The organism is Flavobacterium hibernum, assembly GCF_000832125.1.
Classification (GTDB): Bacteria; Bacteroidota; Bacteroidia; order Flavobacteriales; family Flavobacteriaceae; genus Flavobacterium; species Flavobacterium hibernum.
This window is the reverse complement of the sequence record NZ_JPRK01000017.1, coordinates 57,672-115,342: the sequence shown is the minus strand read 5'-3', so window position 1 is coordinate 115,342 and position 57,671 is coordinate 57,672. Positions and strand designations below refer to the sequence as shown.

Genomic DNA, 57,671 nt, shown 5'->3' with positions numbered 1-57,671 from the left:
AATCTGGCCGACTCTTATTTTTATACTAATGATTTAATAAAAGCGCAACGTTATTACAGACTTCTGATTCAAAATTATAACAAAGACTTAGATCGCAATTATTATTTTAGATATGCTCAAACCCTAAAAGCAAGTAATAGTTATGAAGATGCAAATGCAGCTTTAAAAGAATATTATTCAAGATCTGCAAATGCAAATGATGTTGTTAATTTTGAAAAAGATATTAAAACATTAGAAAATGTTACTGCTATAGGAAAACGATTCGATATTAAAAATCTCTTAATAAATACGCCTAATTCTGAATTTGGAGCCGTAAAGTATAATGATAATTTAGTTTTTGCAGGAGTAAAATTAAAACCCGGATTATTCGATAAAAAGTTCAAATGGGACAATGAGACCTATTTGAATTTAGTTTCAATTCCGCTAAAAAACATTAATTCTGCCGATTCTATTGTACATTATTTTGCTAAAGAATTGAAAACCGGAATGCACGAATCGAATGCTATTTTTACAAAAGATGGCAAAACGATTTATTTTACACGTAATAATTCCAAAAAAGGAAGTAAAAAAACAAACGACCAGAAAATTTCGAACCTTCAGATTTTCAAAGCCGATTTAGTTGATGGAAAATGGACAAATGTAACCTCACTTCCGTTTAATAGTCCTAACTATTCAGTCGAACATCCAGCTCTTAGTCCTGATGAAAAAGTATTGTATTTTGCCTCAGATATGCCTGGGACTTTAGGTTCGTTTGATATTTATTCTGTAAACATAAACAAAGGCGCATTTGACACACCAAAAAATTTAGGTCCAATTATTAATACCGAAAAACGAGAGCAATTTCCTTTTGCTTCCGCAGATAATAAACTGTATTTTTCGTCAGATGGACATTTAGGATATGGTTCGCTTGACGTTTTTGTTTCAGAAATAAACAGAAACGAATATTCAAAACCAATAAATGTAGGGTTACCATTGAACTCCAATTTAGATGATTTCTCTTTTAATATAGATGTAAATACCAAAGAAGGATATTTTTCATCCAATAGAGAAGGAGGAAAAGGAAGCGACGATATTTATCAATTTAAAGAAATAAAAGATTTAATTGTAGAAGACTGTAAACAGTTTATTGTTGGGACAATTACAGATATTGATACAAAATTGGCTATAGAAAATGCTATTGTAATATTACAGAATTCAGATAAAAAAAATCTGAATACCATTATAACAGGTCAAGACGGGAAATTTAGTTTTACAGTTCCTTGCGAAAATTCGTTTACAGTTTTAGCATCTAAAGAAAAATACACAAACGAATCTAAAACAATAGCTACAGGTAAAACCAGAAATGCAAACAACGATGCATCGATGGCATTGAAATCATTGGAAGTAATAAAATTACAAGAAAAGGAAATTGCCGAGAATAAGCGAAAACAGGAAATTATTATAGAAGAAGAAAACAAGAAAAACCAAGCGCTTGCAGCAATTGAGTTAAAACAAAAAGAGAAAAAAGCCAATGAAGCCGAAGTTGTGGCTGCCGAAGTTAAAAAGAATGAAAAAGTAAAACAGATTTTAGAAAAAGAAAAAGATGTAGTAAAAGATAAAGACCGATTGATTATAAAAACAGATCCTATTTATTTTGATTATGATTTATGGTACATCCGAAAAGAATCTAAAGTAGTTTTAGGACGCGTTGTAGAACTAATGAAAAAATATCCAGAAATGGTTATTGAAATAGGATCACACACAGACTCTCGCGGAAATTTAAAATACAACGAAGATTTATCTCAAAAAAGAGCCAATTCGACCCGAGATTTTATCATAGAATCGGGAATAAATGCCAAAAGAGTTCAGGCAAAAGGTTATGGAGAATCAGTGCCCATAATAAAATGCAAAACAGATGAAGCTTGTTCTGAAGAAGAACACGAACTAAACAGAAGATCTGAATTTGTAATTAAAAATTTATAAATAGGAAAACTTTGTAAAAAATTTTCTGTTGATTTCTTTTTTCTTAATTTTATAAAATAACCGTGAAATAAAATATTAAAATATGAAAAATCTAGTTTTGCCTTGTCTGCTTGTAATCTGTATTGGATTCCAAAGTTGTAAAAATGAAGAAAAACAAAAAGAAGCCGAAGCTGCAAAAGTTGCTGCGGAGACAATTGTAAGTACTGAATGTTATAAAGCGATATACGAAAAAGATACAATCGATTTAAAATTGAATACTTTAAAAAACGGAAAAATATCTGGAGATATGGTTATGAAAGTTGCTCCTAAAACAGTAAAAACTGGCGAAGTCGCAGGTGAATTTCATGGAGATACATTATTTGTTGACTATACTTTTAAAGATTCAGCAACCAAAGATCAAATTTTTAAAAACCCAATGGCACTTTTAAAACGTGACAAACAACTTATTTTAGGAAACGGAACGATGCAAACAACAATGGGAGTGACCTATATTGTAAAAGATAAACCAATTGATTTTGATCATGTAAAGTATAAATTCGATCCAACAGAATGTAAAAAATAAAATAAGGGTTGCAATCTTTGTCATTTCGAGGAACGAGAAATCCTCGTAAGTAGCTCTACAAAGATTGGTGATTCACGTTGCGGAGCTACTTACGAGGATTTCTCGTTCCTCGAAATGACAAGATTGTGTAGACTTTGACAAAAATCCTTCTACATCACAAAACGCTCTCAATAATATAATGCGTTTTATTAATTTCAAAAGTAAAACCCACTTTGTTCCCCATCAAATGAGCACCCAGAGGAGATTGTGGTGAAAGTGCAATAACATTAATGCCGTCAATAGTAATTTTTGGAAGTGCAACACTTAAGTATAAATGAATTCCATTGGCTTTTACCAAACTTCCTAGAATGATATTTTCTGTAGTTTTTGAAGCATCAATTTTATCTAAAATCGCTTTTTGAGTTATCGCTTCTTTAAGTTTATTGGTCAGTTTTTCCTGCTCGATATGCATCATCGACAAAGCCGTTTCGTGCTTATCGCCGGCAGAACCTTTGGCATCGTTTTTAGAATCTTCGGTAAGAGCCGAAATCATATCTCTAAAAACATCAATGCGGTCCTGAACCATTTGCAAATAATATGAATGTATTTTTTGTTTGAATTCCATTTTTTTAAAGTACTGAGGTGCGAAGGTACAAAGGTGAGAAGGTTTTTCTTGTTTGTGTAAGTTTTTATTCGAAAAAAGCTGGTGGGTAAACTACTTTTCCACTTACGCCCACTAATCCATTTTCAACCAAAGAGACAACCATGCAGTTTTCGGCAGGAACATCAAAAGGCATTTCGATGTTGTACTTTTCACAAAGTTCATATCCAAATCTTGGATAATAATCTTGATGTCCCAAAAGGATAATCGATTTATAACCTAAATCTTTAGCAACTTTATGACTGTGCATTATTAATTTTGAACCAATTCCTTTTCCTTGAAATTCAGGCAAAACCGAAACTGGCGCCAAAGCCAAAGATTGAAATGATTCCAAATCATTTTTAATCTCCAGTTTTGTTAATAAAATATGTCCAACAATTTTATTTTCCAATTCGGCAACAATCGATAATTCCCGAATAAAAGCATCGGATTTTCTCAATCTTTCTACCAAAAATTGTTCTTTATGATCACTATATTTTTCATGCTCAAAAGCTTTTTCTATTAATTGAAAAACACTTTTATGATCCTTTTCATTTTCTTGTCTGAGTTTAATTTCCATTTTTTTAAGGTACTTAGATGCTAAATTACAAAGGTGCAAAGGTTTTCTGGCCGCTCCAAAAAAGTTAGCCACGAATTCACGAATTAATTTTAAACTAATTCGTGAATTCGTGGCTTAAAAACTTATTTAAAAAAAATGTTGCGCCCTAGCGTCTTCGTGGCAAATATCTTTTAAAAATCGAATTTATAATTTCCTCCCACTAATACCTGAAATCCTTGAACCGGATAATTCATCCATTTTTGGTATGCCTGATTTCCAATGTTGTTTAATTTTAAGAAAAAAGTCAAACGTTCATTGTATTTATATCCAACATGTGCATTGGCATCAAAATAGCTTTTTAAAGTAACTGGAACTCCAGGAATTGGCATAGCAAAATCAGTTTGTTTTGTCTGCATATCTTTACGTTCTCCTACATAGAAAACATTTAAACCAGCATACCATTGTTTTGTAATATTTACATCAAGATTAGAGCTCAATTTCATTGAAGGTAAATTCCATGCTTCTAAACCATCAAATTTGTAACTATTAAATGTTCCGTTGATTCCAAAAGAAACATTTTGAGAAAAATCAGCTTTTAATTCTCCATAAAAACGAAGCGTTCTTACATCATCATAAACAACACCAAAAGAGTTTCCAAAAGCATAATTCTGATTAGAGAAATCTTCGGTATAATCATTGGCTTTATACAAAGCCTTATCTTTTTCATTCAAGTATGAACCGGTAAGATTATAATTGATATTATTAGCCAATTTACCTTTTAAACCTGCAAAAACAGTATACTGATTATTAGTAGGTCTCATATTTAGTGTTGGAGATAAAAACGGGTTTTGATTTGCAAGATCTGCGTACGAGTTTTGCTCTAAACCACCATTTACTCCTGTGTAAAAAATCATCAAATCGCCAACTAATTTATAAGAAGCATTTACTTTTGGATAGATATAAAATTTATTTCCACTGTTCTCAGAATCTAAACCATAAAATAATCCAGCTCCTAATTCAAGCGTCCAATCGTTTTCAAGAATAACAAAACTTGGTTCTATACCAAAATTAGTCAAACTGTATTTTAAAGGCTCTGTATTATCGCGAGCATAATTATGCTCAAAAGAACCGCTTACATGATCTATAATAATATTGGTATTAATTGATTGATCCATTACTTCTACTTTGAAAGTAGGTTTCACGTAAAAACGATTTTCAGACGAAGAAAAACTATCTGAAAAATGAGTGAATTTAGCCGCTATTTTACTAAAAATCCCTTCATTAAATGCTACATTTCCACCAGCGGTAATTGTATTATACGAATGATTTGGATTAATTCCTCTTATTAAATCATCTTGCGTTTGTGGAGCTAAAGTCGAACCAAAATCAGCAGGTAAACCATACCAATTATAAATTTGATTTTGATAACCTAACTCAACATTCCACGACATATCGCGATTGTTAACACCGTATGCAACATTCAACGCTGTGTCATAAAACTCATCGTTCAGGTTTACACCACTAATTCCGCCTTGCGAAGAGTGATGACGAAACATTCCCGCCACATAATCATTGTTTCCTAAATCCTGATTCACAAACAATTCAGCATTTAAAGTTCCATAATTACCAACTCCTAAAGTAGCATAATTATTAAATAATTTTTCTTTTTTAGATTTTTCAACACCTTCTGCTTTTCCTTTTGATGGTGTAAAAGTTGAGGCTACAGGAACTGACAAAATACTATATTTTATCGTTTCCTTTGGCTGATTTCCTGCATCGTCAAGCGACGGAGTCTCCTTAACTTTAAAAGCATCAGAAATTGTTGGCGAATACGGCTTTACTACATTTACTGTTTCTGTACCAATTGTTTCTTGTTTCTTTTGAGAAAACGAAAGCTGGACAACAAACATTACTAGTAAAATGATTATTTTATTCTGGCAATTAATTTTCATATATCTTTTTTTTTTTGTAAAATGTATGGTGTAAGATGTGAGTTGTATAATTTTAAATGCTTTTACATTTCACTTTTCATCCTTTTACATTTTACAATTATCTAATTTTCTAATTAACAAATTCTCTAATTATTACGCTTCCCATTCTCCTTTTGCAACAAACTGGGCTTTTCCTCCTATTTTAATATCAAAGTCATTCTCGTTTAAGCTTCCTTTAAAATAAATTTGCGACGGACGGTTAATATAATCTCCTTGATAATTAATCAAATCAATTTCTGGTTTATGATACTTGAGTAAAAAGGCTTGTAAACAAGTACTCGCACTTCCTGTTGCTGCATCTTCTACCAATTGATTGTGTTCTATGCATAACATTCTGCTAAACAATTTTGAACCTTCCAGGTAATAAAAATATAAACCTCTGTGAGTTGTCTTGCAATTCTTTTTAAGCCAATCTTCTGTTTTATCTTTATCTAAAACCAAATTCTCCAGCGCTCTTTTGCTACTTAATCCAACCATTACAAAGGCACTTCCGGTCGTTACTTCCTGAATTGGAAATTGATTTTCGAAATCGTGATTTTTCAGATTACTAAATACTGTAATATCTTCTTTCGAAAAAATATCCCAAAATTTAGGTTGCGCCGCTTTTAGCCAAATCAAATCCCCTGATTGATGAATCGAAATGGGTCCAATTGGTACATTCAGTTTTATATGCTCTGGCGAATCAGTAAATACTTTATTCATCAAAACCCATGAAGTTCCAATTATCGGATGTCCTGCAAATTGCATTTCCTGAGACGGAGTAAATATTTTGATCTCGGCTTTATTATTCTCTTTGTCAAGTTTGGTTACAAAAGTGCTTTCGGCGAAGTTAATTTCACGCGCAATTTGCTGCATTTCTGCCGAACTTAATTTTTCTGCATCCAAAAAAACTGCCAATTGGTTTCCGGCATATTTTTTATCGGCAAAAACATCAACTATATAAAAAGGTAAACTCATTATTTTTATTTTTTTGAGAAAACAGAGTATAGAATAAAGAGAATAGACTTTCAATCTTTGCTTTCCAATCTATTTTCTATTCTCTTTATTCTATTCTCTTACTTATTAATCGACGAATTCGTTTTAGATTCTTCTAGTTTAATTGCGTTTAATTCTTTTTTAGCTTCCTCAACAACATCTGGAAAATCTGTAAAATTGTTAATTACGTTATCTAGAATATAAGTTGCCTGATAGCTGTCTTTTAATCCGTAGAAGTTTTTAGCCATTAAAATCAAACTCTTCGCTCCATAATATTTATAAGCCGAATAATTCTTAGCCAATTTTTGCACGGATACATTCGATGCCTCAAACTTGCCTTCTTTGGTTTTAAAATAAGCGTCATAGTACAATGCTTCGGCAGCTAATTCTCCTTTTGATGTTGTCGAAAGTTTTGCATAAGCAGCTTTGGCTTTATCTTCATTTCCAGTTTGCATGGCGGCACGCGCTACAATAATTTGAGCATCTGCTTTTACATTCGCATCTGCTTTTGCGTTTTGCAGCACTTTATCAGCATAGATAACCGAATTGTCATAATCTTTTTTGTCGTAATAACATTTCATCAAATTGGCTTGTGCAAAACTTTTATTTTGTACCGCATCAGATTCGTCATCAAGGCGTTTCAAGACCGGAATAGATTTATCGCAATCTTTTGCTTTTAAGAAAATCTGCGCCAATTTCATTAAAGATTGCTCTGTAAATTCACTTCTTGGCTGATCGATAACATATTCATAATTACCAACCGATTTAGTTTCTGATCCTTCGGCAAAATACAATTGTGCCAAATAAAAGTTAGCTTCAAGCGCATGCAATCCTTTTGGAAATTTGCTCACATAACCCGTAAATCCAGTTATGGCTTGTTTACTATTATTTTGAGAGTATTGTTTGAAAGCCGCATCGTAAGTATCATTGTCTAATTCTGCATCCGTAACCGCAACAAAATCCAGAGTTCGAACCCAAGTTGCATATTCATCTACTTTTCCTGAATCAACATAAATTAATCTTGCTGTAGAAACTGCTTCCAAAGCTTCAGGAGTTTTTGGGAATTCTGCCGCTACTTTTTTGAATTTTACCAAAGCTTGTTCGTCACGATCTGAGTTGTAATAAATCAAACCTTGTTTCAAGATTGCTTTTGAGGTAAATGAACCATTTTTGTATTCTGAAATTAACTGATCGTAAGTTTTAATTGCCAGATCATTTTTCTTTTCGGTCGCATAAGTATTTCCTAATTCGTATAAAGCATCATCACGATATTCTGATTTCTTATACATTGCCAGAAAGTTATTCAACTCATCTGCCTTTTTATCATTCTTACCCATAAATCCGTAAGAAATTGCTTTTTGAAATTGAGCATAATCAGCATCTACGCCTTTCGATTCAATCGCTTTTGCATAAGCTTCGTTTGCAGCGCTGTATTTTGCATTTACAAAACGACAATCTCCTAAACGCAAATACGAATCGTTTAAACGAACTTTATCTGCTGCAGCATTATCAATTTGTGCTTGAAATGAAGTAGCTGCCGAATCGTATTCTTTCAGTTTAAAATAAGTATATCCAATATTATAATTAATGTTTTTATACTCATTAGTAGTCTTTGCCGCCGCTTGTCCTGCAAACTGTTTGTAACTCAACAAAGCATTCTTAAAATCATCTGTAACATATTCAGTTTCTGCTTTCCAAAAAGTTGCACGTGCTGTAAATTCAGGAGTTTTTTGTTCGCTTACTGCACTTTTAAACATTTTTGCGGCATCGGTATAATTTGAATCGTTGTACAATTCTAAACCTCTGTAGAAAAGTACTTTTTGATAAGCTGCTTTATTTTCGGCTGATCTGTTTTTCTCTAATAAAACCAAAGCTTCTTTATAATTTTTAGTCGAAATATAAGAATCAACCAATAATTTTTCTACTTCAGAACGACTTGAATTGTTTGGATATTTTTTTAAGAAATCAAGTAAAATTGCAGGAACAGTTTGGTATGCATTTCCAATTTCATAACTTAACTTCGCATAATTTAAAGCTGCATCTTCTTGAATTAGGGTATTAAAATCCATTTCAGAAGCATTTTTAAAAGCATTTAAAGCTTCTTGTTTTTTGCCCGTATTTAAATAAGCCAAACCTAAATGATAATAAGCATTTTGTGCTACAAAATCTTTTCCCTCAATAATTTTATTGAATTGAGAAATGGCTTTTTCATATTCTTTTTGCTCATAATACGCATATCCTAATTGATAAAAATCAGTATTATTCCATTTTCCTTTTTTACCGGCATATTGCTCTAAATATGGAATTGCTTTTCCGTATTGTTTTAAATTGAAATAGCTTTCTCCAATAATTTTATTCAATTCAGATTTTTCAATATCATTTGATTTGGTCATTGCTTTTTGCCCTACATCAATTGCTTTTTGAAAACTTCCTAATTTAAAATTCATATCGGCCTGATAATACGAAAGCTTTTCTTTGTATTTTTCTTCGCCCGAAACTTCATCAAAATATTTGGTTGCTTCTTTGTAATCGTCGCCTTCATAAGCCATAAAACCTAAGTAATATTTGGCTTGAGAACCAAATACAGGAGAATTTACTACCTTATTAAAATAAGTAGTTGCTTCCTTTTTCTTTTTAGCATTAAAATAGCTGTATCCTTTTTGGAAATTAAATTTATCCGAGTCAGATTTGCTCATGTAGCTTTCATCTACTTTATCGAACCATTGCAATGCTTTTGGATAATTTCCTTGCTCGAAGAAAAACTGAGCTACTTCTATATAAGCCTGATTTTGTTTAGTACTTGTTGGATAATCGTTAACAAACTTTTCCATCAAAGCATCTGCATTTGCTTTATTGGTTCTAATGGCGCAATTGGCGATATAATAAGCACAATCTGATTGAACTTCTTCAGTCTTAGCCTCATTTTTTACATGTTCAAAAATAAGTTGTGCCGAAGCATATTGTTTGTCATTATATAAAGCCAGTGCTTTGTCAAAATCCTTTAAGTCGTAAGTATATATAGCTGATTTTTGTGCCGAAACTGTGGTCGAAATAAGGATTATTTGGAGTAAAAAGAACCAGGAAAGTTTACGCATTTTTATTATATTTAGTATTCAAATGTATCATTTTATACCGTTTATAACGAAACGTTTCTTGCTTTTATTATGAACAAAAAATTTAACAAGATGTATTTTGTAGCTCCAACCGCGGTATTTTTTAACCCTATAAGTCATATAAGTAATTATAAGCTAGTTGGTTTCGTTGTTTAGATAATGTTCTAAAATTAGATAAGCTTTGACCAATAAAAACTTCCTTACGTCTTGTACTAAAATGAACTTACATTACTTAAATGGATAAAATTTCATTTTAATATTTTATAAGAAATCATTGAAATTTATTTTGAATCCTATCGTTATCTTATTACTTTTACCAATCAAATCAATTTAATTATGTCACAAATCGTACTGTCTCTTAAAGAAGTAACTATATATCAAGAAGGAAGAAAAATTTTATCTCATATTAATTTAGATGTTCAACACGGTGAATTTATCTACATAATTGGAAAAACCGGTTCTGGTAAAAGTAGTTTCATGAAAACTTTGTACGGTGATTTGCCTTTAACTGAAGGTGAAGGTCATATTGTTGAATTTGATTTGGCTACTTTAAAAGAAAACGATATTCCGTATTTGAGACGTAAAATTGGAATTGTATTTCAGGATTTCAAATTGCTTCCGGACCGCTCTGTAAAAGACAATATGCTTTTTGTTCTTAAAGCAACCGGATGGGTTGACAAGGAAGGAATGGAACGCAAAATTGATGAAGTTCTGGACAAAGTAGGTATGAAAGATTTTATAAATAAAATGCCTCACCAACTTTCAGGTGGAGAACAACAACGTGTTGCAATCGCAAGAGCTTTGTTAAACGATCCTGAATTTATTCTTGCCGATGAACCAACAGGAAATCTTGATCCGCAAACGAGTTCTGAGGTTTTAGAAGTTCTTAAAAAAATCAACGCCAACGGTAAAACTGTTATCATGGCAACGCACGATTATGCTTTATTGATGAAATTTCCATCGAAAACACTAAAATGTGAAGACGAGAGAATTTTTGAAGTCGTGCAACGAAACGTGTAATGCTTTCTATTTTAATTCCGGTTTACAATTACAATGTATCTTCTCTTGTTGAAACATTGTACAATCAGGCATTGGAATCTAATGTGATTTTTGAAATCATTTGTTTGGATGATTGTTCGCAACATTTTTTATCAGAAAACCAAAAGATTAATCAACTCCAAAATTGTAATTATTCGGTTTTAGAACATAATATTGGACGAAGCGCCATCAGGAATTTATTAGCCAAAAAAGCAACTTTCGAAAATTTGCTTTTTTTAGACGCAGATACATTTCCAGTCAATCAAAATTTTCTTTCTACTTATATTTCGCAAATGAGCCGGAACGAAAAAGTAGTTTATGGCGGGATTTTATACGAAAGTAAAAAACCTGAAAATGATAAGCTTTTAAGATGGTTTTATGGTACCGAAAGAGAAGCTTTGAGTACTGCCGACAGAAATAAAAACTCTTACATTTCTTTTTTAACGCTGAATTTTTTAATCTCTAAAAGTGTTTTTAAAAAAGTTACCTTCAACGAAAAAATTCCAAATTTAAGACATGAAGATACTTTGTTTTCATTTGAATTGAAACAGGCTAAAATTGAGATTATTCATATCGAAAACCCTGTTTTTCATTTAGGAATAGAGAATAGTGAAACCTTTCTTAGAAAATCTGAAGAAGCAGTTATTGGTTTAAAAAATCTGGTCGATTCTAATCTAATTTCGTCAGATTATGTAAAGCTTTCCCATTACTACCAAATCATAAAAAAATATTACCTTCAATCCGTAATTGCATTTGGATTCAAGATTTCAAAACCATTGTTTTTAAAACAATTATTAAGCAAAAAACCATCTCTTTTACTTTTTGACCTTTATCGACTGGGCTATTATTGCACTTTAAAATAAAAATAAATGGCATTTTTCTCCGTAATAATTCCGTTATACAACAAAGAAAATTTTATCGAAAACACGATACAAAGTGTCTTGAATCAAACTTTTGAAGACTTTGAAATTATTGTAATAAATGACGGCTCTACAGATAAAAGTGAAGAGAAATTATTGCAATTTAAAGATTCAAGAATTCGTTATTACAGCAAAAATAATGAAGGAGTTTCAATTACACGAAACTTAGGAATTACATTAGCAAATGCCAATTTTGTTGCGTTTCTAGATGCCGATGATTATTGGCACCCAGATTTTTTAAAAGTAATGTTTGACTATTGTACTCGTTTTATAAAAGCGAAAGTTTTTACTACAGCAATTGAGGTTGAGACTTCACAAAAAACGTTCCTGGCTCAATATTCTATCAATAAAACATTTGATTTTGAATTTGTAAATTACTTCAAAGCCAGTAAAAAAGAGTCCGTAATTTTAACCTCGGCTACTATTTTTAATAAAAAAGTCTTTGATAAAGTTGGTGTTTTTGACCCCAATATCAAAAGCGGACAAGACACTGATTTATGGATAAGAATTGGTTTAGTGTATCCTATATTATTTATTTGGGAAGTTTTGGTTCGTTACACTCATGACGAAAATAGTCTTTCTAAAAAACCTGATTTACTGGAATCTAAAATGGATTTTTCGAAGTTTACCGAACTTGAAAAAACAAATTCTGATTTAAAATATTTCTTAGATTTAAATCGGTTTTCGCTTGCCATTAAAAGTAAATTAGCCTATAATAAAACGCTTTTTGATTATTATTATAATGGAATTGATTTAAAAAAAATTAGCTTCAAAAAAAGATTTCTTTTACTGCTTCCTCCCTATTTACTTCGCTTTTTAATTCAATTAAAACTCAAAATGGCCAATTTAGGATTTGGTTCATCTGTTTTTAAATAATTTGAAATTTTTATATTCTCTAATATAATCTTCTTCATCAAATTCGTCCGAAGCCAGAACCAAACAAACCGCACCAGAAGAAAAATTACGCAGTTCGCGCCAAATTCCATCTACAATTAACAAACCTAAATTTGGTTTATTAAGCGTAACTGTTTGCGATGATTTTCCATCTTTCAAAATCACATCAAAACTACCACTTAAAGCAATCAAAAATTCTTGTTGTTCCTTGTGTGCGTGTCCGCCGCGTTTGCTTCCGCTTGGCACGTCGTACAAATAATATACACGTTTTGAAATGAACGGAATTGTCGCTCCCTCGATAACGGAAAGATTACCGCGCCTGTCCTGAATTTTTGGAACTTCAATTAATCGAACGTCTGTATTTGTGGTCATAGCTTATTGTTAGTTAATCCTTTGAATTTTGCGATTCCCGCCAATCCTATTTTATATTTTTTTCTTATTTCAGAAAACCGAATGTACTTTTTTCTAAACAAAAAAAACACATATTTAGCAAGCCATAAAAAAACCAAATTACCGTGCAATTTATAAAATAAAGCTGCTCTGCCATAAATTAAAACATCTGATCCTTCATCTTTGCCAGACGAAAACTGCGGATGTGAAACGATAATTTCGGGGCTAAAATAAACTTCTAAACCTAGATTTAATGCCAATTTTAAAAATAGAAATTCTTCGGCAGTTTCAAAGAAAGCACCAAGTCCAAAATATTCATCAAAAGTGATATTATTTTTTTTGATTTCGTTTAATTGAAACGCAATTTCGATCGAACTCACATTCCAAATACTTTTATCATCATGTTTAAAAGAAGAATTACAACTTTTTTGTGGCTTAGAATCTCCTATTCTTTGATGATTGAATGTAATTACATCTGCTTTTTTATTTTTTTCGAAAGCTAAAAGAATATCTTGTTTGAATTTTTTTGCAAAAACAACATCATCATCTGTAATCAGGCAGATTTTTTTTGAGGCATTTGCAATTGCTTTATTCCTGCTTTTTGACAAACCTTTTTCGGTCGTATTTATAACTTTAACATTATCAAAATCAGATGATAAAACTTCAATTTTAGATTGATTTACAATCAAAATATTAAAAGTCGAAAAATGCTCAAACGGAAACATGGGCAACAAAAAATCTAAATTGCTTCTATCTTTGGTAGCAATTAAAATTTCGAAGTCGTTTTCAGAAAAAACATTTAACATTTTCATATATATTTACGTAAATATAAATATTTCTAGCACAAATGAGAATACTCTTGGTAGGAGAATATAGTAGATTGCACAATTCTTTAAAAGAAGGATTAGAAGCCTTGCATCACGATGTTACTATTATAGGAACGGGAGATAATTTTAAGCAATTTCCGGTAGACTACTCTATTTTTCCAAAGTACTTTCTCAAAAACAAGCTTTTGGTATTTTTAAACAAAGCTTTATTCCGAGTTTTTAAACTTGATTTGCAACTGGCCGAAAAAGGAATTCGGTTTTGGTACTTTTTGCCCAAACTAAAAAATTACGATGTTGTACAATTAATCAATTCGAATGCCATTGAAACGTATCCGTTTTTCTCGAAATTTCTATTAAAACGACTCTTTAACCAGAATAAAAAAAGCTTTTTGCTGGTTTGTGGAGAAGACACTCCAATAATCGATTTTCTGTTAACGGATAAATTAAAATATTCGATTCTAACTCCCTATTTAAAGGATAATAATTTAAAATCTGAATTTCGTTTTTCGCTAAAATACACTCAGAAAAATTATCGCGATTTATACGATTTTGTAAAAGAAAGGGTTTCAGCAACTATCGTTTCTGACTTAGATTATAAAATTCCGATCCCGGAAAAAACACTAATTCCAAATCCAATAAATACAGACAAAATTGCTTTTGAGAATTTAGACATCAGTAAAAGAATTGTGATTTTTATGGGGATTAATAAAAGCAGTTACATCAAAAAAGGAACTGTCTTTTTTGAAAAAGCTTTAGCCATTATTAAAGAAAAATACGCTGATAAAGTCGAGATTATTTCGGCAGAAAACATTCCGTATTCAAAATATATTATGCTGTACAGTAGAGCGCACATTTTACTCGATCAGGTTTACGGATACGATCAGGGCTATAATGCGCTTGAAGCTATGGCAAAAGGAAAAGTAGTTTTTACTGGTGCGGAAACTGAATTTATGAATCATTACAATTTACACGAGCGCGTAGCCATAAATGCCTTAGCAGATGTAGATTATTTGGTGAACGAACTGTCGTTTTTAATTGAAAATCCCGAAGAAATAGTTGCTATTGGCAAACGTACAAGAGCTTTTATTGAAAGAGAACATCAATATGTAAAAATTGCTCAAAAATATCTTGATCTCTGGAATTCAAATTAAAATAAACTTTTTCTAAAATACAGGCACAAAGCACTAAAATAGACTAAATTATCAAATGCCTGAGCCATTACAACTCCTTGTATTCCATAATATTTTATAAAAACAATACTCGATACATACAAAAGCGAAAGGGAGAATATCTCGAAAAAGATAAAAGCTTTGGTCAGTTTTTTGGCAAAAAAATTATATCCTAAAATTAGCGAAGCGACTTTAAAAACATCTCCTGTTAACTGCCAAATAAAAAGCGAAGTAACAGGTAAAAACTCTTTTGTAAACAATAATTGTATTATAAAAAACCGAGCAAAATAAATTACAATTACTCCCAAAATAAAAACGGGTAAAATTGATTTATAAAACCTCCAAAATATAGTTTTGGTTTCTTGATTATTTTGAGCTACCGAGAGTTTTGGCAAAAAATAAACCGTTAAAATCGTACTTACAAACATTAAATAATAAGAGGAGATCCGAGTTATGGTTTCCCAAAAACCAGCTTGATCTATACCTAATTCCTGAATTACATTGTTTCGTATTGCCAAAAAGACAATTGGTCCAAAAACAGACGAAATCAACGCCATTAAGGAATATGACGAAAGATTCTTTATGATTTTAAAATCGAACAAATGTAATCGTATAGATCCTAAAAAGTTGATTTCTTTATTGAGGAAATAAAATGTTACAAAAAACAACAATGCGGGAGTTATTACAATTGCCAATAAAGCGCCAAGTGTTTTAAATTGTAAAATCATGAAAACTGACGCTAATAACCCTATTAAATTTCCAATGATATTAATCCAGATTACTTTTTTAAACTGGCTCAAACCATTTAAAACTGCCAACAAAAAAACGGAAACGGCATACCACGGCAAAGCCAAAGCTAAGACCCTAAATACTATTGAAAAATCGAAATGGTTATTGAATATTTTGTCGTTCCAGAAAGTCGCAAAAAAGTATAAAACAAAACTTAGAATAATTGCTACGGTTAGCAAACTAATAAAAACGGTAGCCAGTATTTTTTGAAATTCACTTTTATTCTTTTGATTTTCTGCTACATATTTTACTATTCCGTTTTGAAAACCTAGTGTCGAAATACTTTCTAACGAAGTTAGGAAATTACGCAAATTACCAACCAAAGCCATACCGCCAGGTCCAACAAAAACGGCTAAAATTTTGGAGGTTATTAATCCAATTCCAATTTTAAGCCCAACACTAAAACTGTTTAACGATGTAATTTTGAACAGCGTAGTTTGGGTAATTTTTTTAAAGGAGTTCAAACTAAAATTTATTTAAAATTTCAATAATATAACTCACTTCTTCTGCTGTTAAAACAGGACTTATTGGTAAACTCAAAACTTCATTATGAATCTTTTCAGTAATTGGAAACGATAAATTCTCCCACTCTAACAAAGCTTTTTGTTTGTGTGGCGGAATTGGATAATGAATCACGGTTTGAATATTATTTTGAGTTAAATATTCCTGCAATGCATCTCTATTTGTGGTTCTTATAACAAATAAATGAAAAACATGATTGCTTGACAAATCCCAAAACGGAAGTATTATTTTATCGTTTTTAATTTCGGTTATATATCGTTTTGCAATTGCACGACGTTTTTCGTTATCAGCGTTTAGGTTTGGTAATTTTAAATTTAAAAATGAAGCTTGTAGTTCATCTAATCTAGAATTTACGCCTACATAATCATTATAATATTTTTTTTCGGAACCATAATTTCGAAGCGAATAAAGCACTTTTGCCAATCCCGAATCGTTTGTCGTAATTGCTCCGCCATCGCCCAGACATCCTAAATTTTTGCCGGGATAAAAACTATATGCAGAAGCACTTAAATGCTCTTCGCCTTCGCTCAGAGTGACATTGGTAGATTTTAGATTATTGTTTGCGCCATGCGATTGGGCTGCATCTTCAACAATAATTAGATTATTTTGAAAAGCGATTTTATTTATTTCGGGCATTTCAGCCAATTGTCCGTATAGGTGAACAACTAAAATAGCTTTGGTTTTTGGACTGATTTTCTCTTGAATTAAATCTGGATTGATATTGTAGGTTTCTAATTTTGGCTCCACTAAAACGGGAACTAAATCTGCGGCCAAAATAGCCAGAATACTTGCGATATAGGTGTTTGCAGGTACAATAACTTCGTCGCCTTTTTCTAGTTTTCCTAACTGAATATAACCTTTAAAAATGAGTACCAAAGCATCAAACCCATTTCCTACTCCAATACAATATTTGGTTTGGCAAAATTCGGCGAAAGCCATTTCAAATGTTTCCAGTTCTTTGCCCAAAATATACCAACCGTTATCTAAAACTAATTTCAGTTTATCCTGAAATGCAGTTTCATAAGGTTCGTTTATTTTTTTAAGATCCAGAAATGGTATCATCTTTTTTTAATTTCAATATATACATTAAATCTTTTTCTCGCAGATCTGGCAGATTATATTTTAATCCATTTAATCTTTCAATTCTATCTAACACTTTTTCAAAGAAACGCGGATTATGCGGATTCGCTAAAGCGAAAACACGGATTAAACGGATTTTATTTTTGATTATTTTTAAATCAGTTTTTAATCCGCGGCTTTACTTTTGTAAATCTGTATCATCCGCGTCTCTTTATCGATCATTCAAGTTAGCTATTATTTACTTCGTCCGTTCGCTATCGCTCGGGTGTCAAAGTCCTCAACAAATTTCTTGAAATCTATGGCTTTTATTTTATCTCCATTTTATAAAAATCCTGATTATACACAGAACAGCCTAATTCTTCTTTTTGGTTTAAAAGACCAGAATGATAACCACTTTCATTTTCTTCGTTTACGATTCCCATATCAAAAAAACGTTTGCCTTTTCGCTTGTATTTATGAATCAAGTTAATGAATAAAAAATCTAATGCTCGTACTTGTTCGCCTTTTTGAGATGTAGCTCCATATTGCGATTTTACGACATCTTTTGTCTCAAAAATAGTTATTCCGGCAATAATTTCATCATCCTGATATACGGAATATTGTTTGATGTTATCAGGGAAATTTTGCTTTAAAAGAGCAATTTCTTCTTTGGTATGAACGGGTTTTACATTGAATTTCTCTAGTAATCTTGGTCCTAAAACTTTTTCCCAAAAAGGCTGAAAATCATGTTCTTCTACGATATCTAAATCAAGGTTTTCGATTCTTCTAAAATGCTTTAATTTACTTTTAGAAATCTGTAAAGGCAACTCTAAATTAATCGCCAAATTCATTTCTTTTCGTTCTAAAATAGCTCCTCTTTTAAACAAAAAAAAGTCTAAATCCTGATTACCTCTCTGTAGATAAAAATCGGGAATTGGTTTATAATAAAAGTTTACGATTGAATTTTCTTTTAGAAATAATAAAACCTGATCTAAAACAACTTCTACTTTTTCGCCTTTTAGTTTAGCATTAAAGACCAAACCTCCGTATGTAAGCCCTTGATGCGAATAAACCGATTTTCCTTTTATATTGGCGGGTAAAACAGCTTTGAGTTTTTCATCTTCAAAAATCAAAAGCGAAAAATCCTCAAAACGATCTTGGTGATATTCTATAAAATCACGGTGAAATAAAAATGTGGCATTCTTGGCTTGACCAATAAACGCATTCCAGATTTCATAATCGTTTTTATGGTATTTCTTTATGGTGTAGTTCGTCAAGTTTTTTTGTTTTTTCGGCTACAAATTTTGCAGCTTGTTTTTTTACTTATGTTCGAATGCCGGCAAATGCCACTTAAATTTTACGGCTAACAATCGAACCGTAATTATAGCAACAGATGTTACCAAATATAGAATATCATCTTCTAAATTCAATTTTTTAAGTGCAAAAAACACTACTCCGCCAAAAATACAAATCGTAGCATAAATCTCTCTCCTGAATATGGTTGGAATTTCGTTGCACAAAATATCACGTGTAACGCCTCCAAAACAAGCAGTCATGGTTCCTAATGCGATACAAATTACTGGATGCAAACCAATCATGATTCCTTTTTCAAGACCTATTAAGGTAAAAACACCAAGACCAATTGTATCAAACAAAAACAATGAGGTTCGCAGTTTGTCAAACTTTTTTCTAAAAAGTATCGCAAATCCAAAACCTAAAATAATTACATAAACGTATTGCAAATCCTGCATCCAAACTACTGGAGTTCTTCCTATTAAAACATCACGAAGTGTTCCGCCTCCAACGGCTGTAACAAAAGCTATGATAAAAACGCCAAACGGATCGAGTTTTTTATGCATTGCCGTTAATGCGCCAGACATAGCAAAAGCCATTGTACCAATAAGATCTAATAAGTGAAACATTCTTTTTAGTTGCTAAGAAGTTAAATTATAAAAAGATGCAGAATTATAAAAATTCTCATAAATGAATTACCCCGATTCGTTATTTTTTTACGTAAATAGGACTTCTTTTTAATAAATAAGATATAGAATCCATCCAACTATCTTTGATGTTTAAAAACGGTTTACGAGTTTGTGAATATATTTTGGTACCATTTTTATACATATCAAAATAAACCATATAATTGTAATAGGTTTGGGTAGAAGCTGTTGTTGTAGAAACATCATTTGTCTTTACTTTCTTATTGTCATCACTTACTTTAGCATTTCCGCTGTTGTAAGTCGAAGCTGTAGAACCCTCGGTAATGGTATAAGAAACTTTTGCGGCAAGAATATTATCTACACCAAGAATTTTTTGAAGATCTTCAATAGGAGTTTCGTCGATATTTTTATAATCAATTCCGGCTTTGTGCAACAAACTATTTGTTACTCTTAAATCCTGAACGGTTAATGGAAAAAGATTTGCTGACTTATCTAATAATTTATTGTAAAGATCGTTTTGAGCAAATTTTGCCATTTCTTCAGAAGTTTCTAAAGTTCCCGAATTTACGTAAGGAATTGGCAATATAGCAATGGTATTAGGTTTCATTTCTGCGGAAGCTGCAACTTGACCGGAAGTATTTGGAGTAGCACTATTTGGAGTTACATCAAAAGTCTGAGAACGTCCGCTGGCAAAATCAATTCTGGCAATTTGAGATACATCAAGCGAAATTTGTACAGTTTCTCCAGGTAAAGAATACTCTACAGTTTTATCAGACATTTTAGCGATTGAGCATTCAATAATTTGATAATCTCTTTTAATTATTTTATCTAATTTTTTTCCGCTTTGAGCGAATGATAAAACAGAAATGAACAACATTAAAATTACGGAAACAATTTTTCTTAGTTTCATGGTATTTACGATTAAATTTTCCTACTCTTAGGCTTTTCGGTAACTCCTTTTATAACAATTAATTTACTAAAATTCTAATCAATCAATCTCTACACAAAGTTACGAAAATCACAACAAACACCATCAACCAAATCCATATATTACATATTCTGCGTATAAAAACTATAATCTTTCAGGATAATTCTAAGAAAGTCAATATTGTCGCCCGATTGATTTTTGATTCCGGTTACACTTTCAATTTTCGAAACTAACTTATAAATCATTTCGTGATCATTTTTTGCAACGGCATTTTGAAACGTATCTTTAATAATTCGCATATCATTGTCTGATAATTTAATTACTAAAGGATAAGTTGCTACATAAGCATCGCCCACTTCTTCAAGAATGGTATGACTAATATTCACTTTATTTTTTAATGTAATTACGGCTGTTCCAGCAACCATATCGCCTAATCTTTGTCCTTTTTCACTCGAAATAACTGATATTAAAGCTACAATTCCGCCAAGAATTGAGACATCGACCAATCTAAAAAACCAACGCATTAAATAATCGCCAAAACCTGCCTGATAGCCATCGATTTTTACCACTTTTATTTTAACTAGTTTTTTTCCAACAGTTTGTCCTTCAAAAAGGCTTTCCATTGTTAAAGTATAAATGAAAAAAGGAAAAAACATTATCAAAATGATCGACATTCTAGACCAATTATCTAAATCGTTAAGTAGTACATCAAAATTTAACCAATAAAAAAAGATCAGCCAAACAACGATTATAAAAGAAAACTTAATAATCAAATCAATAAAATATGCCCCTATTCTCTCGCCTACATTTGCAGCGATAAAATTTATTTTAACATTTTGTGTTGTATTAATAGATAATTCTGACATATTTTATATTTTAGCCTTTAATGAGAGAAGTTGCATTCATAAAACAAAATAAAGAAAAATGGCTGGAATTTGAGCTAGCTATTTTTGGTAAAGCTAAAAAAAATCCTGATGAGTTAGCTAATTTGTACATTCAAATGATGAATGACTTGTCGTATGCGCAAACGTATTACCCAAAAAGTAAGACGGTTATATACTTAAACCACCTCGCTTCGCAGATTTATCAAAAGATTTACAAAACCAAGAGAACGGAAAAAAACAAGTTCGTAGAATTTTTTGTTACAGAAGTTCCGCTGCTTATGTACGAATACAGACGCTATTTAATGTACGCTTTTGTTTTGTTTTTTTTCACTGTTGGAATTGGTGTAGTTTCTGCTCGTTACGATCCTAATTTTGTTCGCTTGATTCTTGGGGACGGTTATGTTAATATGACATTGGAGAACATTAAGAAAGGAAACCCAATGGCTGTTTATGGCTCTGGAAGTAATTGGGGAAGCTTTATAGGTATTACAGTCAATAATTTAAAAGTAGGTGCGCAATGTTACATTTATGGTGTTTTTGGTGGACTTGGAACTTTTTATATATTCCTTCAAAACTGCATTATGCTGGGGTCTTTTCAGTACTTTTTTTATGAGCAAGGTGTTTTCTGGAAAAGTGTTCGCGGAATTTGGATTCACGGGGCAATGGAAATTTTTGCTATTGTAATCGAAACTGCTGCAGGCTTTATTTTAGGAGCTTCTATCTTGTTTCCTAAAACTTTTTCGAGAATGAATTCGTTTAAAATTGGTTTCAAGAATAGTTTTAAAATTTTTCTTAGTACTTTTCCTTTTACAATTAGTGCCGGTTTTCTGGAAGGTTTTATAACCCGATATTCCATTGATATGCCAAACTGGTTGAGCAGTTTTATCATTTTATTTACTTTAGGAATTATTTCATTTTATTATTTGATTTACCCTTCTATTGTTCACAAAAAAACACAGAAATTATCTGCCAAATTCAATTAATGAAATCCATAATGAATAGAATTTTCTTCATTTTATCCTTTCTCTTTTTTTGCAGTATCTCCAATGCTCAGGATTCTTTGGCTACAGCCGAACCTCCTAAAATTGATACTGTAAAATATACCGAGAAAGATATTCAAATTGATTCCAGTACTGTAGAAGCAAAAACTTTTTCGAAAGACTTCAAGAAAAAATATACTGATCCGGATTTTGTGTACGAACAAAAAATGCCCGAAAAAGGTTTATGGCAGCGTTTTCTGGAATGGCTTGCACGTCTTTTTGAACGTTGGTTTCACTTTGAGAGTGCCGAATCCTCGTTTAATTTTGTATCCTTTTTTGTAAAAACAATAGCTGTTTTAATTATTGTATTTGTGATTTACTTAATTGTAAAAGCAATTATTGATAAAGAAGGACAATGGATTTTTGGTAAAAATGCCAACAAACGAAATCTTTACTATTCTGATATTGAAAAGAATATTCATCTTTTAGATTTTGATAAATTAATCAAAGAAAGTATTCAATCCGGAGAAAAAAGAGTTGCGATTCGGTATTACTATTTGTGGCTTTTAAAAGTTATGGCGCAAAATCACTATATCGAATGGGATATCGAAAAAACCAATTCTGATTATTTATACGAACTTCAAAGACCCGCTCATAAAGAGGAGTTTACCTATTTATCCTATTTGTACAATTATATTTGGTACGGCGAATTTGAAATCGATGAAACCTCGTTCAGTAAAGCCCAAAACCGATTTAAGAATGCCATAAAAACCTTTAGCAATGAGTAAAACACTTAAAATTTATATTGCTATTCTGGTTTTTATTTTAGCACTAGTTTTAATAGCAGATCACGACCAGCCAAAACCAATTGATTGGCGACCAACATATTCTGTCAACGATAAAATTCCGTATGGTTTATATGTTTTTGATAAAGAAATCAAAGGTATTTTTAAATCCAAAGTCGAACGCATTTCGACTATGACGCCTTATGAGTATTTAGACTCTAAATATGACGAAGATACGTTGGTAGAAAATTATAAAATAAAAGGAACTTTTATAAATATATCCGAAACGAACGCGATTGACGAGCAATCTATTAAAGAGATTTTTTATTTTGTATCGCACGGAAACAATGCTTTTTTGAGCATGAAAAACTTTCCGAGATATTTATTAGATAGCTTAAAAATTGATGTAAATTCAAATTTTCAAGGCGCTTCTGATACTCAGGTTTGGCTGGCAAACAAGAAAATGAAAGCCCAGAAATATACTTTTCCTGAAACGATAGAAGATTATTTTTCGAGAATTGATACTGCAAATACAGTTGTTTTAGGCTATCAAGGCAAATTATTAGATAAAAAAATAGTAAACCAACACGTCAATTATATTAAAGTCCCTTACAGACAAGGATATTTCTATTTGCATACACAACCTGTTGCTTTTACAAACTATAATTTATTAAAAAATAAAAATTATCAATATGCCGAAAGTGTTTTATCCTACTTACCAAAAGGCGATATTTTTTGGTACACAAAAGGGCAAAATAATGAAAGCATTTCTGAGTCGCCTTTGCGCTACATTTTTAGTCAACCGGGATTAAAATGGGCTTGGCTTTTCTTTTTAATAGGCATGCTAATTTTTATCATTTTTAATGCCAAACGAAAACAGCGCATTGTACCTATATTAAAACCATTGCCCAATTTAACGGTCGATTTTACCAAAACAATTGGCAATTTATACTATCAGGAAGGCGATCATCAAAATCTTATCGATAAAAAAATCATTTACTTTTTAGAAAAAATTAGAAATGAATATTTAATTGATACCAGAAAACTAGACGATAGTTTTATTCAAAAACTACATCATAAAACAGGAAAAAATATTACTGATATACAAGAACTTGTATATTTGATAAACGAACACCGAAAAAGTTATCATGGCAGTCTTGAAGAAGATTTAATCCGAATTAATAACGCAATCGAAAAGATTTTAAATTAGATAAAAATAATATTTGCCACAGATTAAAAGGATTAAAATGATTTTTAAAATCTGTGAGAATCATTCTAATCTGTGGCAAAAAAACAAATAAGAAAACATACCAAACTATGGACGATATCAATACAACTACACCAGAAATCACAAATGAAGATGTAAATTTTCAAACCAGAATAAATTTAGCGCCACTTTTAGATCACGTAAGCGAGATTAAAAAAGAAATCGAAACCGTAATTGTAGGTCAACATAAAATGGTCGATCAACTATTGGTTGCGATTTTATCAAACGGACACGTTTTACTTGAAGGTGTTCCGGGTGTTGCTAAAACAATTACTGCAAAATTATTATCTAAAACATTGAATATTGGCTTTAGCCGAATTCAGTTTACGCCCGATTTAATGCCGTCTGATATACTGGGAACTTCAATTTTTAATTTGAAAAACTCGGAATTTGAGTTTAAAAAAGGTCCTATATTCTCTAATTTAATTTTAATTGATGAGATCAATCGTGCTCCTGCCAAAACGCAAGCAGCACTTTTTGAAGTTATGGAAGAGCGCCAAATTACTATTGACGGATCTGCTTATCAACTTGAAACTCCGTTTTTGGTCATTGCTACACAAAATCCTATCGAACAAGAAGGAACGTATCGTTTGCCTGAGGCACAATTAGACCGTTTTTTATTCAAAATCACAATTGATTACCCAAAATTAAACGAAGAAATTTTAATTATCCAAAGAGAGCATTTACTACAAGATCACGGAAAATTAGAAGCGATTAAAACGATACTTTCTGCGGCTCAAATAAAAGAATATCAGGCTTTAGTAAAACAAATTAGAGTAGAGCAAAATTTATTAGAATACATTGCTCGAATTGTTGTGAATACACGTGAAAATGCCTTTTTATATTTAGGAGCTTCTCCTCGTGCTTCGATTGCAATTTTAAATGCTGCCAAAGGTTTTGCAGCTATCCGCGGACGCGATTTTGTAACTCCGGAAGATATTAAAGAAGCCGCAATTCCTGTTTTACAACATCGTGTAATTGTAGCTCCAGAACGTGAAATGGAAGGAATTACAAGTTCTGAAATCATTAAACAGATTATTGAAACTGTAGAAATACCAAGATAATTGTTAATTGTAAATGGTTAATTATAAATATTTAAACTTTATATATTGACTAAAAACGTGAAACTTGAAACTATAAAGAAACCTGAAACAAATTAAAAATTGAAATTCATAAAAAGCCTTTATCTCAATAACTTCTTTTTCTATATGCTCTTGGGCATTATTGGACTATTTGTTTGTGCTTTTATTTTTCCGAATTTATACAATGCGGTTTGGTTTATCGTTTTGATTCTTGCCACTTTTCTTGGTCTTGACATTTTGATTTTATATTTGACAAAAACAGGAGTTGAAGCAGAAAGAAAAACACCCGAAAAACTTTCGAATGGAGATCTAAACCCTGTAACAATCAGTATTAAAAACCATTATACATTTAAAATTTCGGTTAAAATAATTGACGAAATACCATTCCAGTTTCAAGTACGTGATTTTAAAATCGAAAAAACAATCAAAGCTTCTGAACAAAAAGAAATAGGCTACGATTTACGCCCAACGGAACGCGGAGAATACTATTTTGGGTATTTGAACGTATATGTTTCTTCGCCTTTAAAATTAATTTCAAGAAGATTCTCATTCGATAAAGATCAAATGGTGCCAACATATCCCTCTTATATTCAATTGAGAAAATATGATTTATTGGCATTTTCGAATAATTTATTTCAATATGGAATAAAAAAGATTCGCAGGATTGGTCATACAATGGAATTTGAACAAATTAAAGAATATGTGCAAGGCGACGATCTTAGAACTTTAAACTGGAAAGCTACCGCAAAGAAAAACGCTTTGATGGTAAACCAATTTCAGGACGAAAAATCGCAATCGGTTTATATGGCGATAGATAAAGGTCGCGTCATGCAAATGCCTTTTGAAGGTTTAAGTTTACTGGATTATGCTATTAATTCGACTTTGGTTTTAGCAAATGTTATCCTAAAAAAACAAGATAAAGCAGGTATTTTTTCTTTCTCTAAAAAGGTAGAAAACAGAGTTTTTGCAGAGAAAAGATCTTCTCAGATGCAAAAAATTCTGGAAACGTTATACAACATCAAAACGGATTTTTTCGAAAGTGATTACAGCCGTCTTTATGTCGATATTAAGAAAAATATCAATCAAAGAAGTTTGATAATTTTGTATACCAACTTCGAAACAATGGATGGTTTAAATCGTCAATTACCTTACTTAAAAGGAATTGCAAAAAATCATTTATTGGTAGTTGTTTTCTTTAGTAATACCGAATTGAATGCGATTATCAATAAAAAAACCGATACGATTCAAGAAATCTATGACAAAGTTATTGCCGAAAAATTCATGTTCGAAAAGCGTTTAATCGCAAATGAACTTAAGAAATACGGAATACATTCGGTTTTAACGCAGCCGGAGAATTTGACTTTGGACGCGATTAATAAATATTTGGAGATTAAAGCGAGAGGAATTTTGTAAAAGTTGTGAAATGTAAAATGAAACAGAAATCAGAAACCTTACTATTTATAAATGACTGATTAAACAATTTTATCTTTCATTAATTGCAGGCCAAATCTTTGTCTTTTACAAACATTATGAAAACATCAAATTCTTACTATAAATAAAAATAGTCAAAAAAAACTTTGAACCTTTGTTTCTCACAACCTTTGTAACTTCTAAAAAATGAAAAAATTAATTCTAATCACATTCGTTTTCACGAGCTTTCTGTCTCGCGCGCAAAAAACAGAAAACATCATCATTATCACCACAGATGGTTTTAGATGGCAGGAAGTTTTTAAAGGAATCGATCCGGCAATTGCCAATGATAAAAAATTCAATCAGGGCGACAGTACTTATATTTATAAAAAATATTCTAGTGCAGATTTCAAGGAAAGCCGAAAAAAAATCATGCCTTTTTTATGGTCTGAAATTGTTTCGAAAGGTCAAATTTATGGCAATCGCGATTTAGGAAACAAAGTAGATGTTTCAAATCCATATTGGTTCAGTTATCCCGGATATAGCGAAATCATGACCGGAAATGTTGATGTTGCGGTAAACTCTAATAGCTATAAAGCAAATCCAAATGTCAATGTTTTAGAATTTTTAAATCAGCAACCAAAACTAAAAGGAAAAGTAGCTGCATTTGGCGCGTGGGATGCTTTTGACCGAATTTTAAATGAAAAAAGAAGCAATTTTCCAGTAATTTCTGCCTTTGATAATGTTGGCGGAACTAAACCAACTTCAACTCAAAAGTTGTTAAACGAAATGCGCAATAACTCATTCAAACCTTTTCATGAAGACGAATGTCTGGACGTTTTTACACATTATGAGGCATTGGATGAACTTAAAACAAAGAAACCAAAAGTACTTTATATTGCTTACGGCGAAACTGATGAATGGGCTCATCACGGACATTACAGATCGTATCTTGATGCTGCCAATCAAGTTGATAAATGGATTAGCGAAATCTGGAATTTTGTACAAAATGATCCGCAATACAAAAACAAAACCACTTTATTAATTACTGTAGACCATGGTCGTGGTGACAAAACAAAAGCACAATGGACAGATCATGGCGCTGATGTTGTGGGAGCATCGGAAATTTGGTTTGCCGCAATTGGACCAGAAATTGAGGCAAAAGGCGAAGTAAAAACAGATTCTCAATTGTATCAAAAACAAATTGCGCAAACGATCGCCAAAATTATGGGATATACTTTTACAACCACACATCCTGTAGCAAATGAGATTACCGAAGTGTTAAAAAAATAAATTAACAACCATAAACCAACCAAAACCAATCTACCAAAATGAAAAAAACCTTATTATTTTTATTATTATTTGCCGCTTTTATTCCGAAAATAATTGCACAAAAACCAGATACTCTTGTTGCATATTACGAGAATATCGAAAAATCTTTAAAATACGAATCCGGAAAAATTAAATTACCCGAAGGCGAAGGAACGCTGAATGTTCCTAAAGGATTTAAATTTTTGAATGCTGCACAAACACAAGACGTTTTAAGTAATTTATGGGGAAATCCCGAAGACAAGACCGTTCTAGGATCACTTGTTCCTGATGCTAAAGGCGTTACACATGCTAATAGCTGGATGTTTGTAATAAGTTATCAGGGAGATGGTTTTGTAAAAGATGATGATGCCGGCGACATCGATTATGATGATTTGCTAAAAACCATGAAAGAGGATACAAAAGCAGAAAATGAAGAACGAAAAAAAGGCGGATATTCGGCAGTAGAATTAGTTGGTTGGGCTTCAAAACCATACTATGATAATAATTTAAAAGTATTACACTGGGCAAAAGAATTAAAATTTGGTCAGGACGAAACCAATACTTTAAATTATGATCTAAGAGTTTTAGGAAGAAAAGGAATGTATAATATTTCGGCAGTAGCAGGAATGGGACAACTTGCAGAAGTTAAAGCCAGTATTCCGGGAATCCTAAAAAGTGTCGAATTTAATGACGGACACAAATACTTAGATTTTGATGCCGATACTGATACTGTTGCGGCCTGGACTATTGGCGGATTAGTAGCCGGAAAAGTGCTTGCAAAAGTAGGTTTCTTTGCGATCATTGCTAAATTCGGAAAAGTAATATTCTTGGCAATCGCTGCAGCTTTTGCAGGGTTAAGAAAATTTTTATTCGGCAAAAAAGATCAAGTTACAACAAGACCTCAGGAAGAAGAAACAGCATTACTAGAAGAAAACAATCCTAAAGAAGAATAGTTTTTTTGCCACGAATTACACGAATTTGCACGAATTAGTTTGTACTTCAATACGGACAAAAATTAGCGGAAATTCGTATAATTTGTGGCAAACTTTTTTTATTCAATTCTAAAAATATTTCAGACAAAAACTAAACTACTCGAACTGAAAAATAGTTTTTTTCGCCACAAATTACACGAATTTTCACGAATTATTTTTTACTTCAATACGAAGAAAAATTAGTGGAAATTCGTGTAATTCGTGGCAAACTTTTTTAACCGTACATAAAGAAAACCTTTGAACCTTTGCCTCTCTTAACCTTTGCTCCTATTTTAAAAAAAACTCAGTACCTTAGCGGCTCAGAAACTTAGTACCTTTAAAAAAAATGAAACAAATTACTTCAATACAAAATCCGTTTATTAAATCGCTAGTTTTACTTCAAGAAAAAGCCAAAGCCAGAAAACAAACCGGAACATTTTTGATTGAAGGTTTACGAGAAATTTCATTGGCAATAAAAGGCGGTTACGAAATAGAAACGGTTTTGTTTTTACCGGAATTAGTAACTGAAAATCAAATCAATAAATTAGTAAACTCACCAGTTCCGCTAATTGAGATTAATAAGGAAGTGTATCAAAAACTTGCCTATCGTGACACAACCGAAGGTATTTTGGCAATAGCCAAAACAAAATCAATGTCATTATCGGATTTAAAACTATCTAAAAATCCATTGATTTTAGTAGCCGAAGCTCCCGAAAAACCAGGGAACATTGGAGCGCTTTTGCGCACCGCAGATGCTGCAAATCTTGATGCCGTATTAATCGCCAATCCAAAAAGTGATTTATACAATCCAAATATTGTGCGTTCGAGCGTTGGTTGTTTGTTTACCAATCAAATAGCAACAGGAACTACAGCAGAAATCATTGCTTTCTTGAAAGAAAAAAAGATTGATTTTTATTGCGCTACTTTACAAAATTCGACTTCATATCATACACAAGACTTTACTACTCCAACTGCATTAGTTGTGGGTACAGAAGCAACCGGTTTAACGCAGGATTGGCGTGATGCCGCTACGCAAAATATCATTATACCTATGCAAGGCGAAATTGACAGCATGAATGTATCTGTCGCAGCTGCCATTTTAATTTTTGAAGCCAAACGTCAACGAGGATTTAATTAATTATAAATTTAAAATTATGAATTGTAAATTATTTCTAGTACTGTTTCTTTTAGGTCTTACAGCTTCTGCACAGATTTCAAATCAAGAAGTAGATGAATTGGTAAATCGCACCATAAAAGCCTTTGACGTTCCCGGAATTGCTGTTGCAATTGTAAAAGACGGAAAAGTAGTTTTGGCAAAAGGTTACGGTGTAAAATCGGTTACAACACAACAAAAAGTAGATGCTAATACTCTTTTTGGAATTGCGTCAAACAGCAAAGCTTTTACATCTGCAGCTCTTGCGATGCTGGTAGACGAAGGCAAAATAAAATGGGACGATAAAGTGATACAATACCTTCCTGATTTTAAAATGTATGATGATTTTGTAACGCGTGAATTTACTATTCGTGATTTACTAACACACAGAAGCGGACTTGGTCTTGGCGCGGGAGATTTAATGATTTGGCCTGACGGAAGCGATTTTAAAGCACAAGATATCATTCATAATTTAAGATATTTAAAACCTGTTTCGAGCTTTAGAACCAAATACGATTATGATAATTTAATGTACATTATTGCAGGCGAAATTGTGCATGTTGTAAGTGGCAAAACTTGGGCGGATTTTGTTGAAGAACGCATCATGAAACCTTTGGAAATGAATAATAGTGTCGCATCTGTAAAACGATTAAAAGATACTACAAACGTAATTACGCCTCACGTTCCGCTTGATGGAAAACTAAAAACTATAAAACGCTATGAAAATCAGCTTTTTGATGGAGCTGCCGGAATTTATTCTAGTGTAAACGATTTGAGTAAATGGGCTATTGTGCAAATCAATAACGGAAAATACGGCGATAACAAACAATTGTTTTCTGAAAAAGAACACGATGAAATGTGGCAATTACAAACGATTATTCCAACAAAAACAAGACCTCCTTATAACACTCATTTTAACGGGTATGGTTTAGGATGGTTTTTAAATGATATAAAAGGATACAAACAAGTTTCGCATACTGGAGGTTTAGAAGGAAATGTTACGCAAACGACTTTGATTCCGGAATTAGGATTGGGAATTATTGTATTGACTAATCAGCAATCCGGAGCAGCTTTTAGCGCTATTACAAATACAATTAAAGACAGTTATTTAGGCATTAAGTCTGATGATTATGTAACGGTTTACAGCAACAAAATGAAAGCCAGCGAAGAATCTGCTGACAAAGTTACAGACGAAGTTTGGACTACTGTTGCCAAAAATAAAAAAGACAAAGTAAAAACTGATTTTTCTAAAATTACAGGAACTTACAAAGACAATTGGTTTGGAGAAGTTACTATTACGGAGAAAAAAGGAAAAGTATATTTTGCTTCAAAACGTTCTCCTCAACTGGCAGGTGAAGTTTTTTTCTACAAAGATGGAAACTACGTGGTAAAATGGAATAACGCTTTTTTCCACGCAGATGCTCATCTACTTTTCAAATACGATGAAAACGGAAAAGTCATTAACTTAAAAATGCTTCCAATTTCTGAATTAACGGATTTCAGTTATGACTTTCAGGATTTAGATTTTTCGAAAGAGTAATTTTTAGATTTTAGATTAAAAACTTGTGGTTTTTAATCTAAAATTTTTCTTTTCTGCTTTTCATAAAAAACAGCTTTTCAAATCTATTTTGGACAAATATAAGTCCATTTTATCAATCAAAAATCTGATATCTAAAATCTAAAATCTAAGTTTCAAATCCTTGTGTATATACATTTTTTTTCCTATTTTTAGTACTTGAACTATGCCGTTATGATAGAAATAGATATTGAAAAAGAAAATAAAGCAATTGCGCAAGAGTATAAAGAATTACTTCGAATCAGTTATCAGACTTTAAGCCCAACCGACAAAAAACTTATCCGTAAAGCATTTGATGTTGCTGTTGATGCTCATAAAGAGCAAAGACGGAAATCTGGCGAAGCGTATATCTTTCATCCTATTGCAGTTGCAAAAATTGTTGCCTCAGAAATTGGTTTGGGAGCGACTTCGATTGCTGCGGCTTTATTGCACGATGTTGTCGAAGATACGCCTATGACGGTCGAAGATATCGAACGTTTGTTTAATCCAAAAGTGGCTCAGTTGGTCGAAGGTTTGACCAAAATTTCATTGGTTCAAAAAGATCTAAATGCTTCTATGCAGGCAGAGAATTTTAGAAAAATGATCCTGACTTTGAATGATGATGTTCGCGTAATTTTAATAAAATTGGCGGATCGTTTGCACAATATGCAAACCATGGATTCGATGGCAGAATACAAACAAACTAAAATTGCCTCAGAAACACTTTATATCTATGCTCCTCTCGCCCATCGTTTAGGACTTTATAATATTAAAACTAAATTGGAAGATTTAGGATTAAAATATACTGAACCGGCCGTTTACAATGATATTGTAAGCAAGATTAGAGAAACTAAAGAAGAGCAGGATGCTTATATCAAAGACATTTCAGATGTTTTAAAGAAATCTTTAGATAGTGAAGGAATCGATTATATTATAAAAGGTCGTCCGAAATCTATTTATTCGATTCGCCGAAAAATGCGTGCTCAGAACGTTAGTTTCGACGAAGTATATGACAAATTTGCCTTAAGAATTGTTTACAAATCAGATCCGCACGACGAAAAGTTTGTGGCCTGGAAAATATATTCGATCGTTACAGATCACTACAGACCAAGTCCGAGTCGTTTACGCGATTGGATTTCTTCTCCAAAATCAACTGGATATGAAGCTTTGCACATTACCGTTATGGGACCAAAAGGTCGCTGGGTCGAAGTGCAGGTACGAAGCGAACGTATGGATGAAATTGCAGAGAAAGGTTATGCAGCACATTACAAATACAAAAACGGAGCAACCGAAGAAAGCGGTTTGGACGTTTGGTTGAATTTACTTCGCGAAGCATTAGAAAATCAGGAAACCAATGCGGTAGATTTTGTCGAAGATTTTAAAATGAATTTATATTCAAAAGAAATCTTTGTCTTTACGCCAAAAGGAGAAATCAAATCGTTGCCAAAAGGCGCCACATCTCTTGACTTTGCCTTTAGTATTCACTCTGAGATTGGAATTAAAACCAGAGGAACACGTGTCAATGGTCGTTTGGTTCCGTTAAATCACGAATTAAAAAGTGGCGATCAGGTCGAAGTAATTACATCTGCAAACCAAAAACCAACGGTAAACTGGTTAGAATATGTAACCACTTCGAGAGCCAAAAATAAAATTAAAAATGTTCTTAACGAGAACACCAAGAAAATTGCCGAAGAAGGTAAAGAATTACTTACCCGAAAACTTAAGCATTTAAAAATAACGATTAGTGAACAAGTAATCAATGAACTCGTTAACTTTTTCAAGCTTAAAACCAGTTTAGATTTATTTTACAGAGTTGGAATTGGTGCAATCGAGAATCAGCAATTAAAGGATTACGCAGCGCAAAAAAGCAACTCGTTTATCAATTTCTTTAAAAATAAAATTAAAAGAAATAAGGATACTGCAGACGATGACATTCATAAACCTGTCATTAGCAGTAATTATGACATGTTGGTTTTTGGAACTGAACATGATAAACTAGATTATAAACTTTCGCCATGTTGTAACCCAATTCCGGGAGACGACGTTTTTGGTTTTGTAACTATAAACGAGGGAATTAAAGTACATAAAAAAGATTGTCCAAACGCAATTGGAATGCAGTCAAACTATGCATATCGTATCATGAGTGCCAAATGGATTGACTCTTCTCAGGAAGAATTTAAAGCCATTATCAACATTACAGGAATGGATGTTTTAGGACTTACAAACCAATTAACAAGGGTGATTTCGAACAATATGAGTGTAAATATCCAGAGTATTTCGTTAAGTACAGATGCAGGAATTTTTCACGGACAAATTGCAGTTATTGTTCAAAATAATACGATTTTGAAAAAAATGATCAATGCAATTAAAAAAATTGATGGAGTTGATAAAGTTACCAGAGAATATAGAACCTAACTTTTTAACCTATCTATAAGGGTTTTATAACTAAACTTTAAACACGAAACTTTTATTCATTAAAAATAAAAATTTATCTTTGCCGGATATGACACTCATTTCAACTGACAACACTAAGAATCAAGAAATTGTAAAAAATGTATTTACAATGTATCTTGAACAAAAAGGGCATCGCAAAACTCCTGAGCGTTATGCAATACTTCAGGAAATTTACGATAGCGAAGAACATTTTGATATTGAAAACCTTTATATCAAGATGAAAAACAAGAACTATCGTGTGAGTAGAGCAACTTTATACAACACGATTGAACTATTGTTGGACTGCGCTTTGGTTAGAAAACATCAATTTGGACAAAATCAGGCTTATTACGAAAAATCGTATTTTGATAAACAACACGATCACATTATCATGACAGATTCTGGTGAGGTGATTGAATTTTGCGATCCAAGAATTCAAACCATCAAAAAAACAATCGAAGAAATATTTGATATCGAAATTACGAATCACTCACTTTATTTCTACGGAAACAAAAAGCAAAAACAATAATCCCGAAAAGGCATTATTTACAAAATAAAAAAAAGAAAATTAACTACATTAATCAGTAGGGCAATTCAAATTGCCTCAACGCAAATTAAAACAGAATGACGGTAGATTTATTACTAGGATTACAATGGGGAGATGAAGGTAAAGGGAAAATTGTTGACGTTCTTACCTCAAATTATGATATCATTGCACGTTTTCAAGGAGGACCAAATGCAGGACATACATTAGAATTTGACGGAATTAAACACGTACTTAGAACCATTCCTTCTGGAATTTTTCATAAAAAATCAATAAACATCATCGGAAATGGTGTTGTAATAGATCCTGTAGTTTTTCAAAAAGAAATTGAAGGTTTAGAGAAATTTAACCTTGACATCAAAAGCAAATTGATCATTTCTAGAAAAGCACATTTAATTTTGCCAACGCACCGCTTGTTAGATGCAGCATCTGAAGCTTCTAAAGGAAAAGCAAAAATTGGTTCTACATTAAAAGGAATTGGCCCAACTTACATGGACAAAACTGGTAGAAACGGATTACGTGTTGGAGACATTGAATTAGAAGACTTTAAAGACCGTTACAGAGCTTTAGCTGACAAACATGAAGCAATGATTGCTTTTTATGATGTAGCGATTCAATACAACTTAGCTGAACTTGAAAAAGAGTTTTTTGAAGCTATCGAAGAATTAAAAAAATTAGATTTTATTGACAGTGAAGAATATATGTACCAAGCTCAAAAAGCTGGTAAATCTATTTTATGCGAAGGAGCTCAAGGTTCATTATTAGATGTTGATTTTGGAACTTATCCTTTTGTAACTTCATCAAATACTACTGCTGCCGGAGCTTGTACTGGTTTAGGAATCGCTCCTAATAAAATCAAAGAAGTTTACGGAATTTTTAAGGCATACGTTACACGTGTTGGTAGCGGACCTTTCCCAACTGAACTTTTTGACGAAGTTGGTGCTACAATGGCAAAAGTTGGAAACGAATTTGGATCTGTTACAGGAAGACAAAGACGTTGTGGATGGTTAGACTTAGTAGCGCTTAAATATGCTGTTCAGGTAAACGGAGTAACACAATTAATGATGATGAAAGGTGATGTTCTTTCTGGATTCGAAACTTTAAAAGTGTGTACTGAATACAACTACAAAGGACAAAACATCTCTCACTTCCCTTATAACATCGAACCAGAAAATGTAACTCCGGTTTATAAAGAATTTAAAGGATGGCAAGCAGATTTAACTGGTATGACAACTTACGATCAATTACCAGTCGAGTTAAAAGAATATATTGAATTTATCGAAGCTGAAGTTGGTGTACCAATTAAGATTGTATCTGTTGGACCAGACAGAAAGCAAACGATAACAAAATAACAATCTCTAAACGCTCTGATAATCAGGGCGTTTTTTTATACAAATTTATATGCCTTATGAAAAATCCGGAAATCAAAATAACTGAAACTTCTTTACTATCAGACAATTGGTACATCTTAAACAAAGTAACATTTAGTTATCAAAAAGAAAATGAAAAAATTCAAACACATGTTCGTGAAGTTTATGATCGTGGAAACGGAGCTGGAATTTTATTATACAACACTACAAAAAAAACAGTTATTCTAACACGTCAATTTCGTTTGCCAACTTTCCTTAACGGAAATAAAACCGGAATGATGATTGAGGTTTGTGCAGGACTTTTAGATCAGGATCATCCTGAGCAAGCTATTATTCGTGAAACCGAAGAAGAAACAGGATATCGCCTAAGCAAAGTCCAGAAAGTAGTAGAAACTTATATGTCGCCAGGTGCAGTAACAGAAATCTTATATCTTTTTGTTGGAGAATATGACGAAAGTATGAAAGTAAGCGAAGGCGGTGGATTAGCTTCTGAACAGGAAAACATCGAGGTTCTGGAATATACTTTTGACCAAGCTTATGCCATGATTGAATCTGGAGAAATTACAGATGCTAAAACTATTTTACTATTACAACATGCTAAGATAAAAGGGTTGGTTTAATTTAATTTTCAAAATATCATGACTCAAAAACCAATAATCTTTCTTTTACTGATTTCATTTTTATTTGTAAACTGCAAAAATGAAATCAGTAAAACAGACCATGCGAAAGTTGAAGAATCGAAAATTGAAAGTGCCAAAACTGAAAAGTCATCTTCAAAAATAACTGACGAAAATTTTGAAGCCTTTTTAAAAGATTTTAGTCGTGATTCTCTTTTTCAAATTAGCAGAGTAAAATTCCCGTTGAAAGTCAAAGAAATTGACTTAGAAAGCATGGAAGAAATAAATGAAAACAAGTCAGGATTTAAAGAAAGAACCATTTTAAAGTCTGAATATACAAAACTAGATTTCACTTATCCTAATGATGCATTAACGAGAGAACTTGATCGATATAGTCAGAAGAATATATTAAAAAATAATTTAATGACTGTTGAGATTAGAGGAATTGATAATGGAATTTACTCAGATATTTATTTTGAAAAAATAAATGGAAAATGGTTTTTGAAATCTTGGAAAGAACAATCGACTTAAAATTTTATGAAAAACCAAATCAATTTCTGGCAAGAATTTGCAAAACAAACTAACGGTACTTTTAAAGAAGGTTATTCATGGCGTTCTGACTCAAACACAATTGAATACAAAAATTGGAAAATTATTTTTGACAATTACACATTATGGTCTGGTAAATACAGCACACAAATGACTCGAGTTGTAGCACCTATCACTTTTACAGATAATTTTAAATTTGAAATTTATCGTGAAGGATTTATTCGCAAAATCGAAAAACTTTTTGGCGCTCAGGATGTTGAGATTGGTTATCCAGAATTTGACAAAGCCTTTACAATTAAAAGCAATAATGAGTTTAAGATAAAAACATTATTACGAAATAAAGAAATTAGAAATCTGCTCGAATCTCAAAAAGAAGTCAATATTCAAATCTCAGATCAAGAAGGTATTTGGGAAAAGAAACTTCCGGAAGGAGAATATGAACTATCTTACTATATGGATGGTGAAGTTGATAATATGGAAATTTTAAAATCTGTGCTTAAGGTCTTTAAATTGATTCTCGACGATTTGTATCAAATGAAATCTATAGTATAGCATCAAAACTTAAAATATTCGAATTTTTGAGTGTCATTTTGATAAAGCTTTTACAATGATTCAATCTGGTAAAATTACAAATACTAAAATTATTTTATTATTACAACACGCTAAGATAAAAGGATTAGTGTAAGATATTTTTTGCTATTTTAGATTAATTATAGCAAATTATATCCAACAACTAAAACGAATAAAATGTTGAAATTAAAAATGATCTTTTTACTAATTCTAACATCAAAAGCCTACTCACAAGCAGAAAAAGAAACTTACCTTTTTTCAAAAGACATAAAAACGAACTTCGAAAATGACAAAAATTTGTCGAGATATCAAGTAGCTGCTACAAATTATTCTATAAGCAGTTATTATAAACAAGGTCTTGAAACATGGGACAAACAATCTGCTTCAGATACTTTGGAAAAAAAAACTATTTCTACAGAAGACAGCCTTTATTTTAAATCTTTTAAACCTGTAAATGCAAAGAAATATATAATTGATCGCTCAAAAAACGAGCGAATCATTCTAATAAACGAAGCACATAACAATTCCAGACATCGAGTTTTTACAACATCATTATTGCAGGATTTATACAATAATGGATATCGATTTCTCGGATTAGAGGCGTTGTGGAAAAATCTGGATAACAGAGGGTTTGCAGTTTTAGAAAGCGGTTTTTATACCAAAGAATCTCAATTTGGCAATTTAATTCAGGAAGCTACAAAAATTGGATTTACTGTTTTTAGATATGAAGGCACTTCACGAGTAAATGATGGTGGTAAAACCAGAGAAATAGAGCAAGCTGAAAACATTGTTAAATTAATGAAAGAAAACCCTAATTCTAAATTCCTGATTCATTGCGGATATGAGCACATTATTGAAGGCGTTCCAAGCATTACAACTTGGGATAAAGCAATGGCTGGCAGAATTATAGAAATGACAGGTATAAACCCTTTTACAATTGATCAAACCTATTATTCTGAAAAAGGAATTCCAACGTTAAACTCTCCATATATTCAATTGGTTAATCGGGATTACCCAGTTATTATGGTAAATAAAGACAATAAAATATTTACCGGAGCTATTGATGATTCTAAAAAAATCGATTGCACAATTATATATCCCGTTACAAAATACATTAACAATAGACCAGACTGGCTAAGTTTATCAAAAGAAAGAAAAACAGTTAAAATTGAAAAAACTAAAATTAAGGAATACCCAGCATTAGTATTGGCATATCGAATTAATGAATATGAAAAAAAAGGTATTCCCGCTGACATTATTGAGCTTCTAGATGCATCTGGAAAAAGCAATTTAATACTGGAAAAAGGAGAATACAGGATTTTAATTAAAAATAGTGATTATAAAATTGTTAGTGATTTTATACAAACTGTAAAATAATGAATAAATGAGGTAATAAATGAAAATCAAATAACCAAATCAGTAAATTGTGTAATTCATTTAAGTATTAAAAAAATAACTTTACTATACTAAAAAATTCTATTTATGAGAAAGTTATATTACACATCAAATATTTTACTAGTGGTTGTTTTGGTTTTAATAAGTTCTTGCAAAAAGAATGAAACAAACGAAACTAAAATAAAGCCAAAAAAAACTATTGAGCATATAAAACCAAAATCAGTCTCGTATCATTTCGAAAAAACAAAAGAGTGGCTCAAAGTAAATGAAGCTGACAGCGTTAAACTTCGTATTGCATACGCCATAAATAGAACAGACAAGTCACATTTTACTAAAATGGACTCCGTTGTAATTCCAGCTGATTTTACGGGCGATTTAGTTTATTACCTGCCATTTCCTGTACATGTTAAAGCTTTAGAAGAAGTATCAAAAGTGATTATTTTCTCCTATCCTACTCAAACCTTTGCTGCTTACGAAAACGGTGAACTTGTCCTTACGGGGCCAACCAATATGGGTAGAAAAAAAGATCCTACTCCAACCGGATTATTTTTTACGAATTGGAAAGCCGAAAAAACGACGAGTACTTTTAATGACGAATGGGAATTAAAATGGAATTTCAATATTGAAAATAAACTAGGAGTTGGTTTTCATCAATATGAACTACCAGGATATCCAGCATCACATTCCTGCTTAAGACTACAAGAAAATGATGCCAAATTTTTATATAAATGGGCAGACGAATGGATATTGAAGGATAAGGAAAATGTAAAAGTAAAAGGAACTCCGGTTATCGTTTTTGGAAATTATAGTTTTGACGCTCCAAAACCTTGGTTTGAGTTAGTCAAAAACCCAAAAGCTTTAGATATTTCAGAAGATGAGATAGAAACTCAAGCACAGCCTTTTATTCAGACAATTTTAGAAAATCAGAAATTAAGAGAAGCAGAACAAACTACTACTCCATAAAATACTTCATCAACAAAAATTATAAAATTAAGAACAGCCAAAATCATTTTTTAAATGGTTTTGGCTGTTTTTTTTGAAGAATAAATGTGAAATTGAGCTAAAACCGATCTCTAAATATTCTTTGCTCTCCAGCTGAAGCTGCAATCTATTCAATTGTGTAATTGTATAATATAACATCTCAAAGCCCTTCAAATTCATACTTTTAAAAACTTTCAGTCATAAATGAATGAACGTTTATTTATTATTTTTATATTTGCAAATAATTAATTCCATTTATTAAACTTGAGATGAACAATTCACTTATAAAAAATAAAAAGATCGTCATTATTGGCGGTGGTCCAGTTGGTTTAACAACAGCTAGAATTTTGCAAATTAATGGTGCAGATGTAACCGTTTACGAAAGAGATTTAAATGCACAGGCCAGAACCTCGGGAGGAACACTTGATATACATTTGGATTCAGGACAAAAGGCGATTCAAAAAGCAGATTTAATGAAAAAGTTTTATCATTATGCAAGGCCAACTGGTGAAAAAATGGCTGATATGCATGGAAACATTACTTCTGAAGAAATGCCCGACGAAGAAAATGCATATTCTCGTCCAGAAATTGATCGCAATGATTTGAGAAAAATCATGCTCGAAAATCTTAAGAAAAATACGGTTATCTGGGACAGCCATTTAATTGATATCGAACAAATAGAAGACCAATATCATTTAGAATTTAAAAATGGTATTAAAATAATTGCCGATTTTGTAATTGTTGCCAATGGCGGTAGATCTAACGCCAGAAAATTTGTTACCGATAAGGAACCAAAACTTTCAGGAACTTATATCATTCAGGGCGAAATTGCTAATCTCGACCAAGATTATCCCAATTTTAAACCTAAATACGGGAATGGGAATGTGATGGCGATGGGAGAACAAAAAATGTTTTATACCCATACTTTGCGCGATGGTTCAGTTCATTTTGGAGTGTCATTTAAAGCAGATGAAGATTGGATTTTAAACCACAATCTTAATTTTGAAGACAACAACTCTATAAGAGCATTTTTGAACAAAACTTTTGAAAATTGGGGCGACGATTACAAAAACTTCTTTTCGGCTTCAACTGATTTTTCAGGATTGCCACTGCGATTATTTTCGTTAGAAGATTCCTGGAAAAAACATTCAAATATTACTCTTATTGGCGACGCTGCACATCTTATGCCACCTTTTGCCGGCGAAGGCGTAAATATAGGTTTAATGGATGCCTTTCAACTGACCGAAAATTTAACCAATGGTCAATTTGAAACACTTCAAGATGCTATTGACGATTATGAACAAAAGATGTTTAACTACGCTTTAGAAGCACAGCGCATGACGGACAAAATGGAACAATTATTACATTCAGATGTTTCGACCGAAGAAATTTTAAACAGTCGTGGCACTTGATTTTCAACATATAATTGCTATAAGTTCATTTTAAAAATTCTACAATTAAGAAGTGGTTTTGTCATTTCGACGAAGGAGAAATCACACACGAAACTCCATTTCTAAATGTAACAATCTGCTGAATAACTAGTGTGATTTCTCCTTCGTCGAAATGACAATAGAAAACTATTAAAACAAAAAAGGCGTAAGAATTAAAATCTTACGCCTTTTTTTATAATGAAAACTAAAAATTATCTGGAATAATTTGGAGCTTCTTTTGTGATTGTAACATTATGCGGATGACTTTCTGTAATTCCGCTTGACGTAATTCTAACAAAACGTCCTGTTTCTTGTAGAGTCGGAATATCTTTTGAACCACAGTATCCCATTCCAGCACGAAGACCTCCAATAAACTGAAGCATGCTTTCGTTCAATTCTCCTTTGTATGGCACACGACCAACAATTCCTTCTGGAACTAATTTCTTAACATCGTCTTCAACATCTTGAAAGTAACGATCTTTAGAACCTGTTTGCATAGCTTCTACAGAACCCATTCCACGGTACGATTTGAATTTTCTTCCTTCAAAGATAATTGTCTCACCCGGAGATTCTTTTGTTCCTGCTAAAAGCGATCCTAACATTACACAGTCAGCACCAGCAGCGATTGCTTTAGGAATATCTCCTGTATAACGAATTCCACCATCTGCAATAACCGGAACACCAGTTCCTTTAATAGCGGCAGCAACTTCTAAAACTGCTGAAAATTGAGGAAAACCAACACCAGCTACGATACGAGTTGTACAAATAGAACCAGGTCCAATTCCAACTTTTACACCATCGGCACCATTTGCAACTAAATATTTAGCAGCTTCGGGAGTTGCGATGTTTCCAACAATTACATCGATTTGAGGAAATTTTGATTTTACTTCTTTTAAAGTATTTACAACACCTTCGGTATGTCCGTGTGCTGTATCGATAATGATGGCGTCTACTCCTGCAGCAACTAACGCTTCTGCTCTTTGAACTGCATCGCCAGTAACTCCAATTGCAGCAGCTACTCTTAAACGACCAAAAACATCTTTGTTTGCGATTGGTTTTTGAGTCAGTTTTGTAATATCTCTAAAAGTAATTAAACCAACTAATTCGTAGTTAGCATTTACAACTGGTAATTTTTCGATTTTATGTCCTTGTAAAACTACTTCGGCTTGTTCTAATGAAGTTCCTTCGGCAACAGTAACTAAGTTTGTACTGGTCATTACCTCAGCGATTGGTTTTGCTCCGTTTTTCTCGAAACGCAAATCACGATTGGTAACAATTCCTTTAAGGATTTTGTTTTCGTCAACGATTGGAATACCGCCAATTCCAAATTCTTTCATGGCGTTTTTTGCATCTGCAATCGTAGAAGTCATTGGTAATGTTACCGGATCGATAATCATTCCAGACTCAGCACGTTTTACTCTTCTCACCTTTGCAGCTTGCTGCTCGATGGTCATGTTTTTATGTAAAACACCAATTCCGCCCTCTTGTGCCATAGCAATTGCCATAGAACTTTCGGTAACGGTATCCATAGCAGCTGATACTATTGGAACGTTTAGCGTTATATTTCTTGAGAATTTTGATTTGATACTCACTTCGCGAGGAAGCACATTCGAGTAGTTAGGTACTAATAATACATCGTCGTAAGTTAAACCTTCGCCGATAATCTTGGAGTTGTGTGCTATCATGTTGCAATTTCTAGTTGAATTGCGTGCAAATATAGTGAATAAATTGGAAACTTGAATACTAACTTATTCATAAAATTACGTTTACAGGAAAGATCTCACAAATAACTCAAGAGTTAAATTTCAATTTTCTAAATCCCAAATTCCAACTGATCCTTTAAATTCCATGCAAAAAAAACCAAATTCCAATAAACCCGAAACCCCAAAAATTAGAATTTGGAATTTCTAAAATATTGGAATTTTAAAAATTAATCTTCAGAATTTTGGAAAACAAAATTGAAACCAAATTGAAATGCTATACTATTGGCTTTGGATACGTCTTTATATTCTAAGACATTATTAACTAGAAGATACATGTTGAGTTTTCCAAGTGTTCCCGAAAGCCCCAAACCTATATTTTTATCTGAATATTGATCGATAGTATAAGTCACTTTAAAATCAAGTTTTTCGAATATGTTTCGTTTATAAAAAGCAGTTAAAGCTACAAAAGGCTCCACTGGCATTGACATTGCAAACAATTGTCCACCTACTGCATTGACATATTTTCTGGTAACTTTTCCTTTGCAATTGCATTCGTCATCAGAGCGCGATTCTCCAAATGAATATTGAATTGACGAATAAAACTTTGTTGGTCGCCAAGTCGTGTACTTATTATAAAGTGTATCACGTGGTATGGCTTTATCAAATTCATCAAAAACATCTTTTGGCTGATTTGTCGAATCAAAATTAGGATTAACTCCATCATATTTATATTCCCCTTTATAAGTTAAGGTTTGAATATCTTTTGATTGTCTTATAAAACCAAGATCAACGACACTTGCTGTAAGCTGTAAATTTTCTTTAATATAATAAGTCAATCCGGCATCAAAACCTAACCCCAAACTTCCATTAAAAAAAGTATTGTGTACAACATCTTTTGGGATACTTCCATCATATTCGTCTTTTGTAAAAGCAGCAATACCAGAAGTTTTAAGTTCTAAGTTGGATGAAATAATTTGGGTATACAAATTGGGCGTTCCTGCCATTTGTCCGGTATAAATATATCCAGAATTTTTAGTCGATGTAGCGTTAGCTCCACTTGAGTACAACTTTGCACGACCACCTAAAACAAGTTTTTCATTTAGTTTTTTATGATATCCCACGTGAAATACAGAAAGGACTTCGGCTCTAAGATTAATATCTCCCAAATCAAATGATTCACCAATATGATCTCTGTTTCCGTCTAATGCTAATATAGCTTCGTCTTTTGGTACGTATGCTAGAAAATCAAATTCCTGATATACTCCAAACGAAACGTATGATTGACTGTCTTTTCCTCCTACTCTAAAACCGCCTGAGAATATCTCAAGTTGTTGATTGGCTTGTGCTTTGTCTTTGCTCGACGAATTGTTTACGATATTTCGAACTTTATCATTAAAATCGACTCCATTATTTGCAAATAAATCATATGCCGAAAAACTACTGGATCCTAAATTGGCCGAAATTCCGGATAAAACCGGTACTCCAAAATAGAATTTATACGAAACATCCGCTCCTGGATTTACAAGTGACGATTGTGGTATTGCAGTGAAATTATATAATACTTCTTTGTTTTGGGCAAAAACTGTAAGCTGGAATGCCAGCATTAAAATTAAGTATACTTTTCTCATTGTATTACCATGTATGCTGTTGCACTTGAACGTAGTTTTAAACTCCCTACACTATTTTCGTTTAATGGCGGACCTGCTGCCATTATAACCACAAAACCAATTTTTGTAGATTGTTTTAATAAATCTAATCTTTGATTTTCAAATACTTCTGTAGGGTATTTTATAACATTTGACGTTCCTGAATATGCAGGAATAGCAAGTCTTATGCTTTGAAGAATTTGATCATTATCATTTAGAAATAATACATTGAGAGTAAAAGCTCTATTTATAGTGTTTTCGAGTTCAAAATTAAATTCGGCTTTAGCCAAATTATCTCTAAAATATTGATCTTTAAAAACATTAAAATTTTGTACATCAAATGGTATTTGCTGCTCCATACCATTATCAACAAACTTATTTGCGGCTACATCAAAATAAGCCAGATTTGCCACGATAACGGGCTCTAATTTTAGATCTTTTACTTGATCGAAGTCCAGATCACTCGAACATGAAATGAATAAAATTGAGAAAAGCAGTAACTTAAAAATTCTTTTAGTAGGGGGGGCTATTTTCATGGCTTCTTTTATATCTAAATAATAAACAACGCTGTTCTTTTATTACTTATTATGTGCTTTGATGGTAAATATAAACTTTTTATTCTTTGCTAATCTAACACTATTAAAGTTAAATATCAGTTTGTGAAACTATACTCGAATTCAACACTCTTTCAAGATTATTATCTATATCTAATAAATCCTGAATTGCTTTTTCGATACAATCTCTGGTTAATTCTTTTACAAATAAGTCAGGTGGAATTTGATATAAACCATCAAGTTTATATCCATTTTTTTTATCATATTCTATTGCTGTTTTTAGAAAATCATAAGTCCATACATTGATTCCATACTTTCTACCATCTTTCATTCTAACTTGGATATTACAAAACTCATTCTCTATATCCCAATAACTTGGCTCTACCGCCTCAAATTCCATCCAAATTTCAAAATCTTTCATTAGTCTAATTATTTGTTCTGAATTCTTCTTTTAATGAAATTTCCCAAACAATTTTGAAGCCTCGTTATAAGCACTTTCAAAACTTAGAGAATTTAAACCTGTTGTTTTTTTATTGGCAGTAAAATAAGAAACTAATTTTTCTGTCGGCATATTTCCAGTTAGTTTATCTGTAGCCATTGGACACCCGCCAAAACCCTGAATTGCTCCATCAAAACGAGCACAACCGGCCTTTGCTGCTGCATCAATTTTTTCGAACCAACTATTTGGAGTGGTATGTAAATGTGCTCCAAATTCTATTTCGGGATATTTTGGAATTAAATTAGAAAAAAGATACGTAATGACTTCTGGTGTTGAACTTCCAACGGTATCTGAAAGCGATAAGATTTTAACGCCCATTCCTGCCAGCTTTTCTGTCCATTCGCCAACAATTTCAACATTCCAGGGATCTCCATACGGATTTCCGAAACCCATTGAAAGATAGGTTACGACTTCTTTATTTTTTTTATCGGCTATTTCAAGAATCTCTTCGAGTGTTATTAAAGATTCTGCAATAGTTTTATGGGTATTTCTCATCTGAAAATTTTCAGATATAGAAAAAGGAAATCCTAAATACTGAATAGGTTCATGTTCTGCAGCTAATGTTGCACCTTGGGTATTGGCAATTATAGCCAGTAATTTGCTTGAAGTTTGCGATAAATCAAGTTGTGCCAAAACCTCGGCTGTGTCTTGCATTTGCGGAATGGCTTTTGGAGATACAAAACTTCCAAAATCAATGGTATCAAAACCCACTCTAAGCAAAGCTTGTATATAAGAAACCTTGTTTTTTGTAGGTATAAAAGTTTTGATACCTTGCATAGCATCACGAGGACATTCGATAATCTTGATTTCTTTACTCAAAGCTTACTCTTTTATGAAGCTAAGTTAGTTTCTTTTTTAAAGAAATAAAAACTATAATTTTTATTAATTATACATTACACAATATTGTAATAACACACAATATTACATAAAAGTGTAATAATTAAAAATATTACATATATTTGTAATAGTAAAGTTTATTTATTTTTAATTATATTTGATTTATGACAAGCGTAATTACAGGTGATATCATTGGGTCAAGACAGCAAAAAACCAAAGATTGGGTTGAAGATTTAAAAAAAATCTTGTCTCCGTTTGGCGAAACACCAAGTCAATGGGAGATTTACAGAGGTGATGAGTTTCAAATCGAAGTTAAAAACCCTGAAGAAGCGCTCTTGTCTGCCATTCTAATAAAAGCACGTTTAAAGGCTTTAAAATTAGATGCGCGAATGAGCATTGGTATTGGAGACAAAACGTATAATGCGGAGAAAATATCCGAAAGCAATGGTTCTGCTTTTATTCATTCCGGCGAACTCTTCGAAACTTTAAAGAAACTAAAAGTAACATTGGCAATACGAACGGGAGATGCTGTTTTTGACGAAAAAATAAATTTAATGCTTCAGCTTGCTTTGACTTTTATGGACAATTGGCTGGCACAACCTGCAGAGTTTGTAGCTATGGCAATAGAAAATCCAACTTTATCTCAAGAAGAGTTAGGGCAAAAAATTGGCATCAATCAGGCAGCAGTGAGCCGAAGACAAAAACGAGCACAATTTGACTTGATAATGAATTTAGACCGTTATTTTAGAACACAAATAAAACAAATCAAAGTATCATGATTTTATTTATAAAACTACTTTTAGCGCATTTATTAGGCGATTTTATATGGCAACCTAACTCTTGGGTTTCTCACAAAGAGGCTAAAAAACATAAAAGTATTTATTTATATCTTCACATTATACTTCATGGAGTTTTGGCTACAATTTTGGTTGGAGAAATTCAGTTTATACCTTACGCCACTTTCATTGCCATTACACATGGTTTTATCGATTTAATTAAACTAAATTTTCAGACCAAGAAAACAAAACGCACTTGGTTTATTGTAGACCAGATTGCTCATATTTTGATATTAATTGGAGTTGTATTGATTTACAAAAACGAACCAATAACTTTTCATGGATTCGGCAATCAATTTTGGATTTTGATAACCGGGATTTTATTCATCACTAAGCCAACGTCCATTTTTATTAAAACCATTATTTCGATCTGGAATCCCGAAAGTCAAAATAGCAATCAGGATAATTCACTCGCTAGCGCAGGAAATTACATTGGTATATTAGAACGATTATTTGTATTTTGCTTTATCTTAACTGGACATTTTGAAGCAATTGGATTCTTGCTGGCCGCAAAATCTATTTTTAGATTTGGAGACTTAAAAGAAGCCAAAGACAGGAAACTTACTGAATATGTCCTGATTGGTACTTTGATAAGTTTTGGAACTGCTATTATTACAGGATTAATCGTGCAAGCGCTTTTACAATTGCTCTAAAACTTTCTTATTAATTGCTTTTATCAAAGCTGGACCTTCATAAATAAAACCAGTATACAATTGCACTAAACTCGCTCCTGCTTTTAATTTCTCGATTGCATCATCTGCAGAATGTATACCTCCCACTCCAATAATTGGGAATGCTTTATTGCTTTTTTCCGATAGAAAACGAATCACTTCTGTCGAACGTTTAGTTAATGGTTTTCCTGACAATCCACCCATTTCAGATTGATTTTCAGATTGTAATCCATCTCTTGAAATAGTTGTATTGGTAGCAATTACACCTGCAATTTGAGTTGTTTTTACAATATCAATAATATCCAACAATTGCTCGTCTGTAAGATCCGGAGCAATTTTTAGAAGAATTGGTTTTATTTTCTGAGTACTTGTTTTTTGCTTTTCAACATTTCTGTTTTGCAAAGTTTGCAATAAAGCCGTCAAAGGTTCTTTATCTTGTAAAGCTCTTAAGTTTGGTGTATTTGGAGAACTTACGTTTACCACAAAATAATCTACATGATCGAACAAAGCATCGAAGCAAATAATATAATCGTCAACAGCATTTTCATTAGGCGTAACTTTGTTTTTTCCTATATTTCCACCAATCAAAACACCCGAATTCTTTTTCAAACGTTCTACGGCTTCCAAAACCCCTCCATTATTAAAACCCATTCGGTTAATAATAGCCTGATCTTCTTTTAATCGAAACAAACGTTTTTTAGGATTTCCTTCCTGACCAACTGGAGTTACAGTTCCTATTTCGATAAAACCAAAACCAAAATCCGAAAGCTCTTTGTATAATTTGGCATCTTTATCAAATCCTGCTGCAAGACCAACAGGGTTTTTAAACTTAATTCCGAAAACTTCACGCTCTAAACGAGTATCTTTTACTTCGTAAATTGATTTTATAATTGATGAAACTCCTGGAATTTTTGAAATGAATTTAACAAATGAAAAAGTAAAGTAATGTACTTCTTCTGGATCAAAACAAAAAAGTAGCGGGCGAATTATCAATTTATACATATGAGTGTTGTGTGTGTGTTTTCGGTTGCAAATTTAATTATAATACTTGAAAGTGTCTAAAATTTATAAAAAACAGTTTCGATTACAATATTAATGTTATAATATTTGAAAGAAAAACACTCCTTATTTTTTTACTCGAAAAACAAAATGATTCATCTAATTATATTAACTTGGTCATAGAAACCTTTTAAACAAATAGTTACCAATGTGATAATAAATATTTTTTCAAAAACCACTATACATTTGTTAAGCTTCCTCAATTGAAAAATTTCTATGTAGAAGACCTATAATATGTTATCACATTTACTTTTTTTAAGCAAATCGAACGGCTTTCCAAACAAATTATTTACAAACTAAACAATGACAAAACCCACTTCTCAACTTGACTAAATAACACTTAATCAAAACGTCAATAAAATGATTTTCACTATTTTTTGATTAACATTCTTATTTTTTTTTATAATTTTAATACTCATAAAACACTGAAAATGAAAAACATAAAAAAAACTCTTAGAAAAACAGCACTAATGTGCTTAGTGGGATCATTTTTTTTGATTTCAATTGATAGTATAGCCCAACGTCGTGGCGGCGGTGGAGCTCATAGAGGTGGCGCAGGCGGAGCAGAAAGAGTAAGACCAGCAACGCAATCAAGACCTGCTGTAAATAGATCCGGAAATAACAATTCTGGAATTAGAAAATCGGCAAACACAACCAGACCCGGTAATAACGGTTCAGGAACCAGAGCTACAAGACCCAACAATGCAAACTCAAACACTATAAATCGAAATAATAATGGTAATAGAAACACCAATATTAGTGGAAATACGGTTAATAGAAATAGAAACAACGTAAATATTAACGTGAACAATAGTGTACATGTTCGTAACAATCGTAATACTTATGTAAGACCAGGAGTAAGACCCTATGTTCGTCCCCCATATCGTTATGGAGGTTATAGATACAATTGTTATCATCCTTATTACCCTCGTCCTTACGCTCCATTTTATTGGGGACCAGTTTGGCATCCGTGGGGATTTTTTGTTGCAACACTAGCTGTTACCGCAATTGTAGTTAGCGTCGAAAATGAAAAATATCATTACGATCAAGGCGTTTGGTACACATCGTCAAGTGGAGGATATACCGCCGTGCCTGCTCCAGTTGGAGGAACCGTAAATAATATTCCCAGCGGAGCCGAAACCGTAAACACCGGAACGGTTAATAACTATTACTACGGAGGAACCTATTATGAAAAAGACGGAAGCAACTATAAAGTTGTAGCACCAACAGCAGGAACATTAGTCGATAAATTGCCCGAAGGCGGAGAAGAAGTTACTATTGGAGATGTTAAATATGTAAAATTTGGAGAAACATACTATCAACCTGTACAAGTTGATGGAAAAGACAAATATGAAGTTGTTAATGTTGAGAAAGACAATTAAAACTATAGTAACCATATCAAATAAATAGAAATTAATAAAGATATATTTTATAACTTTATCCTCAATTAATTAACAACCACAATTAGATTAAAAATAACTGTAATGAAAAAGAAAACCTACTGGATTTTTGCCATACTGACAATCTCAATCATCTCTATAGCTTTTGGCTACACCAAACTTATTCATCCCAAAGAAAATTTGGTAGCCATGGATTGTGCAGAAACAGCAAATACAACAGCCGAATCGGCATTTAAGCCCACAATTGAGAACAAGAAAAAACCTGCCAACAAAGCACCACAAGGAATGGTATGGATTCCGGGAGGCGAATTCTCTATGGGAAGCAATGTCGAAGACGAAAGTTTATGCAGTTTAAAAGGTGTAACAAAAGATGCAGCTCCCATACATCGTGTATATGTAGATGGTTATTATATGGATGAAACCGAAGTTACCAATGAGGAATATGCGAAATTTGTTAATGCAACCGGATATGTTACTGTTGCAGAACAAAAACCTACTAAAGAAGAGTTTCCAACAGCCGCAGAAGAAGATTTAATTGCGGGATCTGTAATTTTTACGCCAACACCATCCGCAGTAAACTTGAATAATTTTTTGCAATGGTGGAATTATATTCCTCAAACTGACTGGAAACATCCTCTAGGCCCACAAAGCTCTATAAAAGGAAAAGAAAAATACCCTGTTGTACATATTGCTTATGAAGATGCGGAAGCTTATGCAAAATGGGCAGGAAAAAGACTTCCAACAGAGGCTGAATGGGAGTTCGCCGCCAGAGGTGGAAAAACTGGAGAAATTTATGCTTGGGGAAATGTTTTAAAACCAAAAGGAAAATTTCAAGCCAATATCTACCAAGGACATTTTCCAATTAAAGACGGAGACACAGGCGAAGATGGCTTTAAAGGTATTGCTCCTGTAAAACAATATGCACCAAACTCATACGGTCTTTATGATGTAGCTGGTAACGTATGGGAATGGACTAACGACTGGTATAGTGTAGATTACTATAAAACGTTAAACGAAAGCGGAAAAGTTGCAAAAAACCCACAAGGCCCCGATGCTTACAATGATCCAACTGATCCATCTCAAATAAAACGCGTTCATCGCGGGGGTTCATTTTTATGTACAGACCAATACTGCACGCGCTATATGGTTGGAACAAGAGGAAAAGGTGAAGTACGTTCTGCAGCCAATCATCTTGGTTTTAGATGTGTAAAAAGTATTTAAATAAGAAATAACACTAAAAAAAAGGATTCTAAATAGGGTCCTTTTTTTATGGGAATAAATCTCAAATATATTGACTTAAAAAATTACCTATATTTGCTAAAAAATTAAAAAAATGCAACATATCATAGATCGTTTTATTAGTTATGTAACTATTGATACCGAATCAGACCCAAATTCACAAACAACGCCTAGTACTGAAAAACAATGGAATCTTGCAAACAAACTAGTTGAAGAATTAAAATCAATTGGTTTAAAAGATGTTACTATAGATGATAAAGCTTACATCATGGCGACTTTACCTAGCAATGTAGAACATGAAGTACCAACAATTGGTTTTGTTTCGCATTTTGATACTTCGCCAGATTTTAGTGGAGCTAATGTAAAACCACAAATCATTGAGAATTACGACGGAAAAGATATTGTTTTAAACGCTGAAAAAAACATTGTTTTATCTCCAAGTTATTTCAAAGATTTACTACAATATAAAGGTCAAACGATCATTACTACCGACGGAACTACTTTGCTAGGAGCCGATGATAAAGCCGGAATTACTGAAATTGTTTCGGCAATGGAATATTTAATTCAGCATCCTGAAATTAAACACGGAAAAATTAGAATTGGCTTTACTCCTGATGAAGAAATTGGTCGTGGCGCTCATCATTTTGATGTTGAAAAATTTGGTGCTCAATGGGCATATACTATGGATGGAAGCCAAATTGGTGAATTAGAATATGAAAATTTTAATGCGGCCGGAGCAAAAATAACTTTTAAAGGAAAAAGCGTTCATCCTGGTTACGCCAAAGGGAAAATGATCAATTCGTTATTGATTGCAAATGATTTTATCAATGAACTCCCAAAAGGTGAAACTCCACAGGAAACAAAAGGCTATGAAGGTTTTTTCCATGTTCATCACTTAACAGGAAGCATTGAAGAAACTGTTTTAGAATTGATTATTCGTGATCACAACAAATTAAAATTCGAAAAACGAAAAGATTTAATTGGTAAAATCGCTAAGAAGATCAATAAAAAATTTGCCAAACAATTTGGTGAAGATATCGTAATTGCCGAAGTAAAAGATCAATATTACAATATGAAAGAAAAAGTGCTTCCGGTAAAACATATTGTTGATATTGCCGAAAAAGCAATGAGAGAATTAAATATCAAACCTATCATTAAACCAATTCGCGGAGGAACTGACGGGTCGCAATTATCATTCATGGGATTACCTTGCCCAAACATTTTTGCCGGTGGACATAATTTTCACGGAAAATACGAATATGTTCCCGCTGAAAGCATCCAGAAAGCAACTGATGTAATTGTAAAAATTGCAGAATTAACAGCAATTCCTGGTATTTTTGATGTAGCTGAAAAACCTAAAAGAAAAAGATAAATTGGAACCAACTTCTGATAAAAAACACGTTTGGGACAAAGTCAACAATTGGGAAGAAGAACTTCTTTTCCTTAAATCAATTATTGACAAAACTGAACTTGTTGAAACCATAAAATGGGGCGGCCCTATTTATGTTTACAACAAAAAAAACGTTATTGGAATTGGAGGTTTTAAAAACTATTTTGCGATTTGGTTTCTCAACGGTGTTTTTTTAAAAGATGAAAAAAAGCGGCTTATCAATGCGCAGGAAGACAAAACTAAATCTATGCGCCAATGGCGATTTACATCAAAAGAAGAAGTAAACGAGGTTGAAGTTTTAGAATATATTTTAGAAGCTATTGAAAACGAAAAGCAAGGAAAAATCATTAAACCAACAAAAAAAGAAGCAATCGTTTCTGAACTTTTTCTAAAAGAATTAGATCAGAATTCAACTTTAGCAGAAGCTTTCCAAAAATTTAGTCCTTATAAACAATATGAATTCTTAGAATATATTGAAACTGCTAAACAAGAGAAAACTAAATTATCACGAATCGAAAAAGTGATTCCGATGATTTTGAATAATGTTGGCTTGAATGATAAATACAGGTAAATTAAATTCCAAATTAGAAAATCCTGAACCCCAACGATTACAAAGACAAACCTTTGTCAAAGTTTAAAACTTTGACAAAGGTTTTCTCATTTTTGTCATTTCGAGGAACGAGAAATCGCACTAGTGAATTGACAAAGATTGGCGACAATGTTTGCGGAGTCTCTAGTGTGATTTCTCTCTTCGGTCGAAATGACAAGATTGTGTACAATTGCAAGCTTTAAACAAAAAAATCCCAAACTCCATATTGGAATTTGGGATTTTATCCCGAGACTTCGGGATTGTAATTTAAAAATTATGCTTTTTTCAAAGCAGCACTCATTTCCATAGAAATAGCTGAACGCTCAATTTTTAATTTTCCAGACATTGTTTCGATAATTGCACTTGTTTCTGCAAGCTCAACAATTTTACCGTGAAAACCACTTTTTGTAATTATCTTATCACCTACTTTTAGGCCGCTTTCAAATTCTTTTTCGTTTTTTGCTCTTTTTTGTTGTGGTCTAATCATGAAGAAATACAACACTACAAACATTAGTAAATAAGGAGCAAATTTCATTAAATCTTGCATAGTATTCAGTTTTTATTTTTTGTTATTAATATTATGTTTTAAATCTTCTCACGAAGCCTAGAGACGCTTAGAGCGACAATATTTAAATTTTGAATTTAAAAAAATTAGAGTTTTTCCAATCTTACATTAAACCTCTACCCACTTTAATCATCTTTTTATTAGCTGTCAGCTCTTTAACAAGATTATCTAAAATTCCGTTGATAAAAATACTACTTTTTGGTGTAGAATACTCTTTTGCAATTTCTAAATATTCGTTAAGAGTTACTTTTACTGGAATCGAAGGGAATTTCAAGAATTCGCAAATTGCCATTTTTAAGATAATAGTATCAATTTCAGCAATCCTTTCACTGTCCCAATTTGGTGTTTTATCATCGTATTCTTTTGCAAAAATAGTTTCGTTTAAAACTGTTCTTCTAAATAAATCTTTTGCAAAATCTTTATCTTCAACATCTTTATACAACTTTGGTACTCTAAAATCGTCTGGATCTTGAGTTTTAATTGCTTTTAATTGTTTAATGATATGTGTATTTACAACCGGAATATCATCAACCCATGTCAATTTATCATCTTCTAAATACTCATACAATTTTTCATTTGGAACAATTACATCAGCAAACAAATCAATTAGAAATTGTCTGTCTTCTTCAAAAGTATTTGTGGTTGTGCTCATGTATTTTGCATACAAATCACTTGACTTAATATCATTTAAAAGTAAAATGATATAATCATCATTTAAAGACCAATTGTTGATTTTACGATTTTCTAAAGCAATACTTAGAGAATTACTTTCGGCAAGAAGTTGAAAAATTTTGTTATTGATAAATTTTTCATTCGGATTACGTTCTGCAGCAGTTGCAAGATGTTTTTTACTTGAAAGATGTAAAAAAACAGATTCTTTTTTGCAAATTTCAATCAATGAAGAAAGCATTATAAGATATAAGTCCTGAATATTATCAATGCTGTAAAAAAGAAATTTCTCTTCTTTTTCCATATTGTCAGAACCGCTTTGATGCATTGCATAAATGGATTGCATTACTTTAACGCGTATGTGTCTTCTATTTACCACCTTGTAAGAACATTTAAAAATTAGTCTGCAAAATTAGCAATTTCAATCCTTATATTAAAATTAATTCGCAATTTTTAGTCACAGTTATCAGTCTCAGTTTTCAATACTGCAGAAAGTGGTTAAAAAAGTCGCGGTTTTCAGTCTCAGTTTTCACTAGAAGGGCATAAAAAAGTCCCAGTCACAATTTTCAAAAGTGAAAACTGGGACTGGGACTGTAAACTGTAAACTGTAAACTAAAAATTACTTTTTAGCTGCGTTCTCAATTCTTCTCGCATCGATACGATTTTGAGCAATTGTAAGCGCTGCTTTATGAGTTGTCATTCCGTTTTTCACAGCATAATCGATAATTTCTAAAGTAGTATTGTAGATATTTTCGGTTTTTGTCATGATTTCGGCCTTACCGTAATGCTCTAATTCAGCATAAACATTGATAATTCCACCAGCATTGATTAAGAAATCAGGAGCATATAAAATACCTCTTTCTTGTAACCTTAAACCGTGAACATTCTCATCTGCCAACTGATTGTTTGCGGCACCAGCAATAACTTTAGCTTTAATTTTGTTTACTGTATCATCATTAATGATTGCTCCCATTGCACATGGCGCGTAGATATCAACATCTGCAGTATACAAATCATTACCTGTATAAATTGCAGCATTATATTTTGCAGCAACCTGAAGTAATCTTTCTTCATTAATATCTGTAATAGTAACGATAGCTCCTTCTTTAGTTAAATACTCAACCAAAGCTTCACCTACGTGACCAATTCCTTGAACTAAAACTTTTTTACCATCCAAAACATCAGTACCAAACTGACTTTTAGCAGCAGCTTTCATTCCTAAATAAACACCGTAAGCTGTTATAGGAGAAGGATTTCCTGAGCCACCTCTTTCTTCAGAGATACCAGTAACATAAGGCGTTACATCTCTAACAGTGTCCATATCTTTAGTCTCCATTCCAACATCTTCAGCAGTAATATATCTACCTCCTAAAGAGTGAACAAATTCTCCAAACTTACGCATTAATTCAGGTGTTTTTTGCGTTTTAGCATCACCAATAATTACTGCTTTACCTCCACCAATATTTAATCCGGTAATGGCAGATTTATATGTCATACCTCTTGAAAGACGCAAAACATCGTTTAATGCTTCCCATTCAGTATTGTAATTCCACATTCTTGTACCTCCTAAAGCTGGCCCCATAACCGAATTATGAATACCGATAATTGCTTTTAAACCTGTATCTTTGTCATTGCAAAAAACAATTTGTTCGTGATCATCAAAAGATAATTGGCCAAAAACAGGATCCATTTTTTGAAGTTCCTTTCCAGTTGCGAAAGTTGCATCCATAGCGATAGTATTTATTTAGTTATAAATTATGAATTTGTCAAAAAGACATCTCAAACTTAAACAAAAAATATACATGTGCTAATTTTTTATCTTTAAAATAACAATATAACAATCGTTTTGTTTTGATAAAATTATACTTTCCGTTAATTTTTATTCATAATAATTTACAAAATCAAAACATTTCATCATTGAATCTCTTAAAAAAATGAAAGAATTAAGCTATTTAAACAAATATTTCATCAAATATAAATATAGTTTCGCATTAGGAATTTTAATCGCTATAATCTCACAAATATTCTCTTTATTCACTCCAAAGCTTATTAGTAAGTCTTTAAATTCAATCGAGAAGTTCGATAAGTTGCCAGCCGCAGATCGAGCATCACAGATAATCATTGATTCTTACCGCCAGGATTTAATCCATAACGTTCTAATAATCATAGTCACTGCAATAATTTCAGGTTTTTTTCTTTTCTTAACGCGTCAAACTTTAATCGTGATGTCGCGTCATATTGAATTTGATTTAAAAAATGAGGTTTTTAAGCAATATGAGAATCTTTCGCAAAACTTTTACAAACAAAACCGTACTGGAGATTTAATGAATCGTATTAGCGAAGACGTTTCTAAAGTTCGTATGTATGTTGGCCCGGCCGTTATGTACACGATCAATACCTTTATACGTTTTGCGATCGTTATCATATATATGTATAATGTTTCGCCTTTACTAACCTTATATACTATACT

The 57,671-nt window shown here is 32.3% G+C and carries 53 protein-coding genes (2 of these 53 cut by a window edge); 31 read left to right on the top strand and 22 right to left on the bottom strand.

The annotated features are described in order from the left end of the window. Positions 1–1,962, top strand: partial view of an OmpA family protein gene (locus IW18_RS19020; RefSeq protein WP_052480234.1) — the 3' portion only. The gene continues 168 nt to the left of window position 1, outside the view; only the last 1,962 of its 2,130 coding nucleotides appear in the window; the start codon falls outside the window, past its left edge; it ends in the stop codon at positions 1,960–1,962. 82 nt (positions 1,963–2,044) lie between these two features. Continuing rightward, the gene (locus IW18_RS19015; RefSeq protein WP_041519748.1) at positions 2,045–2,524 is read left to right on the top strand and encodes a hypothetical protein; all 480 of its coding nucleotides are present in this window, start codon (positions 2,045–2,047) and stop codon (positions 2,522–2,524) included. A gap of 154 nt (positions 2,525–2,678) precedes the next feature. Here IW18_RS19015 and IW18_RS19010 read toward each other — a convergent pair whose 3' ends face one another. The 5 genes from IW18_RS19010 to IW18_RS18990 form a co-directional block, all read right to left on the bottom strand. Then, positions 2,679–3,128, bottom strand: coding sequence for a hypothetical protein (locus IW18_RS19010; protein ID WP_041519747.1), 450 nt, complete (start codon positions 3,126–3,128; stop codon positions 2,679–2,681). Between the two features lie 64 nt (positions 3,129–3,192). Next, positions 3,193–3,723 carry a GNAT family N-acetyltransferase gene (locus tag IW18_RS19005; RefSeq protein ID WP_084607993.1) on the bottom strand — a complete coding sequence of 177 codons (531 nt, stop codon included), beginning with the start codon at positions 3,721–3,723 and terminating at the stop codon, positions 3,193–3,195. Between the two features lie 170 nt (positions 3,724–3,893). Then, complete coding sequence (locus IW18_RS19000) at positions 3,894–5,654, bottom strand: TonB-dependent receptor (protein ID WP_041519746.1); 1,761 nt, start codon at positions 5,652–5,654, stop codon at positions 3,894–3,896. Positions 5,655–5,786: 132 nt separating this feature from the next. Then, complete coding sequence (locus tag IW18_RS18995) at positions 5,787–6,650, bottom strand: PhzF family phenazine biosynthesis protein (RefSeq protein WP_041519745.1); 864 nt, start codon at positions 6,648–6,650, stop codon at positions 5,787–5,789. Between the two features lie 98 nt (positions 6,651–6,748). Next, positions 6,749–9,763 carry a tetratricopeptide repeat protein gene (locus IW18_RS18990; RefSeq protein ID WP_041519744.1) on the bottom strand — a complete coding sequence of 1,005 codons (3,015 nt, stop codon included), beginning with the start codon at positions 9,761–9,763 and terminating at the stop codon, positions 6,749–6,751. A 354-nt stretch (positions 9,764–10,117) separates the two neighbouring features. Here IW18_RS18990 and IW18_RS18985 point away from each other — a divergent pair, with 354 nt between their 5' ends. Genes IW18_RS18985 through IW18_RS18975 form a run of 3 tightly spaced genes read left to right on the top strand, consistent with a single transcriptional unit; the run spans position 10,118 to position 12,615 of the window. Next, complete coding sequence (locus IW18_RS18985) at positions 10,118–10,801, top strand: cell division ATP-binding protein FtsE (RefSeq protein ID WP_041519743.1); 684 nt, start codon at positions 10,118–10,120, stop codon at positions 10,799–10,801. Beyond that, positions 10,801–11,682 (top strand): glycosyltransferase family 2 protein, encoded by an 882-nt coding sequence (locus IW18_RS18980; RefSeq protein WP_041519742.1) that lies wholly within the window; start codon positions 10,801–10,803, stop codon positions 11,680–11,682. Before IW18_RS18985 ends, IW18_RS18980 begins: the two co-directional genes overlap by 1 nt. 6 nt (positions 11,683–11,688) lie before the next feature. Further along, on the top strand, positions 11,689–12,615 hold the full coding sequence (locus IW18_RS18975; protein WP_041519741.1) for a glycosyltransferase family 2 protein: 927 nt from the start codon (positions 11,689–11,691) through the stop codon (positions 12,613–12,615). Here the strand turns inward: IW18_RS18975 and IW18_RS18970 are convergent. Next, positions 12,598–13,005 (bottom strand): sugar 3,4-ketoisomerase, encoded by a 408-nt coding sequence (locus IW18_RS18970; RefSeq protein WP_041519740.1) that lies wholly within the window; start codon positions 13,003–13,005, stop codon positions 12,598–12,600. The genes IW18_RS18975 and IW18_RS18970 overlap by 18 nt on opposite strands. Beyond that, a complete protein-coding gene (locus tag IW18_RS18965) occupies positions 13,002–13,835 on the bottom strand; it encodes a glycosyltransferase family 2 protein (RefSeq protein WP_041519739.1) in 834 nt (277 codons plus the stop codon). The genes IW18_RS18970 and IW18_RS18965 overlap by 4 nt, the downstream gene beginning before the upstream one ends. Positions 13,836–13,870: 35 nt before the next feature. Between IW18_RS18965 and IW18_RS18960 the strand changes: the two genes are divergently transcribed. Then, on the top strand, positions 13,871–15,001 hold the full coding sequence (locus IW18_RS18960; protein ID WP_041519738.1) for a glycosyltransferase: 1,131 nt from the start codon (positions 13,871–13,873) through the stop codon (positions 14,999–15,001). Here IW18_RS18960 and IW18_RS18955 read toward each other — a convergent pair. The 6 genes from IW18_RS18955 to IW18_RS18930 form a co-directional block, all read right to left on the bottom strand. After that, on the bottom strand, positions 14,998–16,272 hold the full coding sequence (locus tag IW18_RS18955) for an O-antigen translocase (RefSeq protein WP_041519737.1): 1,275 nt from the start codon (positions 16,270–16,272) through the stop codon (positions 14,998–15,000). The two genes, IW18_RS18960 and IW18_RS18955, sit on opposite strands and share 4 nt — an antisense overlap. A 1-nt stretch (position 16,273) precedes the next feature. After that, the gene (locus IW18_RS18950) at positions 16,274–17,392 is read right to left on the bottom strand and encodes a DegT/DnrJ/EryC1/StrS family aminotransferase (protein WP_041519736.1); all 1,119 of its coding nucleotides are present in this window, start codon (positions 17,390–17,392) and stop codon (positions 16,274–16,276) included. 323 nt (positions 17,393–17,715) lie between these two features. Beyond that, a complete protein-coding gene (locus tag IW18_RS18945; protein ID WP_041519735.1) occupies positions 17,716–18,666 on the bottom strand; it encodes a GNAT family N-acetyltransferase in 951 nt (316 codons plus the stop codon). Between the two features lie 42 nt (positions 18,667–18,708). Further along, positions 18,709–19,311 carry a trimeric intracellular cation channel family protein gene (locus tag IW18_RS18940; RefSeq protein ID WP_041519734.1) on the bottom strand — a complete coding sequence of 201 codons (603 nt, stop codon included), beginning with the start codon at positions 19,309–19,311 and terminating at the stop codon, positions 18,709–18,711. 79 nt (positions 19,312–19,390) lie between these two features. After that, entirely contained in the window at positions 19,391–20,239 is an 849-nt protein-coding gene (locus IW18_RS18935) for a hypothetical protein (RefSeq protein WP_041519733.1), read from the bottom strand. Positions 20,240–20,379: 140 nt separating this feature from the next. Further along, positions 20,380–21,123 carry an RDD family protein gene (locus tag IW18_RS18930; RefSeq protein ID WP_041519732.1) on the bottom strand — a complete coding sequence of 248 codons (744 nt, stop codon included), beginning with the start codon at positions 21,121–21,123 and terminating at the stop codon, positions 20,380–20,382. 20 nt (positions 21,124–21,143) lie between these two features. On the opposite strand from IW18_RS18930, the gene IW18_RS18925 reads away from it, so the two are divergent. From IW18_RS18925 to IW18_RS18840, 18 genes are all read left to right on the top strand, one after another. Continuing rightward, positions 21,144–22,124: a stage II sporulation protein M gene (locus IW18_RS18925; protein WP_041519731.1), complete on the top strand. Its 981-nt coding sequence runs from the start codon at positions 21,144–21,146 to the stop codon at positions 22,122–22,124. After that, complete coding sequence (locus IW18_RS18920; protein WP_240475583.1) at positions 22,124–22,909, top strand: DUF4129 domain-containing protein; 786 nt, start codon at positions 22,124–22,126, stop codon at positions 22,907–22,909. Before IW18_RS18925 ends, IW18_RS18920 begins: the two co-directional genes overlap by 1 nt. Beyond that, positions 22,902–24,116, top strand: a complete 1,215-nt coding sequence (locus IW18_RS18915; protein WP_041519729.1) for a DUF4350 domain-containing protein — start codon at positions 22,902–22,904, stop codon at positions 24,114–24,116. The genes IW18_RS18920 and IW18_RS18915 overlap by 8 nt, the downstream gene beginning before the upstream one ends. 107 nt (positions 24,117–24,223) lie before the next feature. Further along, positions 24,224–25,237 carry an AAA family ATPase gene (locus IW18_RS18910; RefSeq protein WP_041519728.1) on the top strand — a complete coding sequence of 338 codons (1,014 nt, stop codon included), beginning with the start codon at positions 24,224–24,226 and terminating at the stop codon, positions 25,235–25,237. Positions 25,238–25,381: 144 nt separating this feature from the next. Next, positions 25,382–26,668 (top strand): DUF58 domain-containing protein, encoded by a 1,287-nt coding sequence (locus IW18_RS18905; RefSeq protein ID WP_052480232.1) that lies wholly within the window; start codon positions 25,382–25,384, stop codon positions 26,666–26,668. A gap of 204 nt (positions 26,669–26,872) precedes the next feature. Beyond that, positions 26,873–27,958 (top strand): phosphoglyceromutase, encoded by a 1,086-nt coding sequence (locus IW18_RS18900; protein WP_041519726.1) that lies wholly within the window; start codon positions 26,873–26,875, stop codon positions 27,956–27,958. 38 nt (positions 27,959–27,996) lie between these two features. Beyond that, positions 27,997–28,929, top strand: coding sequence for a DUF2167 domain-containing protein (locus IW18_RS18895; RefSeq protein WP_084607992.1), 933 nt, complete (start codon positions 27,997–27,999; stop codon positions 28,927–28,929). A gap of 364 nt (positions 28,930–29,293) precedes the next feature. Then, positions 29,294–30,085, top strand: a complete 792-nt coding sequence (locus IW18_RS18890) for a TrmH family RNA methyltransferase (protein WP_041519725.1) — start codon at positions 29,294–29,296, stop codon at positions 30,083–30,085. A 16-nt stretch (positions 30,086–30,101) separates the two neighbouring features. Continuing rightward, entirely contained in the window at positions 30,102–31,640 is a 1,539-nt protein-coding gene (locus tag IW18_RS18885; protein WP_041519772.1) for a serine hydrolase, read from the top strand. Between the two features lie 210 nt (positions 31,641–31,850). Next, positions 31,851–34,070 (top strand): RelA/SpoT family protein, encoded by a 2,220-nt coding sequence (locus tag IW18_RS18880; protein WP_041519724.1) that lies wholly within the window; start codon positions 31,851–31,853, stop codon positions 34,068–34,070. 88 nt (positions 34,071–34,158) lie between these two features. Then, positions 34,159–34,617, top strand: coding sequence for a Fur family transcriptional regulator (locus tag IW18_RS18875; protein WP_026981862.1), 459 nt, complete (start codon positions 34,159–34,161; stop codon positions 34,615–34,617). A 95-nt stretch (positions 34,618–34,712) separates the two neighbouring features. Further along, positions 34,713–35,984 carry an adenylosuccinate synthase gene (locus tag IW18_RS18870; protein WP_041519723.1) on the top strand — a complete coding sequence of 424 codons (1,272 nt, stop codon included), beginning with the start codon at positions 34,713–34,715 and terminating at the stop codon, positions 35,982–35,984. A 56-nt stretch (positions 35,985–36,040) separates the two neighbouring features. After that, entirely contained in the window at positions 36,041–36,622 is a 582-nt protein-coding gene (locus IW18_RS18865; protein WP_041519722.1) for an NUDIX domain-containing protein, read from the top strand. 18 nt (positions 36,623–36,640) lie between these two features. After that, positions 36,641–37,150, top strand: coding sequence for a DUF4348 domain-containing protein (locus IW18_RS18860; protein WP_041519721.1), 510 nt, complete (start codon positions 36,641–36,643; stop codon positions 37,148–37,150). A 6-nt stretch (positions 37,151–37,156) separates the two neighbouring features. Continuing rightward, positions 37,157–37,720: a hypothetical protein gene (locus IW18_RS18855; RefSeq protein ID WP_052480231.1), complete on the top strand. Its 564-nt coding sequence runs from the start codon at positions 37,157–37,159 to the stop codon at positions 37,718–37,720. A 195-nt stretch (positions 37,721–37,915) separates the two neighbouring features. Next, positions 37,916–39,115 (top strand): hypothetical protein, encoded by a 1,200-nt coding sequence (locus tag IW18_RS18850; RefSeq protein WP_041519720.1) that lies wholly within the window; start codon positions 37,916–37,918, stop codon positions 39,113–39,115. Positions 39,116–39,220: 105 nt separating this feature from the next. Then, entirely contained in the window at positions 39,221–40,096 is an 876-nt protein-coding gene (locus IW18_RS18845) for a L,D-transpeptidase (RefSeq protein WP_041519719.1), read from the top strand. Positions 40,097–40,383: 287 nt separating this feature from the next. Next, a complete protein-coding gene (locus IW18_RS18840; RefSeq protein WP_041519717.1) occupies positions 40,384–41,526 on the top strand; it encodes an FAD-dependent oxidoreductase in 1,143 nt (380 codons plus the stop codon). A 230-nt stretch (positions 41,527–41,756) separates the two neighbouring features. Here the strand turns inward: IW18_RS18840 and guaB are convergent, their stop codons facing one another. The 5 genes from guaB to IW18_RS18815 form a co-directional block, all read right to left on the bottom strand. Continuing rightward, on the bottom strand, positions 41,757–43,229 hold the full coding sequence (guaB, locus tag IW18_RS18835) for an IMP dehydrogenase (RefSeq protein ID WP_041519716.1): 1,473 nt from the start codon (positions 43,227–43,229) through the stop codon (positions 41,757–41,759). A 245-nt stretch (positions 43,230–43,474) separates the two neighbouring features. Then, positions 43,475–44,875 (bottom strand): DUF5723 family protein, encoded by a 1,401-nt coding sequence (locus IW18_RS18830; protein WP_041519714.1) that lies wholly within the window; start codon positions 44,873–44,875, stop codon positions 43,475–43,477. Continuing rightward, the gene (locus IW18_RS18825) at positions 44,872–45,429 is read right to left on the bottom strand and encodes a hypothetical protein (protein WP_041519712.1); all 558 of its coding nucleotides are present in this window, start codon (positions 45,427–45,429) and stop codon (positions 44,872–44,874) included. Before IW18_RS18825 ends, IW18_RS18830 begins: the two co-directional genes overlap by 4 nt. A 109-nt stretch (positions 45,430–45,538) precedes the next feature. After that, a complete protein-coding gene (locus tag IW18_RS18820) occupies positions 45,539–45,847 on the bottom strand; it encodes a hypothetical protein (RefSeq protein WP_240475582.1) in 309 nt (102 codons plus the stop codon). A 51-nt stretch (positions 45,848–45,898) separates the two neighbouring features. Continuing rightward, positions 45,899–46,765, bottom strand: coding sequence for a hydroxymethylglutaryl-CoA lyase (locus tag IW18_RS18815; protein WP_041519708.1), 867 nt, complete (start codon positions 46,763–46,765; stop codon positions 45,899–45,901). A 182-nt stretch (positions 46,766–46,947) separates the two neighbouring features. Here IW18_RS18815 and IW18_RS18810 point away from each other — a divergent pair, with 182 nt between their 5' ends. After that, entirely contained in the window at positions 46,948–47,562 is a 615-nt protein-coding gene (locus IW18_RS18810; RefSeq protein WP_041519706.1) for a SatD family protein, read from the top strand. Next, positions 47,559–48,272 carry a DUF3307 domain-containing protein gene (locus tag IW18_RS18805; protein WP_041519704.1) on the top strand — a complete coding sequence of 238 codons (714 nt, stop codon included), beginning with the start codon at positions 47,559–47,561 and terminating at the stop codon, positions 48,270–48,272. The genes IW18_RS18810 and IW18_RS18805 overlap by 4 nt, the downstream gene beginning before the upstream one ends. Here IW18_RS18805 and IW18_RS18800 read toward each other — a convergent pair. Then, positions 48,258–49,292 (bottom strand): quinone-dependent dihydroorotate dehydrogenase, encoded by a 1,035-nt coding sequence (locus tag IW18_RS18800; protein ID WP_041519703.1) that lies wholly within the window; start codon positions 49,290–49,292, stop codon positions 48,258–48,260. The genes IW18_RS18805 and IW18_RS18800 overlap by 15 nt on opposite strands. A gap of 488 nt (positions 49,293–49,780) precedes the next feature. On the opposite strand from IW18_RS18800, the gene IW18_RS18795 reads away from it, so the two are divergent. The 4 genes from IW18_RS18795 to IW18_RS18780 all read left to right on the top strand — a co-directional run bounded on the left by IW18_RS18795 (position 49,781) and on the right by IW18_RS18780 (position 53,949). Next, positions 49,781–50,731 (top strand): DUF6515 family protein, encoded by a 951-nt coding sequence (locus IW18_RS18795; protein ID WP_041519701.1) that lies wholly within the window; start codon positions 49,781–49,783, stop codon positions 50,729–50,731. A 102-nt stretch (positions 50,732–50,833) separates the two neighbouring features. Next, positions 50,834–51,970, top strand: coding sequence for a formylglycine-generating enzyme family protein (locus tag IW18_RS18790; RefSeq protein ID WP_041519699.1), 1,137 nt, complete (start codon positions 50,834–50,836; stop codon positions 51,968–51,970). Between the two features lie 112 nt (positions 51,971–52,082). Continuing rightward, positions 52,083–53,360: a peptidase T gene (pepT, locus tag IW18_RS18785; protein ID WP_041519697.1), complete on the top strand. Its 1,278-nt coding sequence runs from the start codon at positions 52,083–52,085 to the stop codon at positions 53,358–53,360. A gap of 1 nt (position 53,361) precedes the next feature. Continuing rightward, positions 53,362–53,949, top strand: a complete 588-nt coding sequence (locus tag IW18_RS18780; RefSeq protein WP_041519696.1) for a YdeI/OmpD-associated family protein — start codon at positions 53,362–53,364, stop codon at positions 53,947–53,949. A 292-nt stretch (positions 53,950–54,241) separates the two neighbouring features. Here IW18_RS18780 and yajC read toward each other — a convergent pair whose 3' ends face one another. From yajC to IW18_RS18765, 3 genes are all read right to left on the bottom strand, one after another. Continuing rightward, a complete protein-coding gene (gene yajC / locus IW18_RS18775) occupies positions 54,242–54,514 on the bottom strand; it encodes a preprotein translocase subunit YajC (protein WP_026981843.1) in 273 nt (90 codons plus the stop codon). Between the two features lie 121 nt (positions 54,515–54,635). Beyond that, on the bottom strand, positions 54,636–55,547 hold the full coding sequence (gene nusB, locus IW18_RS18770) for a transcription antitermination factor NusB (protein WP_041519770.1): 912 nt from the start codon (positions 55,545–55,547) through the stop codon (positions 54,636–54,638). A 273-nt stretch (positions 55,548–55,820) separates the two neighbouring features. Further along, positions 55,821–56,930: a Glu/Leu/Phe/Val family dehydrogenase gene (locus tag IW18_RS18765; protein ID WP_041519692.1), complete on the bottom strand. Its 1,110-nt coding sequence runs from the start codon at positions 56,928–56,930 to the stop codon at positions 55,821–55,823. Positions 56,931–57,135: 205 nt separating this feature from the next. Here IW18_RS18765 and IW18_RS18760 point away from each other — a divergent pair, with 205 nt between their 5' ends. Then, on the top strand, positions 57,136–57,671 hold the beginning of the coding sequence (locus IW18_RS18760; RefSeq protein ID WP_041519690.1) for an ABC transporter ATP-binding protein. It continues 1,243 nt past the right edge of the window; the window shows 536 of its 1,779 coding nt (coding positions 1–536); it begins with the start codon at positions 57,136–57,138; the stop codon falls past the right edge of the window.

Coding starts and splice junctions, on each gene's coding strand:
- IW18_RS19015 (WP_041519748.1), top strand. CDS start 2,045: ATGAAAAATCTAGTTTTGCCTTGTCTGCTTGTAATCTGTATTGGATTC.
- IW18_RS19010 (WP_041519747.1), bottom strand. CDS start 3,128: ATGGAATTCAAACAAAAAATACATTCATATTATTTGCAAATGGTTCAG.
- IW18_RS19005 (WP_084607993.1), bottom strand. CDS start 3,723: ATGGAAATTAAACTCAGACAAGAAAATGAAAAGGATCATAAAAGTGTT.
- IW18_RS19000 (WP_041519746.1), bottom strand. CDS start 5,654: ATGAAAATTAATTGCCAGAATAAAATAATCATTTTACTAGTAATGTTT.
- IW18_RS18995 (WP_041519745.1), bottom strand. CDS start 6,650: ATGAGTTTACCTTTTTATATAGTTGATGTTTTTGCCGATAAAAAATAT.
- IW18_RS18990 (WP_041519744.1), bottom strand. CDS start 9,763: ATGCGTAAACTTTCCTGGTTCTTTTTACTCCAAATAATCCTTATTTCG.
- IW18_RS18985 (WP_041519743.1), top strand. CDS start 10,118: ATGTCACAAATCGTACTGTCTCTTAAAGAAGTAACTATATATCAAGAA.
- IW18_RS18980 (WP_041519742.1), top strand. CDS start 10,801: ATGCTTTCTATTTTAATTCCGGTTTACAATTACAATGTATCTTCTCTT.
- IW18_RS18975 (WP_041519741.1), top strand. CDS start 11,689: ATGGCATTTTTCTCCGTAATAATTCCGTTATACAACAAAGAAAATTTT.
- IW18_RS18970 (WP_041519740.1), bottom strand. CDS start 13,005: ATGACCACAAATACAGACGTTCGATTAATTGAAGTTCCAAAAATTCAG.
- IW18_RS18965 (WP_041519739.1), bottom strand. CDS start 13,835: ATGAAAATGTTAAATGTTTTTTCTGAAAACGACTTCGAAATTTTAATT.
- IW18_RS18960 (WP_041519738.1), top strand. CDS start 13,871: ATGAGAATACTCTTGGTAGGAGAATATAGTAGATTGCACAATTCTTTA.
- IW18_RS18950 (WP_041519736.1), bottom strand. CDS start 17,392: ATGATACCATTTCTGGATCTTAAAAAAATAAACGAACCTTATGAAACT.
- IW18_RS18940 (WP_041519734.1), bottom strand. CDS start 19,311: ATGTTTCACTTATTAGATCTTATTGGTACAATGGCTTTTGCTATGTCT.
- IW18_RS18935 (WP_041519733.1), bottom strand. CDS start 20,239: ATGAAACTAAGAAAAATTGTTTCCGTAATTTTAATGTTGTTCATTTCT.
- IW18_RS18930 (WP_041519732.1), bottom strand. CDS start 21,123: ATGTCAGAATTATCTATTAATACAACACAAAATGTTAAAATAAATTTT.
- IW18_RS18925 (WP_041519731.1), top strand. CDS start 21,144: ATGAGAGAAGTTGCATTCATAAAACAAAATAAAGAAAAATGGCTGGAA.
- IW18_RS18920 (WP_240475583.1), top strand. CDS start 22,124: ATGAAATCCATAATGAATAGAATTTTCTTCATTTTATCCTTTCTCTTT.
- IW18_RS18915 (WP_041519729.1), top strand. CDS start 22,902: ATGAGTAAAACACTTAAAATTTATATTGCTATTCTGGTTTTTATTTTA.
- IW18_RS18910 (WP_041519728.1), top strand. CDS start 24,224: ATGGACGATATCAATACAACTACACCAGAAATCACAAATGAAGATGTA.
- IW18_RS18905 (WP_052480232.1), top strand. CDS start 25,382: ATGCTCTTGGGCATTATTGGACTATTTGTTTGTGCTTTTATTTTTCCG.
- IW18_RS18900 (WP_041519726.1), top strand. CDS start 26,873: ATGAAAAAATTAATTCTAATCACATTCGTTTTCACGAGCTTTCTGTCT.
- IW18_RS18895 (WP_084607992.1), top strand. CDS start 27,997: ATGAAAAAAACCTTATTATTTTTATTATTATTTGCCGCTTTTATTCCG.
- IW18_RS18890 (WP_041519725.1), top strand. CDS start 29,294: ATGAAACAAATTACTTCAATACAAAATCCGTTTATTAAATCGCTAGTT.
- IW18_RS18885 (WP_041519772.1), top strand. CDS start 30,102: ATGAATTGTAAATTATTTCTAGTACTGTTTCTTTTAGGTCTTACAGCT.
- IW18_RS18880 (WP_041519724.1), top strand. CDS start 31,851: ATGATAGAAATAGATATTGAAAAAGAAAATAAAGCAATTGCGCAAGAG.
- IW18_RS18875 (WP_026981862.1), top strand. CDS start 34,159: ATGACACTCATTTCAACTGACAACACTAAGAATCAAGAAATTGTAAAA.
- IW18_RS18870 (WP_041519723.1), top strand. CDS start 34,713: ATGACGGTAGATTTATTACTAGGATTACAATGGGGAGATGAAGGTAAA.
- IW18_RS18865 (WP_041519722.1), top strand. CDS start 36,041: ATGAAAAATCCGGAAATCAAAATAACTGAAACTTCTTTACTATCAGAC.
- IW18_RS18860 (WP_041519721.1), top strand. CDS start 36,641: ATGACTCAAAAACCAATAATCTTTCTTTTACTGATTTCATTTTTATTT.
- IW18_RS18855 (WP_052480231.1), top strand. CDS start 37,157: ATGAAAAACCAAATCAATTTCTGGCAAGAATTTGCAAAACAAACTAAC.
- IW18_RS18850 (WP_041519720.1), top strand. CDS start 37,916: ATGTTGAAATTAAAAATGATCTTTTTACTAATTCTAACATCAAAAGCC.
- IW18_RS18845 (WP_041519719.1), top strand. CDS start 39,221: ATGAGAAAGTTATATTACACATCAAATATTTTACTAGTGGTTGTTTTG.
- IW18_RS18840 (WP_041519717.1), top strand. CDS start 40,384: ATGAACAATTCACTTATAAAAAATAAAAAGATCGTCATTATTGGCGGT.
- guaB (WP_041519716.1), bottom strand. CDS start 43,229: ATGATAGCACACAACTCCAAGATTATCGGCGAAGGTTTAACTTACGAC.
- IW18_RS18830 (WP_041519714.1), bottom strand. CDS start 44,875: ATGAGAAAAGTATACTTAATTTTAATGCTGGCATTCCAGCTTACAGTT.
- IW18_RS18825 (WP_041519712.1), bottom strand. CDS start 45,429: ATGAAAATAGCCCCCCCTACTAAAAGAATTTTTAAGTTACTGCTTTTC.
- IW18_RS18820 (WP_240475582.1), bottom strand. CDS start 45,847: ATGGAATTTGAGGCGGTAGAGCCAAGTTATTGGGATATAGAGAATGAG.
- IW18_RS18810 (WP_041519706.1), top strand. CDS start 46,948: ATGACAAGCGTAATTACAGGTGATATCATTGGGTCAAGACAGCAAAAA.
- IW18_RS18805 (WP_041519704.1), top strand. CDS start 47,559: ATGATTTTATTTATAAAACTACTTTTAGCGCATTTATTAGGCGATTTT.
- IW18_RS18800 (WP_041519703.1), bottom strand. CDS start 49,292: ATGTATAAATTGATAATTCGCCCGCTACTTTTTTGTTTTGATCCAGAA.
- IW18_RS18795 (WP_041519701.1), top strand. CDS start 49,781: ATGAAAAACATAAAAAAAACTCTTAGAAAAACAGCACTAATGTGCTTA.
- IW18_RS18790 (WP_041519699.1), top strand. CDS start 50,834: ATGAAAAAGAAAACCTACTGGATTTTTGCCATACTGACAATCTCAATC.
- pepT (WP_041519697.1), top strand. CDS start 52,083: ATGCAACATATCATAGATCGTTTTATTAGTTATGTAACTATTGATACC.
- yajC (WP_026981843.1), bottom strand. CDS start 54,514: ATGCAAGATTTAATGAAATTTGCTCCTTATTTACTAATGTTTGTAGTG.
- nusB (WP_041519770.1), bottom strand. CDS start 55,547: ATGCAATCCATTTATGCAATGCATCAAAGCGGTTCTGACAATATGGAA.
- IW18_RS18765 (WP_041519692.1), bottom strand. CDS start 56,930: ATGGATGCAACTTTCGCAACTGGAAAGGAACTTCAAAAAATGGATCCT.